This window comes from Microbacterium sp. CSI-V (genome assembly GCF_001984105.1).
In the GTDB taxonomy this organism is placed as follows: Bacteria; Actinomycetota; Actinomycetes; order Actinomycetales; family Microbacteriaceae; genus Microbacterium.
Genome location: NZ_MTQM01000009.1, coordinates 623,707 through 678,522 on the forward strand (window position 1 = coordinate 623,707; position 54,816 = coordinate 678,522).

Annotated in this window: 58 protein-coding genes and 2 tRNA genes (2 of these 60 cut by a window edge); 34 read left to right on the top strand and 26 right to left on the bottom strand. The window is 70.6% G+C overall.

Translation table 11 applies throughout. The features are described 5' to 3' along the window. On the bottom strand, positions 1-1,693 hold the 5' portion of the coding sequence (locus tag CSIV_RS13735; RefSeq protein WP_077051930.1) for an ATP-dependent Clp protease ATP-binding subunit. The gene continues 836 nt to the left of window position 1, outside the view; only the first 1,693 of its 2,529 coding nucleotides appear in the window; it begins with the start codon at positions 1,691-1,693; its stop codon lies beyond the left edge, outside the window. A gap of 107 nt (positions 1,694-1,800) precedes the next feature. Next, on the bottom strand, positions 1,801-2,634 hold the full coding sequence (locus CSIV_RS13740) for a hypothetical protein (protein WP_077051931.1): 834 nt from the start codon (positions 2,632-2,634) through the stop codon (positions 1,801-1,803). A gap of 57 nt (positions 2,635-2,691) precedes the next feature. On the opposite strand from CSIV_RS13740, the gene CSIV_RS13745 reads away from it, so the two are divergent. The 3 genes from CSIV_RS13745 to CSIV_RS13750 are packed head-to-tail and all read left to right on the top strand — an operon-like array spanning position 2,692 to position 4,752. Next, positions 2,692-3,456, top strand: a complete 765-nt coding sequence (locus CSIV_RS13745; protein WP_077051932.1) for an EI24 domain-containing protein — start codon at positions 2,692-2,694, stop codon at positions 3,454-3,456. Positions 3,457-3,481: 25 nt separating this feature from the next. Continuing rightward, a complete protein-coding gene (locus CSIV_RS18445; RefSeq protein ID WP_175627619.1) occupies positions 3,482-3,631 on the top strand; it encodes a hypothetical protein in 150 nt (49 codons plus the stop codon). Further along, positions 3,631-4,752 (top strand): class I SAM-dependent methyltransferase, encoded by a 1,122-nt coding sequence (locus tag CSIV_RS13750; RefSeq protein ID WP_077051933.1) that lies wholly within the window; start codon positions 3,631-3,633, stop codon positions 4,750-4,752. The genes CSIV_RS18445 and CSIV_RS13750 overlap by 1 nt, the downstream gene beginning before the upstream one ends. Positions 4,753-5,117: 365 nt before the next feature. Here CSIV_RS13750 and CSIV_RS13755 read toward each other — a convergent pair whose 3' ends face one another. After that, entirely contained in the window at positions 5,118-5,582 is a 465-nt protein-coding gene (locus tag CSIV_RS13755; protein WP_077051934.1) for a DUF3817 domain-containing protein, read from the bottom strand. A gap of 283 nt (positions 5,583-5,865) precedes the next feature. On the opposite strand from CSIV_RS13755, the gene CSIV_RS13760 reads away from it, so the two are divergent. The 4 genes from CSIV_RS13760 to CSIV_RS13775 all read left to right on the top strand — a co-directional run bounded on the left by CSIV_RS13760 (position 5,866) and on the right by CSIV_RS13775 (position 8,925). Continuing rightward, positions 5,866-6,888 carry an FUSC family protein gene (locus CSIV_RS13760; protein WP_077051935.1) on the top strand — a complete coding sequence of 341 codons (1,023 nt, stop codon included), beginning with the start codon at positions 5,866-5,868 and terminating at the stop codon, positions 6,886-6,888. A 17-nt stretch (positions 6,889-6,905) separates the two neighbouring features. After that, a complete protein-coding gene (locus CSIV_RS13765) occupies positions 6,906-7,751 on the top strand; it encodes a ribokinase (RefSeq protein ID WP_077051936.1) in 846 nt (281 codons plus the stop codon). Next, positions 7,748-8,674 (top strand): nucleoside hydrolase, encoded by a 927-nt coding sequence (locus tag CSIV_RS13770; protein WP_077051937.1) that lies wholly within the window; start codon positions 7,748-7,750, stop codon positions 8,672-8,674. The genes CSIV_RS13765 and CSIV_RS13770 overlap by 4 nt, the downstream gene beginning before the upstream one ends. A 74-nt stretch (positions 8,675-8,748) precedes the next feature. Then, positions 8,749-8,925, top strand: coding sequence for a YegP family protein (locus tag CSIV_RS13775; protein WP_077051938.1), 177 nt, complete (start codon positions 8,749-8,751; stop codon positions 8,923-8,925). Positions 8,926-8,986: 61 nt separating this feature from the next. Here CSIV_RS13775 and nrdF read toward each other — a convergent pair whose 3' ends face one another. From nrdF to nrdH, 4 genes are read right to left on the bottom strand one after another with little or no spacing between them, the layout of a single operon-like run. Then, on the bottom strand, positions 8,987-9,961 hold the full coding sequence (nrdF, locus tag CSIV_RS13780) for a class 1b ribonucleoside-diphosphate reductase subunit beta (protein ID WP_077051939.1): 975 nt from the start codon (positions 9,959-9,961) through the stop codon (positions 8,987-8,989). A 32-nt stretch (positions 9,962-9,993) separates the two neighbouring features. Further along, the gene (gene nrdE, locus CSIV_RS13785; RefSeq protein WP_175627644.1) at positions 9,994-12,126 is read right to left on the bottom strand and encodes a class 1b ribonucleoside-diphosphate reductase subunit alpha; all 2,133 of its coding nucleotides are present in this window, start codon (positions 12,124-12,126) and stop codon (positions 9,994-9,996) included. A gap of 11 nt (positions 12,127-12,137) precedes the next feature. After that, positions 12,138-12,572 carry a class Ib ribonucleoside-diphosphate reductase assembly flavoprotein NrdI gene (gene nrdI / locus CSIV_RS13790; RefSeq protein WP_077051941.1) on the bottom strand — a complete coding sequence of 145 codons (435 nt, stop codon included), beginning with the start codon at positions 12,570-12,572 and terminating at the stop codon, positions 12,138-12,140. A gap of 25 nt (positions 12,573-12,597) precedes the next feature. Next, positions 12,598-12,831 carry a glutaredoxin-like protein NrdH gene (gene nrdH / locus CSIV_RS13795; RefSeq protein ID WP_022878810.1) on the bottom strand — a complete coding sequence of 78 codons (234 nt, stop codon included), beginning with the start codon at positions 12,829-12,831 and terminating at the stop codon, positions 12,598-12,600. Positions 12,832-13,216: 385 nt separating this feature from the next. On the opposite strand from nrdH, the gene CSIV_RS13800 reads away from it, so the two are divergent. After that, the gene (locus CSIV_RS13800) at positions 13,217-14,422 is read left to right on the top strand and encodes an MFS transporter (protein ID WP_077051942.1); all 1,206 of its coding nucleotides are present in this window, start codon (positions 13,217-13,219) and stop codon (positions 14,420-14,422) included. 70 nt (positions 14,423-14,492) lie between these two features. Here CSIV_RS13800 and CSIV_RS13805 read toward each other — a convergent pair whose 3' ends face one another. Further along, complete coding sequence (locus tag CSIV_RS13805) at positions 14,493-14,897, bottom strand: pilus assembly protein CpaE (RefSeq protein ID WP_077051943.1); 405 nt, start codon at positions 14,895-14,897, stop codon at positions 14,493-14,495. A gap of 66 nt (positions 14,898-14,963) precedes the next feature. Between CSIV_RS13805 and CSIV_RS13810 the strand changes: the two genes are divergently transcribed. The 5 genes from CSIV_RS13810 to CSIV_RS13830 all read left to right on the top strand — a co-directional run bounded on the left by CSIV_RS13810 (position 14,964) and on the right by CSIV_RS13830 (position 19,220). Next, positions 14,964-15,716, top strand: a complete 753-nt coding sequence (locus CSIV_RS13810; RefSeq protein ID WP_077051944.1) for an alpha/beta fold hydrolase — start codon at positions 14,964-14,966, stop codon at positions 15,714-15,716. A gap of 45 nt (positions 15,717-15,761) precedes the next feature. Next, on the top strand, positions 15,762-16,925 hold the full coding sequence (locus CSIV_RS13815) for an acyl-CoA dehydrogenase family protein (protein WP_139340712.1): 1,164 nt from the start codon (positions 15,762-15,764) through the stop codon (positions 16,923-16,925). Continuing rightward, positions 16,925-18,199 (top strand): DUF445 domain-containing protein, encoded by a 1,275-nt coding sequence (locus tag CSIV_RS13820; protein ID WP_077051946.1) that lies wholly within the window; start codon positions 16,925-16,927, stop codon positions 18,197-18,199. The genes CSIV_RS13815 and CSIV_RS13820 overlap by 1 nt, the downstream gene beginning before the upstream one ends. A 60-nt stretch (positions 18,200-18,259) precedes the next feature. Then, positions 18,260-18,610 (top strand): gamma-glutamylcyclotransferase family protein, encoded by a 351-nt coding sequence (locus CSIV_RS13825; RefSeq protein ID WP_077051947.1) that lies wholly within the window; start codon positions 18,260-18,262, stop codon positions 18,608-18,610. 145 nt (positions 18,611-18,755) lie between these two features. Next, a complete protein-coding gene (locus CSIV_RS13830; RefSeq protein ID WP_077051948.1) occupies positions 18,756-19,220 on the top strand; it encodes a SixA phosphatase family protein in 465 nt (154 codons plus the stop codon). 15 nt (positions 19,221-19,235) lie between these two features. On the opposite strand, the gene CSIV_RS13835 is transcribed toward CSIV_RS13830, so the two are convergent. Continuing rightward, positions 19,236-19,802, bottom strand: coding sequence for a TetR family transcriptional regulator (locus tag CSIV_RS13835; protein WP_077051949.1), 567 nt, complete (start codon positions 19,800-19,802; stop codon positions 19,236-19,238). Positions 19,803-19,876: 74 nt separating this feature from the next. Between CSIV_RS13835 and CSIV_RS13840 the strand changes: the two genes are divergently transcribed. Further along, positions 19,877-20,635, top strand: a complete 759-nt coding sequence (locus CSIV_RS13840) for an SDR family NAD(P)-dependent oxidoreductase (protein WP_077051950.1) — start codon at positions 19,877-19,879, stop codon at positions 20,633-20,635. A gap of 144 nt (positions 20,636-20,779) precedes the next feature. On the opposite strand, the gene CSIV_RS13845 is transcribed toward CSIV_RS13840, so the two are convergent. Then, on the bottom strand, positions 20,780-21,784 hold the full coding sequence (locus tag CSIV_RS13845) for a LacI family DNA-binding transcriptional regulator (RefSeq protein WP_077051951.1): 1,005 nt from the start codon (positions 21,782-21,784) through the stop codon (positions 20,780-20,782). Positions 21,785-21,948: 164 nt separating this feature from the next. Between CSIV_RS13845 and CSIV_RS13850 the strand changes: the two genes are divergently transcribed. From CSIV_RS13850 to CSIV_RS13865, 4 genes are all read left to right on the top strand, one after another. Continuing rightward, positions 21,949-23,184: a sugar ABC transporter substrate-binding protein gene (locus CSIV_RS13850; RefSeq protein ID WP_077051952.1), complete on the top strand. Its 1,236-nt coding sequence runs from the start codon at positions 21,949-21,951 to the stop codon at positions 23,182-23,184. Between the two features lie 12 nt (positions 23,185-23,196). Then, positions 23,197-24,306, top strand: coding sequence for a carbohydrate ABC transporter permease (locus CSIV_RS13855; RefSeq protein WP_077051953.1), 1,110 nt, complete (start codon positions 23,197-23,199; stop codon positions 24,304-24,306). A gap of 80 nt (positions 24,307-24,386) precedes the next feature. Next, a complete protein-coding gene (locus CSIV_RS13860; protein WP_237488686.1) occupies positions 24,387-25,220 on the top strand; it encodes a carbohydrate ABC transporter permease in 834 nt (277 codons plus the stop codon). Next, positions 25,217-27,175 carry a glycogen debranching N-terminal domain-containing protein gene (locus CSIV_RS13865; RefSeq protein ID WP_077051955.1) on the top strand — a complete coding sequence of 653 codons (1,959 nt, stop codon included), beginning with the start codon at positions 25,217-25,219 and terminating at the stop codon, positions 27,173-27,175. Before CSIV_RS13860 ends, CSIV_RS13865 begins: the two co-directional genes overlap by 4 nt. A 117-nt stretch (positions 27,176-27,292) precedes the next feature. Here the strand turns inward: CSIV_RS13865 and CSIV_RS13870 are convergent, their stop codons facing one another. Further along, entirely contained in the window at positions 27,293-27,769 is a 477-nt protein-coding gene (locus CSIV_RS13870; protein WP_077051956.1) for a YbaK/EbsC family protein, read from the bottom strand. Between the two features lie 118 nt (positions 27,770-27,887). On the opposite strand from CSIV_RS13870, the gene CSIV_RS13875 reads away from it, so the two are divergent. After that, on the top strand, positions 27,888-28,961 hold the full coding sequence (locus CSIV_RS13875; protein WP_077051957.1) for a Glu/Leu/Phe/Val dehydrogenase family protein: 1,074 nt from the start codon (positions 27,888-27,890) through the stop codon (positions 28,959-28,961). 60 nt (positions 28,962-29,021) lie between these two features. Here CSIV_RS13875 and CSIV_RS13880 read toward each other — a convergent pair whose 3' ends face one another. From CSIV_RS13880 to CSIV_RS13890, 3 genes are all read right to left on the bottom strand, one after another. Continuing rightward, positions 29,022-29,360 (bottom strand): histone-like nucleoid-structuring protein Lsr2, encoded by a 339-nt coding sequence (locus CSIV_RS13880; RefSeq protein WP_077051958.1) that lies wholly within the window; start codon positions 29,358-29,360, stop codon positions 29,022-29,024. An 82-nt stretch (positions 29,361-29,442) separates the two neighbouring features. Further along, positions 29,443-30,159 carry an acetolactate decarboxylase gene (locus CSIV_RS13885; protein WP_238592385.1) on the bottom strand — a complete coding sequence of 239 codons (717 nt, stop codon included), beginning with the start codon at positions 30,157-30,159 and terminating at the stop codon, positions 29,443-29,445. Between the two features lie 52 nt (positions 30,160-30,211). Further along, the gene (locus CSIV_RS13890; protein WP_442922930.1) at positions 30,212-30,577 is read right to left on the bottom strand and encodes a histone-like nucleoid-structuring protein Lsr2; all 366 of its coding nucleotides are present in this window, start codon (positions 30,575-30,577) and stop codon (positions 30,212-30,214) included. A 142-nt stretch (positions 30,578-30,719) separates the two neighbouring features. Here CSIV_RS13890 and CSIV_RS13895 point away from each other — a divergent pair, with 142 nt between their 5' ends. After that, entirely contained in the window at positions 30,720-32,219 is a 1,500-nt protein-coding gene (locus CSIV_RS13895; protein ID WP_077051961.1) for an amino acid permease, read from the top strand. A gap of 52 nt (positions 32,220-32,271) precedes the next feature. On the opposite strand, the gene CSIV_RS13900 is transcribed toward CSIV_RS13895, so the two are convergent. Beyond that, positions 32,272-33,117 (bottom strand): MmyB family transcriptional regulator, encoded by an 846-nt coding sequence (locus CSIV_RS13900; RefSeq protein ID WP_077051962.1) that lies wholly within the window; start codon positions 33,115-33,117, stop codon positions 32,272-32,274. A gap of 101 nt (positions 33,118-33,218) precedes the next feature. Here CSIV_RS13900 and CSIV_RS13905 point away from each other — a divergent pair, with 101 nt between their 5' ends. From CSIV_RS13905 to CSIV_RS13930, 6 genes are all read left to right on the top strand, one after another. Then, positions 33,219-33,977 (top strand): SDR family oxidoreductase, encoded by a 759-nt coding sequence (locus CSIV_RS13905; RefSeq protein ID WP_077051963.1) that lies wholly within the window; start codon positions 33,219-33,221, stop codon positions 33,975-33,977. 83 nt (positions 33,978-34,060) lie between these two features. After that, the gene (locus tag CSIV_RS13910; protein WP_077051964.1) at positions 34,061-35,110 is read left to right on the top strand and encodes an efflux RND transporter periplasmic adaptor subunit; all 1,050 of its coding nucleotides are present in this window, start codon (positions 34,061-34,063) and stop codon (positions 35,108-35,110) included. Further along, positions 35,107-35,895: an ABC transporter ATP-binding protein gene (locus CSIV_RS13915; RefSeq protein ID WP_077051965.1), complete on the top strand. Its 789-nt coding sequence runs from the start codon at positions 35,107-35,109 to the stop codon at positions 35,893-35,895. The genes CSIV_RS13910 and CSIV_RS13915 overlap by 4 nt, the downstream gene beginning before the upstream one ends. Next, positions 35,895-37,181 carry an ABC transporter permease gene (locus tag CSIV_RS13920; protein WP_083735143.1) on the top strand — a complete coding sequence of 429 codons (1,287 nt, stop codon included), beginning with the start codon at positions 35,895-35,897 and terminating at the stop codon, positions 37,179-37,181. Before CSIV_RS13915 ends, CSIV_RS13920 begins: the two co-directional genes overlap by 1 nt. A gap of 161 nt (positions 37,182-37,342) precedes the next feature. Next, positions 37,343-38,125, top strand: coding sequence for a TetR/AcrR family transcriptional regulator (locus tag CSIV_RS13925; protein ID WP_139340714.1), 783 nt, complete (start codon positions 37,343-37,345; stop codon positions 38,123-38,125). Positions 38,126-38,277: 152 nt separating this feature from the next. Then, positions 38,278-39,207, top strand: coding sequence for a CPBP family intramembrane glutamic endopeptidase (locus CSIV_RS13930; protein WP_139340715.1), 930 nt, complete (start codon positions 38,278-38,280; stop codon positions 39,205-39,207). Between the two features lie 69 nt (positions 39,208-39,276). Here the strand turns inward: CSIV_RS13930 and CSIV_RS13935 are convergent, their stop codons facing one another. Beyond that, complete coding sequence (locus CSIV_RS13935; RefSeq protein WP_077051967.1) at positions 39,277-39,933, bottom strand: FMN-dependent NADH-azoreductase; 657 nt, start codon at positions 39,931-39,933, stop codon at positions 39,277-39,279. Between the two features lie 78 nt (positions 39,934-40,011). Between CSIV_RS13935 and CSIV_RS13940 the strand changes: the two genes are divergently transcribed. After that, the gene (locus CSIV_RS13940) at positions 40,012-40,353 is read left to right on the top strand and encodes a winged helix-turn-helix transcriptional regulator (RefSeq protein ID WP_077051968.1); all 342 of its coding nucleotides are present in this window, start codon (positions 40,012-40,014) and stop codon (positions 40,351-40,353) included. Positions 40,354-40,412: 59 nt separating this feature from the next. Here the strand turns inward: CSIV_RS13940 and CSIV_RS13945 are convergent. The 4 genes from CSIV_RS13945 to galU all read right to left on the bottom strand — a co-directional run bounded on the left by CSIV_RS13945 (position 40,413) and on the right by galU (position 43,205). Next, positions 40,413-40,485: transfer RNA gene (locus CSIV_RS13945), tRNA-Ala, on the bottom strand. A gap of 78 nt (positions 40,486-40,563) precedes the next feature. Then, positions 40,564-41,610 (bottom strand): hypothetical protein, encoded by a 1,047-nt coding sequence (locus CSIV_RS13950; protein WP_077051969.1) that lies wholly within the window; start codon positions 41,608-41,610, stop codon positions 40,564-40,566. Between the two features lie 66 nt (positions 41,611-41,676). Continuing rightward, entirely contained in the window at positions 41,677-42,300 is a 624-nt protein-coding gene (locus CSIV_RS13955; protein WP_077051970.1) for a GNAT family N-acetyltransferase, read from the bottom strand. A 14-nt stretch (positions 42,301-42,314) separates the two neighbouring features. After that, complete coding sequence (gene galU / locus CSIV_RS13960) at positions 42,315-43,205, bottom strand: UTP--glucose-1-phosphate uridylyltransferase GalU (RefSeq protein ID WP_077051971.1); 891 nt, start codon at positions 43,203-43,205, stop codon at positions 42,315-42,317. A 66-nt stretch (positions 43,206-43,271) separates the two neighbouring features. Between galU and CSIV_RS13965 the strand changes: the two genes are divergently transcribed. The 3 genes from CSIV_RS13965 to mscL are packed head-to-tail and all read left to right on the top strand — an operon-like array spanning position 43,272 to position 44,623. After that, the gene (locus tag CSIV_RS13965; RefSeq protein WP_077051972.1) at positions 43,272-43,868 is read left to right on the top strand and encodes a 5-formyltetrahydrofolate cyclo-ligase; all 597 of its coding nucleotides are present in this window, start codon (positions 43,272-43,274) and stop codon (positions 43,866-43,868) included. Between the two features lie 18 nt (positions 43,869-43,886). Then, positions 43,887-44,165, top strand: a complete 279-nt coding sequence (locus CSIV_RS13970; RefSeq protein WP_077051973.1) for an FmdB family zinc ribbon protein — start codon at positions 43,887-43,889, stop codon at positions 44,163-44,165. A gap of 41 nt (positions 44,166-44,206) precedes the next feature. Continuing rightward, positions 44,207-44,623 carry a large conductance mechanosensitive channel protein MscL gene (gene mscL / locus CSIV_RS13975; RefSeq protein ID WP_077051974.1) on the top strand — a complete coding sequence of 139 codons (417 nt, stop codon included), beginning with the start codon at positions 44,207-44,209 and terminating at the stop codon, positions 44,621-44,623. A 175-nt stretch (positions 44,624-44,798) separates the two neighbouring features. Here the strand turns inward: mscL and CSIV_RS13980 are convergent, their stop codons facing one another. After that, complete coding sequence (locus tag CSIV_RS13980) at positions 44,799-45,041, bottom strand: hypothetical protein (protein ID WP_202400971.1); 243 nt, start codon at positions 45,039-45,041, stop codon at positions 44,799-44,801. 5 nt (positions 45,042-45,046) lie between these two features. Continuing rightward, positions 45,047-48,754: an AAA family ATPase gene (locus CSIV_RS13985; protein WP_077051975.1), complete on the bottom strand. Its 3,708-nt coding sequence runs from the start codon at positions 48,752-48,754 to the stop codon at positions 45,047-45,049. A 200-nt stretch (positions 48,755-48,954) separates the two neighbouring features. On the opposite strand from CSIV_RS13985, the gene CSIV_RS13990 reads away from it, so the two are divergent. Then, a complete protein-coding gene (locus tag CSIV_RS13990) occupies positions 48,955-49,476 on the top strand; it encodes a methylated-DNA--[protein]-cysteine S-methyltransferase (RefSeq protein WP_077051976.1) in 522 nt (173 codons plus the stop codon). A gap of 245 nt (positions 49,477-49,721) precedes the next feature. On the opposite strand, the gene CSIV_RS13995 is transcribed toward CSIV_RS13990, so the two are convergent. Both CSIV_RS13995 and CSIV_RS14000 read right to left on the bottom strand, forming a co-directional pair. Beyond that, a complete protein-coding gene (locus CSIV_RS13995) occupies positions 49,722-51,338 on the bottom strand; it encodes a solute symporter family protein (RefSeq protein WP_077051977.1) in 1,617 nt (538 codons plus the stop codon). Then, complete coding sequence (locus CSIV_RS14000; protein ID WP_175627620.1) at positions 51,335-51,685, bottom strand: DUF485 domain-containing protein; 351 nt, start codon at positions 51,683-51,685, stop codon at positions 51,335-51,337. Before CSIV_RS14000 ends, CSIV_RS13995 begins: the two co-directional genes overlap by 4 nt. A gap of 139 nt (positions 51,686-51,824) precedes the next feature. Between CSIV_RS14000 and CSIV_RS14005 the strand changes: the two genes are divergently transcribed. Both CSIV_RS14005 and CSIV_RS14010 read left to right on the top strand, forming a co-directional pair. Then, positions 51,825-52,676, top strand: coding sequence for a helix-turn-helix transcriptional regulator (locus tag CSIV_RS14005; RefSeq protein ID WP_077051978.1), 852 nt, complete (start codon positions 51,825-51,827; stop codon positions 52,674-52,676). Positions 52,677-52,799: 123 nt separating this feature from the next. Beyond that, on the top strand, positions 52,800-53,084 hold the full coding sequence (locus CSIV_RS14010) for a Fe-S cluster assembly protein HesB (RefSeq protein WP_077051979.1): 285 nt from the start codon (positions 52,800-52,802) through the stop codon (positions 53,082-53,084). Positions 53,085-53,187: 103 nt separating this feature from the next. On the opposite strand, the gene CSIV_RS14015 is transcribed toward CSIV_RS14010, so the two are convergent. Both CSIV_RS14015 and CSIV_RS14020 read right to left on the bottom strand, forming a co-directional pair. Beyond that, a tRNA-Arg gene (locus CSIV_RS14015) sits at positions 53,188-53,263 on the bottom strand. Positions 53,264-53,279: 16 nt separating this feature from the next. Beyond that, positions 53,280-54,014 (bottom strand): NRDE family protein, encoded by a 735-nt coding sequence (locus tag CSIV_RS14020; protein WP_077051980.1) that lies wholly within the window; start codon positions 54,012-54,014, stop codon positions 53,280-53,282. Positions 54,015-54,108: 94 nt separating this feature from the next. Here CSIV_RS14020 and coaBC point away from each other — a divergent pair, with 94 nt between their 5' ends. Beyond that, a protein-coding gene (gene coaBC, locus CSIV_RS14025; protein WP_077051981.1) for a bifunctional phosphopantothenoylcysteine decarboxylase/phosphopantothenate--cysteine ligase CoaBC crosses the window boundary here: on the top strand, positions 54,109-54,816 show its 5' portion. Its footprint extends 495 nt past the window's final position; only the first 708 of its 1,203 coding nucleotides appear in the window; it begins with the start codon at positions 54,109-54,111; its stop codon lies off the right edge, out of view.

Sequence of the window (54,816 nt, forward strand, 5' to 3'; positions counted from 1 at the left end):
GGTTCTCGTCGCCCATCCCGGTGCGGTTGCGGCGCACGGCCTTGGCGACCGCGTTGACCGCGGCATCCTGTCCGATCACTCGGGCGTGCAGCTCGGTCTCGAGCTCGGCGAGACGTCCGCGCTCACCGGCGGTCAGACGCGACACGGGGATGCCGGTCGACCGGCTGATCACCGCGGCGATTTCGGGCTCGTCGACCACCGCGTCGGGCCGCGGGCCGGACGTCGCGGACGCCAACCGCTCCTGCACGGCGGCGATCTCGTCGCGGATGCGCGAGGCCTCCTCGTAGTGCTCGGCCGAGACTGCGGCGTTCTTGTCGGCCTCGAGCGTCGCCAGACGCTCCACCAGTGCGGTGGTGTCGACGGTGACGCCGAGACGCAGGCGCAGCCGGGCACCGGCCTGGTCGATGAGATCGATGGCCTTGTCGGGCAGCACGCGATCGGGCAGGTAGCGGTCGCCCAGCTCCACCGCGGCGCGGAGGGCCGCGTCCGTGTACGTCACGGCGTGGTGCTCCTCGTACGCGGAGCGCAGACCCCGCAGGATCTCGACGGCATCCGTGATCGACGGCTCGCCGACGCGCACGGGCTGGAGGCGCCGTTCGAGGGCGGGGTCCTTCTCGATCGTGCGGTACTCCTTCAGGGTCGTGGCACCGATGAGGTGCAGCTCGCCCCGGGCGAGGCGCGGCTTCAGGATGTTCCCGGCATCCATCGCGCCCTCTCCCCCGGCGCCGGCGCCCACGATCGTGTGGACCTCGTCGATGAAGACGACGAGCGCGCCGGACTGCGCGGCGATCTCGTCCATCGTCTGCGTCAGACGCTCTTCGAAGTCGCCGCGGTAGCGGGCACCGGCGAGCATCGCGGCCAGGTCGATCGAGACCACGCGCGTCTCGCGGAGCTGCTCAGGCACCTCTCCGGCGACGATGGCACGGGCGAGCCCCTCGACGACGGCGGTCTTGCCGACGCCGGCCTCACCGATCAGCACGGGGTTGTTCTTCGTGCGGCGGCTGAGGATCTCGATGGTCTGCTCGATCTCGTCGGCGCGTCCGATGACCGGGTCGAGGCGCCCCGACGCGGCGAGCGCGGTGAGGTCGGTGCCGAAGCGGTCGAGGTTGGGGGTCGTGGATGCCGTCTCCTCCCGCGCCGCGGTCTGCTCGCCGCCGACGACGGTCTCGCGCACGCCCTGGGTCAGGGCCTCGGCGGTGACGCCGGCCTGCGCGAGGATCTGACCGGCGGGGGCGTCCTGCGCCAGCACCAGCGCGAAGAAGAGGTGGTCGGGGTCGACGTACGTGGATCCCGCGGCCCGGGCCACCTGGAAGGCGTGGAACAGCGCGCGCTGGACCGATCCCGCCACGACGGCGCCGTCGACGTCGGCGGCGGGACCGGCGGCCGGCAGACGGCTCTCGGCGGCGCGGGCGATCGCGGCGGGGTCGGCACCGAGTCGAGCGACGGCTTCGCGCGCGGGCGACTGCCCGACGAGCACGTGCAGGACGTGCAGAGCGTCGAGCTCGTGCTGACCGCGGGCGAGCGCGTAGCGACCGGCGTCCTGGAGCGCCTCTTGCGTGCGGGCGCTCAGGAACCGGCTGAGGTCGATCGAACGCTCGGCGCGCGCCCGCTCACCGGCGAGGTAGCGCGCGAGGAACTCGTCGAACGACTGGGCGCCGTTGTCCCCGGCGCCGGGGGTGACATCTTCGGGCAATTCCGTCTCCTGTGATACGTGAGTGGAGTCGACTCAAGTTTCTTACTTGAGTGGCTGCGTATCAAGTTCAACGGAGGGGCTCCGAGGATATTCCCGGCTCGCGCTCCCTAGGCGCGAAGCCGCGGATCCGGCTCGTTCCACAGCTCCACGGTCTGCAGCAACCAGAAGACCGCGAACAGCACGAGCGCCAGCGACTCCCCCAGGAACACCCAGGGCACGGGACGCGTGACATCCCCTCCCCCGATCGCCCGCACGAGCGTCGCCGCGAGCCCGACGAGGGCGATCAGGATGCCGAGCGCCACCGCCGCGTACGCGGGGCGGAAGCGCTCCGGCGCGCGTTGCGGCCGCCACGCCGCGATCGCGGCCACCGCGCCGATGAGGAGGAAGAAGCCCACCGCGGCGGTGTTGTGCGCGAAGAGGAGGAACGCTCCGGGTGCGACGAACGCCCACGTCCCGAGCCCCAGGACCACGACCCCCACCGCCGCCGCGGTGAGGGCGACCCCGCGCGAGATCGTCCCCTGCACGATCGACAGCACCACACCCGCGACCACCCCGACCAGAACCACGGATGCCACGCTCACGCCGTTGTTGAGCACGGCGGGGAGGACCGCGGGCGGGACGCACCGCACGGCCTCCCCACACGCCTCGGCCTCCACGGTCGTGGGGACGACCGCGATCACGAGCGCCAGGACCGCGGCGACGTCGAGCAGCCCCTGTTCGACGCTGTGCCCCGAGAGCGCGACGAACGCCGTCGCCACCACGAAGAGCCCCGCCACGAACATCGGTCCCGCCGGGGTGTAATACGCCGCGCTGAGCGACGGCAACGACCCGGCCGTGATCCCCTCCACCGTGACCGCGACGGCCAGGAGCAGCGTCGCCGCGAGGATCGTCAGGCGCACGTACCGGTAGGTGCGCTGCGTCGAGGTGGTGCGGATGCGCATGCGCACATCTTGACAGCGGCCTCCGACGTTCCCCGGGACCTCTGCGAGAATGCCCGGATGCGCGAGTTCCTCCACGGCGCCCGGATGCTCCTCCGCGGCCTCGGCCAGTGGCGCCGCTCCCCCGGCGCGATGGCGCTCGGCCTCATCCCCGGCTTCCTCGTCGGCCTCGTCTTCGGTGCGGCGCTCGTCGGCTGGGGCATCCTCCTCGGGGAGGTCGTGGACGACTGGACACCCTTCGCGAACACCTGGGATCCGCTGTGGGCCACCGTCCTTCGCACCGCGATCGCCGTCGCCTCCTTCGGGGCGGCCGCGTTCCTCGCGATCGTGTCGTTCACCGCCGTCACCCTCGCGGTCGGCGAACCCTTCTACGACCGCATCTGGCGCGCCACCGAGCTCACCGCCACCGGCCGGGTCCCGGATGCCGACTACGGCTTCTGGCGCGCCGCCGGAGACGCGGTGCGCCTCATCGTGCGCGGCGCGTTCGCGGCGCTCGCCGCGTGGCTCCTCGGCCTCATCCCCTTCGTCGGCGGGGTCCTCGGGTTCGTCGTCGGCGTGCTGCTCACCGGCTGGCTCCTCGCCGACGAGCTGACTTCCCGCGCCCTCTCCGCCCGGGGGTTGGATCGCCGGGCACGCCGGGCGGTGCTGCGCGAGAACCGCGCGCGGGCCCTCGGCTTCGGCGTGGCGACGCAGCTGTGCTTCCTCGTCCCGCTCGGCGCCGTCGCCGTGATGCCGGCCGCGGTCGCCGGCAGCACGCTCTGGACGCACGCGGCGCTCCGCGAGACGCCGGCCGCGGCGCACCGGACGCCCGACGCGGCACGATAGCCTGGAGCGACCGAAGGGATCCCCTATGTTCATCGTCTCGCTCATCCTGTTCATCGGCGGCATGCTGCTGTTCGGTCTGTCGTTCTCGACCGCCGTCCCCGCGCTCGTCTTCGCCCTCGGCATCCTGCTGGTCGCCGCGTCGCTGGCGCTGCCCTTCCACTTCGGCACCCGGTAATCGCCGCCCACGCCGCCTCGGCGCCCTTCTCTCTCGACGACCTGCGCCGCTGGCCCGACCTCGAGGGTCCGGATCTGGTGGCGGTGGATGCCGCCGACCGCCTGATCCTCGACGAATCCGCCGCCGCGCGGGCGGACGTTTCCGACGGCGGGCTCGTCGTCATCGACGACGCGTACGGCGCCCTCACCCTCGCCGCAGCCGCGGCCGGGGCGCGTGGCATCCGGGTCCATCAGGACGCCCTGACCGGTGAGCAGGCCCTGTCCGCCAACGCCGACCGCGCCGGGCTCGACGGAACCTTCACGCACCACGACCTGGATGCCGAGCTCGTCCGCGACGCGCGCGTCGTCCTGCTCCGTCTCCCCCGCGCCCTGCGCGCGCTCCACGACATCGCCGGGCTCATCGCCGCGCACGCGAACCCCGACGTCCTGGTGTTCGCCGGCGGGCGGCTGAAGTACATGACGCCCACGATGAACGACGTGCTGCGCGAGCACTTCACGCGCGTCGACGTCACGCACGCGCGGCAGAAGTCGCGCGTGCTGGTCGCCCGCGGTCCGCACGACGGCATCGACCCGCAGCCGGAGCCCGCGACCGTCGACGGCCTCGAGGTGCGCGCCTTCGGCGGCGTCTTCGCCGGTGCGTCGATCGACATCGGCACGCGTCTTCTCCTGGCCCACCTCCCCGACCCGGTCGACGGCGCGATCGACTTCGCCTGCGGCACGGGAGTCGTGGCCGCGGCGTGGGCGCTGCGGCATCCGTCGGTCCGGGTCATCGCCACGGATCAGTCCGCGGTCGCGGTGGCGTCCGCCCGCGCGACAGCCGCGGCCAACGGGGTCGCCGACCGGGTCGAGGTCGTGCGCGACGACCTGCTCGCTTCGCGGCCGGACGCGAGCGCGTCGCTCATCGCGCTGAACCCGCCGTTCCACACCGGAGGGGCGATCACCGAGGGCGTCGCACCGCGGATGTTCGCCGACGCGGCGCGCGTGCTCGCGCCCGGCGGAGAGCTGTGGGTCGTGTGGAACTCCGCACTGCAGTACCGTCCCGCACTCGAGCGCCTGGTCGGCCCGACGCGTCAGGTCGCGCGCGACCGCAAGTTCACGGTCACGGTCTCGACGCGGCGCTGACCCTCACGCCTCTCGTCCCACTTGAGGCGGCGCGCGTCCCACAAATCGTCGGTATTGACAGCCCAGAACCGCCGAAGCTGGGACACGGTCCCACCGCCGCAGCACCTCAGCGGCGCCCGCGACACCCCTCGTCCCACTTCCGACGGCGCGCGTCCCACAAACCGTCGGTCTCCGCAGCCCAGAACCGCCGAAACTGGGACACGGTCCCACCGCCGCAGCACCTCAGCGGCGCCCGCGACACCCCTCGTCCCACTTCCGACGGCGCGCGTCCCACAAACCGTCGGTCTCCGCAGCCCAGAACCGCCGAAACTGGGACACGGTCCGGCAGCAGCCGGCAGCATCAGCCACTGCCGCCGCGACAATCCTCAGCCCTTGCCACCCGGCGGGCCGACGACCAGCAGCACCACGAAGATCAGCGCGACGACGACCGCGATCAGGATGCCGAGCACCCACGGCCGCCGCAGGAAGAACCGCAGCAACCGGTCGAGAGGCCGCTGGTCGCGCGGGTCGTCGCCCGCGTCGAGCCGCCACGCTCCGCGAAGCCGTCCGGTGCGGTGCAGCCACAGCTCGGTCGGCACGGTGGCGTACGGGATCACGGCGCTGACGATCGCGACAGCCGCCGGCCCGACACCCCAACGCTGATTCAGCGCGACGAGCACCGCGGTCGCCCCGTACGCGAGGAAGACGAACCCGTGGATGCCACCCCCGATCGTCACCGCGATCGACAGGTCGGCGGTGGCGCGGAGGATGAGCCCCGCGATCAGCAGGGTCCACGAGATCGCCTCGGCGATCGCGAGCGTGCGAAACAGGGTCAGGGGCGTGCGGAACACGTCTCTCCTCGTTCGGGTGCGGGGCTTCCCACCCTACGGAAACGCCCCGGCGCCGACCCGCCGCACTGTTCGACGTCGAGGCAGCCCGCGCTCACTCGACCGGTTCGTCGTCGTGGTCCAGCGTCGGATCGGACTTCTCGCCCTGGGCCGCGGTGGACGTGTCGGGCTCGGGGCCGGGATCGATAGGTGGCATGTCGCGGTCGGCATCCATGGCTCCACCCCACCACAGCGGCGGACGGATGCCAGGGCCTTGACCTCCGCCCCCGCCGCGTAGGCTGGTCGGGTGGCGGAATCCCGGGGACGCGTGTGGACCGGAGTCATCCGCATCGGCCCGCATCGCGGGGATCATCGCGTCGCCGCCCGTGCCGCCCTGAGCGTCGGCGTCCCCCTGCTGGTGCTGCTGCTCATCGGCCGGCTGGACCTCAGCGTCTACGCCTCGTTCGGGGCCTTCGCGGCGCTGTACGGGCGCCTCGACCCGCCGCGGACGCGTGTGCGGATGCAGGCCACCGCGGGCGGCGTCCTCGTGCTCTCGATGCTGCTCGGCACGCTGCTGTCGGCCGTGTCGGCTCCTCCGCTCGCGAGCGTGGTCGTCGTCGCCGTGCTCGCCGCGGCGGTGACGCTGTTCGCGTACCGGGCGCAGTGGCATCCGCCCGGTGCGCTCTTCACGGTGTTCGCCGCGGGAGCGTGCGCGAGCTTCCCGGCGACGGTCGCGACGTTCGCCTTGGTGCTGCTGGTCGGCGTGAGCAGCGTGCTCTGGAGCCTGCTCGTGACGACGGCGTTCGTGCTCGCGCGACGCGGGTCGTGGCGGCGCCCGAAGCGCACCTCCCCGCCGATCGGCGCCGTCGCGTGGGAGATGACCGCGACGGTCGGAGTGGCTGCGCTCCTCGCCGGGATCGCGGGCGTCCTGCTCATCGGGACGCACTGGTACTGGGCGATGGTCGGCGCGGTGGCCGCGGTCGGCGGCGCCCACGTGACCGCGCGGCTCATCCGCGGAACCCAGCGGCTCGTCGGCACCCTCGTCGGCGTCCTGATCGCCGCGGGCCTGCTCGCGCTGCAGCTGCCCCCGTGGGCGATCCTCGTCGTGGCCGTGGCGATGCAAGTGGGCGCCGAGCTGTTCGTCGGCCGCAACTACGGCATCGCGATGGTGTTCATCACACCGCTCGCGCTCCTGATGATCTCGCTCGCCTCCCCCGCCACGCCCGACATGTTGCTGCGCGACCGCGTGCTCGAGACCGTGATCGGCGTGGCGGTCGGCACGATCGTCGCGATCGTCTCGGCCGCGCTGCGGCGTCGCTCGACCGCCTGACCCCGAAGGAGACCCGGATGCCGGGACCCACCCCCGTCGCCCTGACCGTCGTCGGCGCGATCAACGTCGACCTCACCGCGCGCGTTCAGCGTGCACCCGGCCCCGGCGAGACCGTTGCCGACGGGGTCCTCCAGCGCGGACCCGGCGGCAAGGGCGCGAACCAGGCCGTCGCGGCCGCGCGCCTCGGAGCCGAGGTGCGCCTGGTGGGCGCCGTGGGCGACGACCTCGACGGGCGCGGTGTGCGCGAGCAGCTGGCATCCGTCGGTGTCGACGCGTCGACCGTGCAGACGTCCGACGCCGCCACGGGCACCGCGCTGATCGTCGTGGATGCCACCGGCGAGAACTCGATCGTCGTGTGCGCGGGCGCGAACGCCGCGATCGACGCCGACGCCCTCGGGATCGAGCCCGGTTCCGCCGTCCTCGCGCAGTTGGAGGTGTCGGATGCGGTGATCTCCGCCGCCGCGGAGGTCGCCGGGTTCTTCGCCCTCAACGCCGCTCCCGCTCGTCCGCTCCCCGAAGGCGTGCTCGAGCGGGCCGACCTGGTGATCGTGAACGAGACGGAGTACGCCCAGCTCCCCGAGGTGCACGACGCTCCCCTGCTGTGCGTGACGCTCGGAGCCGAGGGCGCGCGGCTGTACCGGCACGGCGACCTCGTGGCATCCGCACCGGGGGTGTCGACGACCGTCCGCAACACCGTGGGCGCCGGCGACGCGTTCTGCGCGGCCTTGGTCGTCGGTCTGCTGCGCGGCGACGCCCCGTCGGACGCCCTCTCGCGGGCATGCGCGGTCGGCTCTGCCGCCGTCGCGGACGACGCGTCGCAACCCGCCCTCGAGACCCTCGACGCGTACGGGGTGTCCGGGTGAGCCGCCGCCCGATCCTCGTCGATTGCGACACCGGCATCGACGACGCCCTCGCCCTCGCCTACCTGCTGGCCGAGCCCGCGGTCGAGATCGTGGGCGTCACGACGGTCTCCGGGAACACGGATGCCTCCCGCGGCGCCGCCAACACTCTGACGCTGTTCGATCTCGCCGGGGTCCACGACATCCCCGTCGCCGTCGGGGCGCACCACTTCCGCGGGCGCGACTACGCCGGCGGCGCGCCGCACGTGCACGGCGAGGACGGCGTCGGCGGGATCGCGTGGGGCTCGGCCGAGCGCTCCCCCGATACTCGCGCCGCCGTCGAGCTCATCGACCACCTCGCCGCACGGTATCCGGACCTCACCGTCCTGGCCCTCGGTCCGCTCACGAACCTCGCCGCGTACGCCGAGACGCCCGGCGTCGCCGCGTTCGATCGGCTCGTCGTCATGGGCGGCGCGTTCGGCCACTCGGGCAACGTGACGGCGTGGGCGGAGGCGAACATCCACAACGACCCCGAGTCCGCCGCGGTCGTCTTCGCCCAGGACTGGGACACCACCCTCGTCCCCCTCGACGTCACGATGACCCAGACCCTGGATGCCACCGACCTCGTGCGCCTCGAAGCGATCCCGGGCGCCGTCCCCCGAGCGCTGGCCATGATGCTGCCGGCTTACCTCGACTTCTACGAGGGCCGCGTCTTCCCCGACCGCCGCTGCGCGCTGCACGATCCGCTGGCGGCGATGGTCGCGGCGGGCGTGCTGCGCGGTGTGAGTGTCGCCGCGGGGCAGGTGGAGGTGCGGCTCGCAGGCGGCGAGCGGGGACGCACCGTGTCATCGCGCGCGTCCACGACGCAGCGGTGGGTGCGCGGCATGGAGGGCTCTGCAGTGGAGGTGCTGCTGGGGCGGCTCGAGGCGCGGGAGTGGCCCGGCTGAGCCGACCGTTGCGCGTTTCCGCCTCACAGCGCCATGATGTCCTCGTTCGCAGGAACTCCAACGGGGGAGGAACCATGGCAGGCAAGTACGAGCTGTACACCGACAAGGCGGGCAAGTACCGCTTCCGGCTGAAGGCCTCGAACGGACAGGTCATCGCGTCGAGCGAGGCCTACGAGTCGAAGGCATCTGCGCAGAACGGCATCGCCTCGGTGAAGGCGAATGCCGATTCGGAGACGGTCGATCTGACCTGAGCGTCGATACGACGAAGGGCCCCGTGCGATCGCTCGCGCGGGGCCCTCGGTCATGACCGGATCAGAAGTCCCAGTCGTCGTCCTCGGTCGCCTCGGCCTTGCCGATGACGTACGACGAACCCGACCCCGAGAAGAAGTCGTGGTTCTCGTCGGCGTTGGGCGACAGGGCCGACAGGATCGCCGGGTTCACGTTCGTCACCGACGCCGGGAACATCGCCTCGTAGCCGAGGTTCATCAGCGCCTTGTTGGCGTTGTAGTGGAGGAACTTCTTCACGTCCTCGCTGAGGCCCACCGAGTCGTACAGGCTCTGCGTGTAGTGCACCTCGTTGTCGTACAGCTCGTACAGCAGCGAGAACGTGTAGTCCTTGATCTCGTCGCGACGGGCCTGGTCGACCTGCTCCAGACCGCGCTGGAACTTGTAGCCGATGTAGTAGCCGTGCACGGCCTCGTCACGGATGATGAGGCGGATCAGGTCGGCGGTGTTGGTGAGCTTCGCGCGGCTCGACCAGTGCATCGGCAGGTAGAAGCCCGAGTAGAACAGGAACGACTCCAGGAGCGTGGAGGCGACCTTGCGCTTGAGCGGGTCGTCGCCACGGTAGTAGTCCATGACGATGTGCGCCTTCTTCTGAAGGAACTCGTTCTCGGTCGACCAGCGGAACGCCTCGTCGATCTCCTTCGTCGAGCACAGCGTCGAGAAGATCGACGAGTAGCTCTTGGCGTGCACCGACTCCATGAACGCGATGTTGGTGTACACCGCCTCCTCGTGGGGCGTGATCGCGTCGGGGATGAGCGAGACGGCGCCCACGGTGCCCTGGATCGTGTCGAGCAGCGTCAGGCCGGTGAAGACCCGCATCGTCAGCGTCTGCTCTTCGGGCGTCAGCGTGTTCCACGACTGGATGTCGTTGGACAGCGGCACCTTCTCGGGCAGCCAGAAGTTGTTGACGAGACGGTTCCAGACCTCGAGGTCCTTCTCGTCCTGGATGCGGTTCCAGTTGATGGCCTGAACGTGGTTCAGCAGCTGCAGCTTCTCAGCCATGGTGTCCTCAATAAGAAATCGTGATCAGCGGATCAGAGCATGCACGAGACACACTCGGTCATGTCGGTGCCCTCGAGCGCCAGCTGACGGAGGCGGATGTAGTAGATCGTCTTGATGCCCTTCTTCCACGCGTAGATCTGGGCCTTGTTGATGTCGCGGGTGGTGACGGTGTCCTTGAAGAACAGCGTCAGCGACAGGCCCTGGTCCACGTGCTGCGTGGCGGCGGCGTACGTGTCGATGACCTTCTCGTAGCCGATCTCGTAGGCATCCTGGTAGTACTCCAGGTTGTCGTTCGTCATGAACGGCGCCGGGTAGTAGACGCGACCGAGCTTGCCTTCCTTGCGGATCTCGATCTTCGACGCGATCGGGTGGATCGAGCTCGTCGAGTTGTTGATGTACGAGATCGAGCCGGTCGGCGGCACGGCCTGGAGGTTCTGGTTGTAGATGCCGTGCTGCTGGACGGATGCCTTCAGCTCGCGCCAGTCGTCCTGCGTGGGGATCTGCACGCCGGCGAAGAGCTCCTTCGTCTTGGCCGTCTGCGGCTCCCACACCTGGTCGGTGTACTTGTCGAAGAACTCCCCCGACGCGTAGGTCGAGTTCTCGAAGCCGTCGAAGGCCGTGCCGCGCTCGATCGCGAGGCGGTTCGAGGCCCGCAGCGCGTGGAAGAGCACCGTGTAGAAGTAGATGTTCGTGAAGTCGATGCCCTCTTCGGAGCCGTAGTGGACGTGCTCGCGAGCGAGGTAGCCGTGCAGGTTCATCTGACCGAGGCCGATGGCGTGCGAACGGTCGTTGCCGTCTTCGATCGAGCGCACCGAGGCGATGTGACTCTGGACGCTGACGGCGGTGAGGGCGCGGATCGCCGTCTCGACCGTGAGGCCCAGGTCGCCGCCGTCCATCGCCAGGGCGATGTTCATCGAGCCGAGGTTGCAGCTGATGTCCTTGCCGATGGTGTCGTACGAGAGGTCCTCGTTGTACGTGGTCGGGGTGTTGACCTGGAGGATCTCCGAGCACAGGTTCGACATGTTGATGCGACCGGCGATGGGGTTCGCCTTGTTCACCGTGTCCTCGAACATGATGTACGGGTAGCCCGACTCGAACTGGATCTCGGCGAGGGTCTGGAAGAACTCGCGCGCATTGATCTTCGTCTTCTTGATGCGCGGGTCGTCGACCATCTCGCGGTACTTCTCGGTGACCGAGATGTCGCCGAACGGCTTGCCGTAGACCTTCTCGACGTCGTACGGCGAGAAGAGGTACATGTCCTCGCCGTTCTTGGCGAGCTCGAATGTGACGTCGGGGATGACGACACCGAGCGACAGCGTCTTGATGCGGATCTTCTCGTCGGCGTTCTCACGCTTGGTGTCGAGGAAGCGCAGGATGTCGGGGTGGTGCGCGTTGAGGTACACCGCGCCGGCGCCCTGGCGCGCGCCGAGCTGGTTGGCGTAGCTGAAGCTGTCTTCGAGGAGCTTCATCACGGGGATGATGCCGGAGGACTGGTTCTCGATCTGCTTGATCGGCGCACCCGCCTCGCGGATGTTCGACAGCAGCAGCGCGACGCCACCGCCGCGCTTGGAGAGCTGGAGGGCGGAGTTGATGCCGCGGGCGATCGACTCCATGTTGTCTTCGATGCGCAGCAGGAAGCACGACACGAGCTCGCCGCGCTGGGCCTTGCCGGCGTTGAGGAACGTCGGGGTCGCGGGCTGGAAACGACCGGAGATGATCTCGTCGACGAGCTGGACCGCGAGGCGCTGGTCACCGTCGGCGAGGGCGAGGGCGGTCATGACGACGCGGTCCTCGAAGCGCTCGAGGTAACGCTTGCCGTCGAAGGTCTTCAGCGTGTAGCTCGTGTAGTACTTGAACGCGCCGAGGAAGGTCTCGAAGCGAAACTTCGCCCCGTAGGCACGGTCGTTGAGCTCCTGGATGAAGTCCATGGAGTACTTCGCGAGCACGGTGGGCTCGTAGTACTCCTTCTCGACGAGGTAGTCGAGACGCTCCTTCAGGGAGTGGAAGAAGACGGTGTTCTGGTTGACGTGCTGCAGGAAGTACTCCCGCGCAGCGCGCTTGTCGGCGTCGAACTGGATCTTCCCGTCGGCGTCGTACAGGTTCAGCATCGCGTTCAAGGCGTGGTAATCCAGCCCCTCGAAACGCACCTCGGTCTTGAAGTCCACGTCGCTCAGCCCTACTTCCACCACTGTTCCAATCCTTCGGTGACGTGCTCGACGTCTTCTGGTGTGCCGAATACTTCGATGCGATACAAGTGCGGCACGGAGCACTTGCGGCTGATGACGTCTCCGGCGAGGCAGAACGCGTCGCCGAAATTGGTGTTGCCCGCGGAGATGACCCCGCGGATGTGACGTCGGTTGCGCTCCTCATTGAGGAAGCGGATGACTTGCTTGGGAACGGCGCCCTTCTCGACACCGCGGCCCACGCCCCCTCCGTAGGTGGGGGTGACCAGCACGAAGGGTTCGTCGACGTGGAGCGGCGGGTCGGTCGGTCGCAGGGGGATGCGGAGTGCCCGCTTGCCGAGCTTCTCGATGAAACGTGCGGTGTTGCCCGACACGCTCGAGAAGTAGACGAGCAGCGGAGCCTCGGTCTCCGACAGGACAGCGCTCATGAGAACCCTCTGAGCCCGTCGGGGATCAGGCCAGGCGCGAAGCCAGCTCGTCGATCTTGTCGGGACGGAAGCCCGACCAGTGGTCCTCGTCGGTGATGACGACGGGGGCCTGCAGGTAGCCCAGCGACTTGACCTGCTCGAGGGCCGCGGGGTCTTCGGTGACGTCGAGCACGTTGTACTCGATGCCCTTCGAGTCGAGTGCGCGGTACGTCGCGTTGCACTGGACGCAGGAAGGCTTGGTGTAGACCGTGATCGCCATTTCGTTCTCTCTCTCCCCTGGAAAATCTTCGTCCGGTCGCTCGGGGCGGGCCGGGAGCTCAATACTACATATGGGGACGGACATCGGGGGGAACCACAAGGGGTAGTAGTTACACGGATGTGATTTTCCACCGCTCTCCCCATGTACAACACAGGTTGTCCACCATTTCATCCACAGGGAACGCACCGATTTCGACCTCGTCGACGCCCGTCGTTCCGCGGATCTCGCGCCTCCTTCCGGCATCCATCCACAGCTCGGACGCTAGACGGGGGTTCCGACATCGCACAGGGGGTGGATATCTCACTTCGGCGTGTCGCGGCGTGTCGCTCGCAGGTGGATCGCATCGCCCGCTCGCCGTGTCGGAGGCACCCGGTACCGTGGTGCAGTGGCCGGCTACCGCGTACTCCTCAGAACCCCGGGCGTGGGGCGCATCATCGCCGCTCAGCTGACGGCTCGCTTCCCCAACGGCATGATCAGCCTCGCCGTGCTCCTGCACATCGAGCACGTCACCGGCTCCTACGGCGCCGCGGGTCTCGTGCTCGCCGCGACGAGCGTCGGCCAGGCGGTCGCCGGGCCGGTCACGAGCCGGTGGATGGGCCGCTGGGGCATGCGCCGCGTCCTCACGGTCACGCTCGTCTTCTGCGCGGCCGCGATCGCCGCGATGGCACTGCTCGTCGTGCCGCTCCCGGTGTACATGGCCCTCGGCCTGATCGGCGGACTCTCCACTCCCCCGGTGCAGTCGGCCGTCCGCACCATCTACCCCAAGATGGTCCCGTCGTCGCAGCTGACCCCGCTCTACTCGCTCGACGCGTCGCTGCAGGAGATCATCTGGGTGCTCGCGCCCGTGATCATCACGCTCGTGGGCACCCAGGTGGGCACCGTCCCGGCGCTGCTGCTGATCGTCGTGATCCTCCTCGGCGGCGGTGCGTGGTTCATCCTCAGTCCCGAGGTGGGCCGCGTCCGCATCCCGCGGAGCCGCCGTGCCCTCGGCACGGTGCTCCGCAAGCCGCCGGTGATCCTCGCCACGGCGACCGGTTTCCTGTTGGTCGGCGCGTGCGCGGCGGTGGAGGCGGGCGTCGTCGCGACCTTCAACCACGGCGGTCTCGAGGCGGGCCTCATCCTCGCGGTCTTCGCCGTCGGCAGTCTCGCGGGTGGCCTCTCCTTCGGGCACATCCCCATCGGCCGGTGGGCCATGGCGCGGCGCTTCGCGATCGTCACGGTCGGCCTCACCCTCACGATCGTGTCGCTCAACGCGTGGTGGCTGGGGGCGACGCTCCTCGTCGCCGGCGCCGGCATCGCCCCTGCCCTGGCCGTGATGTTCGCCATGACCTCGGCCAGCGTGCGCTTCAGCGAGACCGCCGAGGCCTACGGCTGGATCGGCACGGGGCAGCTGATCGGCGCGGCGGCCGGTTCCGCCGTCGCGGGATTCCTGGTCGACGGCGTCGGGCCGCAGGGCGCGTACATCGCCGCCGCCGGATTCGCCGCCACAGGACTCGTGGTGTCGGTGCTGTTCGTCCGCGGCTTCCCCGACCTGCGCCATCGCGACGCGAGCCCGATCCCCGACACCGAACCGGTGCACACGATCACCTGACGCTCGCCCCGCACGCGGCGCGCCGGGCACGACGCGTCAGAGCGCGCCGACGCAGGATGCGTACGACGCGTCAGTGCAACCGGCGCAGCAGCTCCAGCACGGCGAGCGCGTAGGCGTCGGCGGGCTCGGGGTGATCGAAGACAAGCGTCGACCCGCCCACCGAGATCTCGACCTCGTGCGTGTCGGACAGGCGCCGCAGTGACCGGAACGATGACCTCAGCATCTCGCGCAGCTGCGCCTCGGACGGCAGCCACAGTGCATCCTCGGTCGCCACGGAGTCCAGCGCCCACTCGGTCGTGCCGTTGAACGCCAGGATCCGCCCCGTCGGGTACTCCCGCGGCTCCACCGTCATCTCGCTCACGGTGAAGATGTCCGCCTCGAACTCCGGCTCATTCAACTGGAACCGATCGCCCGAGCGCGGATGCCACACCAACCCGGCCTCGCGCAGAGCCAGGGCCATCTCGGTGGAGATCATGGCATCCATTCTGGGGGCGCGCGGGGCGCGCAGGGGCACGGCGACGCAGCCGACAGAATGGATGCCATGCCTGCTCCCGTGACCCTCCCCCGCCTCTCGTGGGGCGATGTCGACCGCCCCGCCGTGCTCCTGGCCCACGGACTCGGGTCCGACGGCGCGCTCATGTGGCGCTTCGGGACGGCGCTCGCCGACGCGGGCCGGCACGCCGTCGCCGTCGACCTCCGCGGTCACGGCGACGCTCCGCGGGCCCTGGACTACACGCTCGCGGCGTACGGCGCCGACCTGGCAGCGACGCGCCCCGACCACGGCGGCGCGTGGGACGCGGTCGTCGGCCACTCGCTCGGCGGTGCCGCGGCGACCCTGGCCGCAGCCGCCGACCCGGACTGGACGCGGCGACTGGTGCTCATCGATCCGGCGATCCTGCTCGCTGACCGCGACCGCGACATCGTGCGGGCGAGCCAAGAGCAGGCGTTCGCCGACCCGACCGTCACCGCCGTCCGGGCGCAGCACCCCGACTGGCATCCCGCCGACATCGAACTCAAGGCGCGGGCGACCCGGCGGGCCAGCCGGTGGGCGATCGAGCAGACGAGCCTGCAGAACACGACCTGGGACGCCCGCACGGCCGCGGCGGCCCTCACCGTCCCCACCCACGTGATCGGTGCCGACCCCGCCGTCCACTCGATCTTCACCGGCCCCCTCGCCGACGAGGTGCTGCAGAACCCCGTCGTGACCATGTCGGTCGTGACGGGTGCCGGGCACTCCCCGCACCGCGATCGCCCCGACGAGACCGTCGCGGCTCTCCTCGCCGCGCTCGGCTGACGTCCCACGGCCGCGATGTCGGGCCGGAGGACCAGAATGGATGCCATGGCCTCCGCGTTCGACCCCGTTCGGTTCCTCCCCGACGACCTGCTCGCCCGACTTCGCGAACGCGCGCCGGTGCACGACCGCGACAACACGTTCCCGCACGACGACCTCGACGATCTGCGCGCCGCCGGGTACCTCGGCATCCTGGCCCCCGAAGAGCTCGGCGGAGCGGGCCTGTCGCTCGCCGAGGCCGCGGTGCTGCAGCAGCGGCTCGCCGGGGCCGCCCCCGCCACCGCGCTCGCGGTGAACATGCACCTGGTGTGGACCGGTGTCGCGAAGGTTCTGCGCGACCGGGGCCTCGACGACCTCGAGTTCGTGCTGCGCGGGGCCGCCGAGGGCGAGGTGTTCGCCTTCGGCATCAGCGAGGCCGGCAACGACCTCGTGCTGTTCGGCAGCGACACCGAGGCCGCACCCGACGGCGACGGCGGGTACCGGTTCACGGGCACCAAGATCTTCACGTCGCTCTCGCCGGTGTGGGATCACCTCGGTGTGCACGGGCTCGACACGACCTCCCCCGACGCACCCAAGATGGTGTTCGCGTTCCTCGACCGAGACGAGAGCATCGTCTCCCGCGACGACTGGAACACGATGGGCATGCGCGGCACGCAGAGCCGCACCACCGAACTGCACGGTGCCCACGCCCGGCCCGACCGCGTCGTGCGACGTCTCGACCCGGGCCCTCAGCCCGACCCGCTCGTCTTCGGCATCTTCGCGGTGTTCGAGATCCTCCTGGCCTCGGTGTACACGGGCATCGCGCGACGGGCGCTCGACCTCGCGGTCGACACGGCGCGGGCGCGCCGATCCAAGAAGACGGGGGCGAGCTACGCGGCCGACCCCGACATCCGCTGGCGCATCGCCGACATGGCTCTCGCGTACGACGCCCTGCCCCCGCAGATCGCGGCGCTGAGCGACGACGTCGACGCGCGCGTCGACCACGGCGCCCGATGGTTCTCGCTGCTCGCCGGACTCAAGCACCGCGCGGTCACCGCAGCGAAGAGCGTGGTCGACGACGCCATGCTGGTGGGCGGCGGGTCGTCGTACTTCGCGACCACAGAACTCAGCCGCCTGTACCGCGACGTGCTGGCCGGACAGTTCCACCCGTCCGACCCCGAATCCGCCCACTCCGCGCTCGCCACCGCCTGGCTCGGGCCGGTCGACGCGTGATGGCCCGCACCCCGACGGCGCTGCTGAGCCCCGCCGATCAGGAACGCCGGCGGGCGTTGCGCCGCATGAAGGGCGTGGCGCTCGGGGCACTCCTGGCCATGGCGGTCGTGTTCGCCGTGGCGTTCGCGTTCCAGCGCGACGTCGAGTGGCTGCAGTACGTCCGTGCCGCGGCCGAGGGCGGCATGGTCGGCGCGCTCGCGGACTGGTTCGCCGTGACCGCCCTGTTCCGGCGGCCGCTCGGGCTGCCGATCCCGCACACGGCGATCATCCCGCGACGCAAGGACGAGATCGGGCAGCAGCTCGGGGAGTTCGTCGAGACCAACTTCCTCGAGGGCCACGTCGTGCGCACGAAGCTCGAGGCCACCCCGCTCGCCGCCCGCGCCGGCGCGTGGCTCGCCGACCCCGCGCACGCCGAACGGCTCGCCGCCGAGGGCGCCGCCCTCGCCACGAGCGTGCTGCGCGCGCTCAGCGACGACGACGTGCAGGGCCTCATCGAAGACCTCGCGCGCGAGCACCTGCTGGAGCCCGACTGGGGTCCGTCGGTGGGCGGCTGGCTCGAGCGCGTCGTCGCCGCCGATGCGCACCACGGCGCGGTCGACCTGGCGCTGGACAACATCGCGGTGTGGCTCGGCAACAACCGGGAGACGTTCCAGGGGCTCGTCTCGCGACGCCTCCCCTCGTGGGTGCCGAGCCTCGCCCACCGCCTCGTCGACGACACCGTCTACCGCGAAGCCGTCGGGTTCGTGGATGCCGTCCGCGCAGACCCGCGCCACCAGGCGCGCATCGCGATCGACCAGTACCTGGCGCGACTCGCCGACAACCTCCAGCACGACCCGGCGACGAGGACGCGCCTGGAGGAGGCGAAGGCCTCGGTGTTCGACAGCCCCCGCGTCCGCGGCCTCGCCGCCGACGCGTGGAACACCGCGAAGACCGGCCTCCTGCGCTCGCTCGCCGATCCCGAGAGCGCCCTGCGCCGACGCGCGGCGGCCGCCCTCGCCGACGTCGGCGTGCGGCTGCAGAACGAGGAGTCGCTGCAACGCCGGGTGGACGGCTGGGTCACCGACGCCGCGGTGTTCCTCGTCGAGCGCTACCGGCACGACATCGCCTCGATCATCACCGACACGGTCGAGCGGTGGGATGCCGCCGAGACGACCGAGAAGATCGAGCTCATGGTCGGCCGCGACCTGCAGTACATCCGGCTCAACGGCACGGTCGTGGGCGCTCTCGCGGGTCTCGCCATCTTCACGATCGCGCACCTCGCCTGGGGGTCCTGACGCGCAGACGCGGAACGAAACCTCCTGCCGCGGCCGCGCACCGGTCGGTACCCTGAGCGCGTGAGCTTCGGTTCGGGGACGGAGTCCCTCTTCGTGTACGGCACGCTCCAGCTGCCCGAGGTGCAGCTGGACACGTTCGGCCGCCTCCTCTCCGGAGAGGACGACGTGCTGCCCGGGTACCGGCTGGAGTGGGTGGAGATCGACGACGACCGAGTCGCCCAGCTCTCGGGGTTGGACTCCCATCCGATCCTCCGCCGGACCGACGACCCCCGCGACCGCGTGTTCGGTCGGGTGCTCGCCCTCACCCCCGAAGAACTGGATGCCGCGGACGAGTACGAGGTGTCGCTGTACCGCCGCGTGTCGGTGCAGCTGGCCAGCGGCATCCGGGCGTGGGTGTACGTCGGCCACTGACGCCGCCCGCCGCGCGGGACACGCCGTCGACGTCAGCCCTCTTCTCGCGGGCCCCACCTGGATATCCTCATCTCGGATGACGGCTTCACCCCGCGCCAAGCGCGCTCCGCGTCCGACTCCTCCCTGGCAGCGAAGCGGAGAAACGATGATCCAACTGATCCTGGCCCGGCACGCCAAATCGGACTGGGCCGATGAGGGGCTCGACGACCACGACCGTCCGCTCAACGATCGCGGCCGACGGGACGCGCCGGCCATGGCCCGGTCGGTCCTGCGCCGCGGCGTGCGCCCAGAGGTGCTCCTCTCGAGCACCGCGGTGCGCGCCCGCAGCACCGCGGACGCGTTCGCCGAGGAGTTCGAGGTCGAGGTGACCGAGCGGCCCGAGCTCTACCTCGCCGAACCCGACGCCCTTCTGGATGCCGCCCGTGCCAGCGAGGCGCACGAGGTCATGCTCGTGGCGCACGACCCCGGCATGAGCGAACTGGTGTCGCGACTCGCCGATCGCGACGTGCGGATGGTCACGTCGGCCGTGGCGATCTTCACGTGGCACGAGGGCGACTGGAGCGACGTCGGGTCGACCGCGCCCGACGAGTTCGAACTGCTCACCCCCTGAGACGAGCTCGGGCCGTCAGACCGCGCCCGAGACTCCGAAAGCCCGCGCCAGGACGTCCTCCGGTCGGCCGTCGTCGTGTTCCGCCCACCAGGTGAGAGCCGCGCTCGCGACGGCGGCGAGCGCGTGGGCGCGCACGACGGCCGCGAGCTCGTCGGCTTCGGGATCGCGGCTGACGAGGAATCGGCGGGTCTCATCGGTCACCGCCGTCAATCGAGGATCCGCGCGCAGATCGAGCGCCGGGGTGGCGCGGATGACCCGCAGGCGACGGCGGGTGACCTCGATCTGTTCGTCGGGGAACGCCGAGGCGACGACGTAGGCGGACTGGAGGGCCCGCACGGCATCCCCGTCGTCGTCGGTCTCGAGCGCCGCCCGGAAGCGCGCGACGAACTCGTCGAGACCGCCCCAGACCAGCGAGGGCTTGCTCGGAAAGAGCCGGAACAGGGAGCGCCGGCTGACGTCCGCCTCGCGCGCGACATCGTCCATCGACACCGCGTCGAAGCCCTTCTCATCGAACAGTCGCAGGGCGACGAGCGAGACGGCATCCGGGGAGATCGTGCGCGGTCGACCGAGGGAAGAGGGCATGGCATCCTTTCGGCACTCAGTGCTATAACGGTGCTGACGCGCCTCGCGCCATCCGATCTCGAGGAGGAGTTCTCATGTCACCGTCATCCACCGGACGTTTCGCCGGCAAGACCATCATCGTCACCGGAGCGGGATCGGGCATCGGACGCGCCACGGCTCATCGGATCGCGCACGAGGGCGGGCGAGTCGTCGCCACCGACGTCGTCGAAGAGCGCCTCGACGCCCTGACCACGGAACTCGCGGGCCTGGACGTCGCCACGGTCGCGGGCGACGTTTCCTCCGCGGAAACGATCGACTCCCTCCTGGCTGCCGCGGGCGACCGCATCGACGGGCTCGCCAACATCGCCGGGATCATGGACGGGTTCCTGCCGCCCAGCGAAGTCGACGACGCGACGTGGGACCGTGTGTTCGCGGTCAACCTCACCGCTCCGATGCGCCTGACCCGCGCCGTCCTCCCCCGCATGATCGAGGCGGGGGCGGGCGCCATCGTCACCGTGTCGTCCGAGGCGGGGCTGCGCGGCTCGGCGGCGGGCACCGCCTACACCTCGTCCAAGCACGCCGTGATCGGCTTCACCAAGAGCGTCGCGTTCTTCCACGGACCGCAGGGGATCCGCGCGAACGCCGTGGCACCCGGCGCGGTCGCGACGAACATCGAGGCGCCGATGCGCAGCGCCTACGCCGGATCCCGGATCGGGCCGATCCTCCAGACGATCGTGCCTCCCGTAGCGCAGGCCGAGCAGCTCGCCGCCGCGATCACCTGGCTGCTGAGCGACGATTCCACGAACGTCAACGGCGCGATCCTCCCGAGCGACGGCGGCTGGTCCGCGATCTGACACCCCCACCCGGGTCGAGTGTCCAAGACACGCCGATAGCCGCGCCGCGCATCGGCGTGTCTTGGACACTGAAGCATCGCGGCCGGCGCACGCCGGCCGCCGCACGCGCCTGCCCACCCCGGCCCACGCGCCTCAGCGCGTCGCTCAGCGCACGACGAGGCGCGGTTCCACGAGCACGTGAGCCGCACCCGCCGTCGCGGGGCGCGGAGCCACGACCGTGCCCTCCTCGCCCATCAGCAGGTCGAGGGCACCGGATGCCACGCGCTCGGGCAGCTGCTCGACACTCGAGAGCCCGAGCGCCTCGGCGGCGGGGGTGTTGTCGAAGCCGATGACGGGGATGTCCGCTCGCCCGGCGACGGTCGTGGCCAGGTGCGCGCCGATCGCGAGCGAGTCGCTCGCGCAGACGATCCCGTCCACGTCCGGGTCGAGCGCGAGACCCTCGGCGACGACGTCGCGCGCGAGGGCGACGTTGTCCTCCACGACCCACCGCGGACCCGCGGCCGCCCCGACGCTCTCGCGCCAGCCGCGCTCGCGCTCATCGCCCGTGCCGGAGCCGCGCGGCCACCCCAGGAACGCCACTCGCCGGGCACCCCCGGCGCGCAGGTGCTCCGTGGCCGCGAGCGTTCCGGCGGCGCCGTCGACGTCGACCCAGAGGTGCGCGGGGGCGGCGACGTCGTCCTCGCCCCACGGGCGCCCGAACGACACGAAGGGCAGTCCCCGCTCGTTGAGCCAGCCGGTGCGAGGATCCCCGTGGAAAGTGCCGGTGACGACGACGGCATCCACTTCTCCGCCCTCGAGCAGGTCGCCGAGGCGGTCGATCTCCTCCTCCGCGGTGCGCGCGGCATAGAGGAGGACCCGCATGTCGCGCTCGCTCGCGCGCTCGGTGAGGGCGTGGACGAAGCGGTCGAGCACGACGCCCGCGATGCCGCCGGCGTACGGATCCAGGTGGATGCCGATGGTCGAGCTCCGACGCGTGCGCAGGCGCCTCGCGGCCGCGTGCGGGCGGTAACCCAGTTCGGCGATGGCCGCCTCCACGCGGATCCGCGTGGCTTCGCGCACGATCGCCGGCGTGTTCACGACGTTCGACACCGTCTGCCGCGAGACCCCCGCGACCCGCGCGACGTCTTCGACGGTGGGGGCTTTCGTCATCCCGTCCTCCCGGTGTCTCGACGGTCATCGTAGGTCCGGCGCGACGGCTTGACAGCGCGGCCCGCCGCTCCGTACTTTAGTCGGACCGGAGTTTGAACGTTCAAACTACCGACCCTCCGATCACATGCGGAGGGGTCGCATGCCTCATCGAAGGAGAGAGACACATGACACGGCACATCGCCCGCACCTGGCTCGGAGCCGGTGCACTCCTGGCCACCGGAGCCCTGACCCTGACCGGGTGCGGTTCGGGCTTCACCGATTCCGGCAGCGCCGAGCAGACCTCCGGCGGCTCGCTGTCGATCCTCATCGGCTCGTCGGGCGACGCCGAGACCCAGGCCGTCGAGGACGCCGTCGCCGCCTGGTCGAAGGAGTCCGGCGTCGATGCCCAGGTGCAGGTCGCGAACGACCTCCCCCAACAGCTCTCGCAGGGGTTCGCGGCCGGGTCGCCGCCGGACCTCTTCTACCTCGCCCCCGACGCCCTGGCCGGCTACGCCGCCAACGGATCGATCGCCCCCTACGGCGACGACCTCGCGAACAAGGGCGACTTCTACCCCTCGCTCGTCGACAACTTCACCGTCGACGGCCAGTTCTACTGCGCGCCGAAGGACTTCTCGACACTCGCCCTCGTCATCAACACCGACCTGTGGTCGGCGGCGGGGCTGACGGATGCCGACATCCCGACGACGTGGGACCAGCTGGCATCCGTCGCCCAGAAGCTCACGGCGGACGGACGCGTCGGTCTCGCGTTCGGCGCCGAGTACCAGCGCCTCGGCGCCTTCATGGCGCAGGCCGGGGGCGGGCTGCTGAGCGACGGCAAGGCCATCGCCGACAGCGCGGCCAACGTCGAGGCACTGCAGTACGTCAAGACCCACCTCAACGACGGCAGCTTCGCCTTCGCGTCCGACGTGGGCGCCGGATGGGGCGGCGAGGCGTTCGGCACCCAGAAGTCCGCAATGACCATCGAGGGCAACTGGATCACCGGCGCCCTCACCGCCGACTACCCCGAAGTGAAGTACACCGTCGCCGAACTCCCCGCCGGTCCCGGCGGCAAGGGCACGCTGCAGTTCACCAACTGCTGGGGCATGGCCGCCGACAGCAAGAACCAGGACAACGCCCGCGCCCTCGCCGAGTACCTCACCGGCACCGACCAGCAGCTCGCCTTCTCGAAGGCGTTCGGCCCGATGCCGTCGATCCAGTCGGCCGCCGATGCGTGGTCGAGCGCGAACCCGGACCTGACGGCGTTCCTCGCCGGGGCCGAGTACGCCCAGTTCCCGCCGAACATCGCGGGCGCGGCCGACGTCATCACCGACTTCAACGCCCAGCTGGAGTCGCTGAAGACCGGTGACCCGCAGTCGATCCTCACCACGGTGCAGGGCAACCTCGAGGCGATCGCCAAGTAGGCGCGACCGCCCATGACCGCTCTCACCACCGCGCCCCGCCGCGCCGGGTCCTCCTCCACGGGGATCCGGCGCGGCGAGGCCGCCGCCGGCTGGCTCTTCACCGCCCCGGTGCTGATCATCCTCGGCGTGTTCCTCCTCGTCCCGGTGCTCATGGCGCTGTGGGTGAGCTTCTCCGACTGGACCGGCCGCGGAAGCCCCTTCTCGTCGAACGTGAACTTCGTCGGCCTCGACAACTACGCCGCGGTGACCACCGGCGGTGGACTCGCCGAGCGCGACTTCGGCACGGCCCTCCGCAACAACGCCTGGTACGTCCTCCTCGTCGTGCCGCTGCAGACCGCGCTCTCGCTCTTCCTCGCCGTGCTCGTCAACCGCGCGGTGCTGCGCGGCCGCGGATTCTTCCGCACGGCGTTCTACTTCCCCTCCGTCACCAGCTCCGTCGCCATCACGGTGCTGTGGCTGTTCCTTTTCTCCACCTCGGGCGCCGTCAACGAGGCGCTGTCGTGGCTGGGGATCAACGGTCCCAACTGGTTCAGCGACCCGTCCGGCATCGTGCACAACGCCCTCGCGTCGATCGGCGTCGCGAACGGCCCCGCCGCCCTGACCGGGAACACGTTCCTCGGCGTGTCGTGGTGGGACTGGCTGGGCGGCCCGTCCGTAGCGATGTCGGCGTTCATCCTCATGGCGGTCTTCACGACGTCGGGAACGTTCATGCTGCTGTTCATCGCGGGCCTCCAGAACATCGGCGGCGACGTGCAGGAGGCCGCGATGATGGACGGCGCGAACGGGTGGCAGCGCTTCTGGCGCGTCACGCTCCCCCAGCTCCGACCCGTCCTCTTCACGGTGCTGACCCTCGGGCTCATCGGCACCTGGCAGGTCTTCGACCAGATCTACACCGGCACCCAGGGCGGCCCGGGCAAGACGACCCTCACCCCCGCGTACCTCAGCTACTCCTCGGCGTTCCTCTCTCAGGAGTGGGGCCAGGGTGCGGCGATCGCGTTCGTGCTGTTCGTGATCATCGTCGTCCTGACGATCCTGCAGCGATGGGTACTGCGAGAGCGCCCCGTCTCGCGTCGACGCGCGCGACAGTACGAAGTGCGCACCCCGAAGGGAGGCACGCGATGACCGCCACGGCATCCCCCGAGGTCACCGTCGCCGCCGAGCAGGTCGTCGGCGGCCCGCGGAGCAAGCCCGCGAAGCACCGCATGTCAGGCAAGGCGCTGCGCTGGCAGATCGCGCTCTACGCCCTGCTGTGCGTGCTCGCGCTGATCTACATCTACCCGTTCCTGGTCCAGGTGGCGACGTCGTTCAAGCCGGATGCCGTCGCCGCCGCCGACCCGATCTCGCTCGTGCCGCAGCCCTTCACGTGGGCCGCGTACGAACGCCTGTTCCTGCGGTCGGACTTCCCGGTGTGGTTCGCCAACTCGGCGGTCGTGACGGTGTTCGTGACCCTGGGGCGGGTGTTCTTCAACTCCCTCGCCGGTTACGCCCTCGCCCGTCTGCAGTTCCGGGGGCGCGGTCTGGTGTTCGCCGCCCTCGTCGCGGTCATGGCGGTCCCGGCGGTGGTGCTGCTCATCCCGAAGTTCCTGGTGATCAACCAGCTCGGCATCTACGACTCGTACGCGGGCATGATCCTGCCGCTGTTGGTGGATGCCGCGGGCGTGTTCATCATGAAGAACTTCTTCGAGTCGATCCCCCCGTCCGTCGAGGAGCAGGCGCGCATCGACGGGGCCAGCACGTTCCGCATCTTCTGGTCGGTCGTCCTGCCCATGGCGCGCCCGGCCCTGATCACGATCGTCATCCTGTCGTTCCAGGGATCGTGGAACGAACTGAGCCACTTCGTCATCTCCACCCAGTCCCCCGAGCTCACCACCCTGACCAAGGGCGTCGCCTCGCTCGCGAGCGGGCAGCTCAGCCAGGGCAGCCAGTACCCCCTCAAGCTCGCGGCCGCGGCCATCATGACGATTCCGGTCGCCGTGGTGTTCTTCGTGTTCCAGCGCCGCATCATGAACGCCAGTGAAGGAGCCGTCAAAGAATGACCACCGCACCCGCCGCCTCGACGGACGCGACGCCCACCCGCACCCCCGCCGACCCCGCGCCGCTGCAGCCGCTGCTCAGCGACGCCGTGATCGTGTTGCGGGCCCCGACGCAGGTGTGGTCCGACCGCGACGGTGCGGTGGGTACGGCCGCCGTGCACGGGATCTACCACGGCGACGTCCGACACGTTCGGTCGATGTCCGTCTCGTGCGACGACTCCGCCCTCGAGTGGATCTCAACCGCCCCCGACGGCCCCTCGCGGATCGTGTTCGGCGGGGTCCTGCGCGGCGTCGACGACACGACCCCCGATCCGAAGGTGCGGCTGCTGCGTGAGCGCAACGTGGCCGACGGGCGAGTGACGGAGACGTGGACGCTCCGCTCCCGCGTGGACGCACCGATCCGCACCACGCTGCGCCTGCGCCTCCAGCCGGAGTTCGCTCTGCTGCACGAGGTGAAGTCCGGGCACGCGCGGCCTCAGCCGACCGATGTCGCGATCGACGCGGGCTCGGCGCGCGTGTCCGCCGGTTCGCGGGGGCTCGAGTTCACCGCGGCCGGCGCTGACGTGGCATCCGATTCGGAGTTCGTCGAGGCGACCTGGGAGGTCGAGGTCCCCGCCTTCGGCGAGACCGCCGTGAGATGGGAGCTCGCGCTGCGCGACGACACGCTCGTCGTCGGTGGGGCCGCCGCTCCGGCGCGCTGGGATGCCGCGGCCGTCGCATCCCGCGTCTCCGACCCCCGCCTCGCCCGGTGGCTCACGACCGCGCTCGGTGACCTGGACGCCCTGCGTCTCGTGCTCCCCGACGACCCGGAGGACGAGTTCTTCGCCGCCGGCGCACCGTGGTTCTTCACGCTCTTCGGCCGGGATTCCCTGTGGGCGGCGCGCCTCGCGCTTCCGCTGGACCGCGACATCGCGGCATCCACTCTCCGCGTGCTCGCGCGACTGCAGGGGACGACCGACGACCCGCAGACCGCGCAGGAGCCGGGCAAGATCCTGCACGAGCTGCGCTCGTCGTCGCTGGAGATCCCCAGCGAGGGCATCTCCCTGCCGCCGCGGTACTACGGCAGCGTCGACTCCACTCCCCTGTGGATCTGCTTGCTCGCCGACGCGTGGCGCGCCGGGCTCCCCGCCGACGAGGTCCGGGCGCTGCTGCCGGCGCTCCGCGGTGCTCTCGGGGGGATCCGCGACAGCGGCGACAGCGACGGCGACGGCTTCCTCGACTACATCGACCGTCTCGGAACGGGCCTGGCGAACCAGGGCTGGAAGGACTCGGGCGACTCGATCCAGTGGCGGGACGGCACGCTCGCCGACGGTCCGATCGCCCTGTGCGAGGTGCAGGCCTACGCGTACGAGGCCGCTCTCGCCGGTGCGGAACTGCTCGAGGAGTTCGGCGACGACGGCGACACGGCCGACATCGCGTTCTGGCGCGAGTGGGCAGCCGACCTGAGGACGCGCTTCGCCGCCGCCTACTGGATCCAGACCCCCGAGGGTCGTTATCCGGCCGTCGCCCTCGACCGCGAGAAGCGACCGGTCGACACCCTCACGAGCAATATCGGTCACCTCATCGGCACGGGAATCCTGGATGCCGACGACGAGGCGCACATCGCGGAGCTGCTGCGGGGCCCCTCGATGTCGAGCGGATACGGCATCCGGACGATGTCGACGCAGGCCGCGGGCTACTGGCCGCTGTCGTACCACGGGGGCAGCGTGTGGGTGCACGACACCGCGATCGCCGTCCACGGCATGCGGCGCGCGGGACTGCTCGACCCGGCCCGCGCGGTCGTCGAGGAACTGCTGGACGCTGCCGAGGGCTTCGCGTACCGCGTGCCCGAGCTGCACTCCGGCGACCCGCGCTCCGAGACGTCGGTTCCGACGCCGTATCCCGCCGCCTGCCGCCCGCAGGCCTGGTCGGCGGCGGCCGCGGTGGTGTGCCTCACGGTGCTCGGTGCCGCGGACTGACGCGTTCGGTGTCCAGGACACGCGGATGCCGCTCCGGCGCGTCGGCGTGTCTTGGACACCGAGTCTTCTTGGCGGGATCGGGCGCGGCGAGGAAGCGCCCGGCCGCAGCGCGTCGTGTCAGGCGACGGGCACGACCGTGCCGCCGGTCAGCCGCACCAGCTCGTCGAAGGTCAGCGGGAACACCGTCTGCGGGGTCCCTCCGGCAGCCCAGATCCGCGGGTAGGCCGCGAGGTCTTCGTCGACGATCGTCGTCAGAGGCGCGGGATGCCCGGTCGGGGCGACCCCGCCGATCGGCTGACCAGTCGCGGCGAGGACCTGTTCGGGCGTCGCCCGACGGATGCCACCGCGCCCGAGCCGGGCCGCGAGTGCCGCCGTGTCGACGCGGTGCGCGCCGCTGGTCATCACGAGCAGCGGTTCACCGTCGCTCCAGAACACGAGGCTGTTCGCGATCGCGCCGACCTCGACGCCGAGCGCCTCGGCGGCGAGGACCGCGGTGTGCGCGGCGGCGGGGAGGACGACGATCTCCCCCGTGATCCCGGCGCGCTCCAGCGCGGCGGCGACGAGGCGGCTGCGGGCGGAAAGCGACTCGCTCATCGCGCCAGCATAGGGTGCTCGCCCCTGCCGCCTCGGCGCGTCAGAATGGACGTGGATGCCGCAACGCCGCGGCATCCACGACAGAGCCGCCCACAAGGCGACCGACCAAAGGATCGCGATGACCAACGCCCTTCCCCTGCCCGATTTCGCCCACGAGCGCGTGGAGGCGGTGACGGGACGCCGGAGCGGCCTGTTCATCGCCGTCGCGCTGCACTCCTCGGTGCTCGGCTCCGCTCTCGGCGGCGCCCGCCTCTGGACGTACCCGCACTGGAACGACGCCCTCGGCGACGCCCTGCGCCTGTCGGCCGCGATGACGTTGAAGAACGCCGCGGCCGGTCTCGACGCGGGCGGCGGGAAATCGGTCATCGGTCTCCCCGAGGGGACCGTGCTCGACGCCGATCGCCGTCGCGCCGCTTTCCTCGACCTCGGCGACGCGGTCGAGAGCCTGGGGGGCCTGTACCGGACCGCGGAAGACGTGGGCTCCACCACGGAGGACATGCTCGTCGTGAGCGAGCGCACCGCGCACGTGGTCGGGCTCCCCGACGCGGTCGGCGGATCGGGAGAGCCGGCGGGACCCACGAGCCTCGGCGTGTACGCGTCGCTCATGGCGACTCTCGAGCGCGCCACCGGATCGGGCGACGTCAGCGGTCGGCGCATCACCGTCGCCGGTCTCGGGCAGGTGGGAGGCCGTCTGGCCGCGCGCCTCGCCACCGAGGGGGCGGTGCTCACCGTCACCGACGTCAACCCCGCCAAGCGGGCTCTGGCCGCCGAGCTCGGCGCCGCGTGGGTCGAGCCGGGCGAGGTGCACCTCGTGCCCGCCGATGTGTTCGTGCCGGCCGGGATCGGCGGCGTCCTGACTGACGACGTCATCGACGCGCTCGACGCGCGCGCGGTGTGCGGTCCCGCCAACAACCCGCTCGCCGACCGTTCCGGAGCCGACCGACTCGCCGCCCGCGGCGTGCTCTACGCCCCCGACTTCGTGGTGAACGCCGGCGGTGTCATCTACCTCGACCTCGTGGCCAAGCGTCTCGGCTCGCGCGACGAGATCATGGGCCGCGTCGCGGGGATCGGCGACACGCTGCGCCGCGTGTTCGATGAGGCGGAGTCCCGCGGCGTGACGCCGCTCGCGGCAGCCGAGGGCCTCGCCGCCGAACGCCTGCGCGTGGGCGCCGCATCCGACGCCCTGGTCTGATCCGCACCGGAAACACGGAAGGACCCCGGATGCCACGGCATCCGGGGTCCTTCTCTGCTCTCAGTGGGCTGCGTCGTACGCCTCGAGAACCGTCGCGGAGATGCGCCCCCGCGCATTGATCGAATAGCCGTTCTCTTCGGCCCACGCACGCACGTCGCCGAGGTCGCGCGCGGATTCCGAACGAGTCTTCGTCGCCCGTCGAGCGGGGGCGGGGACGGAACCGAGTCCACGGCCGGCGGAGACGAAGGGCTCGAACGCGGCGCGGAGCTTCGCCGCATTCTCCGGAGAGAGATCGATTTCGTACGCACGCCCCTCGACCGAGAAATGAATCGTGGTCCCGTCGTCGATGACCGATCCGTCGAGATCGTCGATGAGTTGCGTGATCTGCTTTTTCGCCATGGTTCGCATTCTATGACCCGAGCATGACCATATTCAGTGAAGGATGCGTGACTTCACCCGGGTGATAACCCCACCGAACTGGTCAGTCATTCGGGGAAGAACGCGGTTCTCCACCCTCGATCGCCGTGATCCGATGGTCTTCGCCATGCGACAGTTCGTGCGACAGAAAGTCCGCGTCGAGCGGAAGGCGAAGCGCGAACTGCGCGAATGCGGAAACCCGCAGAAGTGCGTCGTCGACGGTCACGTCCAGGACATGACCACCCATCTGGCGGTCGTCGCTGAGGAAATGCAGATGCAGCGCCGCGACCGTGATGCCCTGGTAGATACGGGGCATCCAGAACCCGACGACGACACCGGCGATGCCGGAGACCTCCGTCTCGATCTGCTCCGCCGCGACCTCCGCCAGCGGCCGGAGCGGCGGCTCCTGCCGAGCGGTGACGCGGGTGCGGATCCGCGCCATCGCTCCGTCGATCCGGACGGCGTGGAACAGGTTCCGGCTGAGGAGTCGCGCCTCGACCGCGGAGGTCAGGCCGGCGAGGTCCACGCCCCGCAGAGCCTCGCCGGGGCTGTCGCCGAGCGTGCACACGTCCACGAACGGCAGAATTTCGTCCGCTCGCATACGCCGGGGAGGCACCCCCGCCGTGCACTCGAACGCCTCGCCGTCGATGACGAGGACTTCTCCGCCGAGCCCCTCGCAGCAGCCGATTCCGGTATCGCCCCACCCGAGCATCTCGGAGACGGAGACGCCGGAGGAGTACACACCGCCCAGGAGGGCGTCGAGCACCGCGAATTGCGTCACCGCTCCCGGACGCAGCGGAGTTCCGCCTTCGCCCCGGACCGGTTCGGCATTCTCAGGAATTGGCGGCGCCGTAGGCCTCGAGGACCGAAGCAGGAATACGACCGCGGTCGCTCACGGTGTGTCCGTTCGCACGAGCCCATTCGCGGACGGCAGCGAGATCGATATCGCTGGAACGGCGCGCGGAGCGCGCGCGGCGCGGCGCCGAGGTGGTCCGGCCGGCCGGGCGGGCGGCGTCGACGAACGGCGCGACGGCCGCGTAGAACTTGTCGGCATTCCGGTCGGACAGGTCGATTTCGTACGACCGGCCTTCGACCGAGAAAGTGATCTGCTTTCCGTCGCCCTCTTCGAGGACGGTTCCGTCGAGATCGTCAACCAGATGCGTGATGTGCTTAATTGCCATGGTGAGAGAACCATACACCTTTTCCCTATTCACCCCCGGGCGTTTACGGGTGTGCTAGCGCAGTGCCGCGCGAAGAGCCAGCGATAGGCGTGCGCCCGCGAAGGCACTATCCTCCCGAGGTGGCGTTCGCTCCTGGAACGCCGGACGGAGGAAGTGTCGCGTGAGTCTTTTCCGCACGAAGTCGGTGGAGCAATCCATCGCCGATACCGATGAGCCGGAGTTCCGGCTGAAGAAGTCCCTGAGCGCTCTCGACCTCACGGTCTTCGGCGTCGGCGTCGTCATCGGCGCCGGTATCTTCACGCTCACCGGACGCGCCGCGCACGAAGTCGCCGGCCCCGCGATCGTCCTCAGTTTCGTCGTGGCCGCCATCGCCTGCGGACTCGCGGCGATGTGTTACGCCGAGTTCGCGTCGACCGTGCCCGTGTCGGGGTCGGCGTACACCTTCTCCTACGCGTCGCTCGGCGAGCTGTTCGCCTGGATCATCGGATGGGACCTGATCCTGGAGATGTTCCTCGGGGCGAGCGTCGTCGCGCAGGGATGGAGCGCGTATCTCGGCGCCTTCCTCGGACAGCTCGGGATCGTCCTGCCCCCCGAGGTCTCCTACGGCGGGGTGATCGACCTTCCCGCGGTGCTGCTCGTCCTGGTGCTCGGCGGTCTCATGACCGTCGGCATCAAGGAGTCGCTGCGCGTCAACCTGGTGCTCGTGGCCGTGAAGCTCTTCATCGTCCTGTTCGTGATCATCGCCGGTCTGATGTTCATCAACCCCGCGAACTACCAGCCGTTCGTCCCCGCGAGCGAGCCGACCGAGGCCGCTTCGGGCCTCACGCAGCCCCTGCTGCAGTTCCTCTCGGGGCTCGAGCCGGCGACCTTCGGCGTGGGAGGCATCCTGGCGGGGGCCGCACTGGTGTTCTTCGCGTACATCGGCTTCGACGTCGTCGCGACCACCGCCGAGGAGACGAAGAAGCCGCAGCGCGACATGCCGATCGGCATCATCGCGTCGCTCGTGATCTGCACGATCCTCTACTGCGCCGTCGCCCTCGTCGTGACGGGCATGGTGTCGTACCGCGACCTCGATCCCGCGGCCGCTCTCGCGAACGCCTTCGTCTACCACGGGCAGGGATGGATGGCGACGGTGATCTCCGCCGGTGCGGTCGCCGGTCTCACCACGGTCGTGCTGACCCTTCTCATCGGCGCGACCCGCATCATTTTCGCCATGTCGCGCGACGGTCTGCTCCCCCAGCGTCTCGCGAAGGTGCACCCCCGCTTCCGCACCCCGTGGGTGATCTCGATCGTCGTGACGCTCATCGTGGCGGTCGTCGCCGGCGTCACGCCGGTGGGGGTGCTCGAGGAGATGGTCAACATCGGGACGCTGTCGGCCTTCGTCCTCGTCTCGGTGGGCGTGATCGTCCTCCGGCGCACGCGCCCCGATCTGAAGCGCGGATTCCGCGTGCCCCTGAACCCGGTGCTTCCGATCCTGTCGGCCCTGATCTGCACGTACCTGATGCTCAACCTGTCGGTCGAGACCTGGCTGCGGTTCCTGATCTGGCTCGCGCTGGGCTTCGTGGTCTACTTCGCGTACTCGCGCCGTCACGCGCGCGTCGGCACGGGAGACCTGCTCGACCCGTCGGTGCCGCGGGTGGTCGGTCCGCCGAAGCAGTAACCCTCGGACACCGGATGCCGCGCCCCCACGCCGGGGCGCGGCATCCGTCGTCTCAGCCCGCCGGGAAACGCTGGACGCCGAGGACTCCGAGCAGGCGGATCTTCTCCTCCGCCTCGCTGCGCGGCTCCGGGGTCAGCACCAGCAGCGCCTGAGCGCGGTCCTCGGTGAACAGCACCTGGCAGTCGACCTCGATGTCGCCGAGTTCGGGATGCACGAGCACCTTGTGATCGGCGAAGCGCTGGGCGACCTCCTGGCGCTCCCACAGCGCGCGGAACTCTTCACTGCGGGGCAGCAACTCGGCGACGAGCTCGCCCGCGGTCGAGCAGGGGCCGAGCAGACCGTAGGCGGCACGGAGACCCGCCACGATTGCCCTGCTCTGGCGTTCACGGTCGTGAGCGGGGTAGATCTCGCGGTCCCCGCACGGCGGCACGAACCACCGCCACGCCTCGAACCGCGCCCATCCGCGCGCGCCGACGTGGTCGCCCAGCAGCGCGATGCCGAGTGCGTTCTGCGCCAGCGTCTCACCGAGGTGGGAGATGATCAGGGCCGGAGTGTCCGACAGGCGCGCGAAGACGCGCTGCAGCGCCGGCGAGACGTGATCGGCGCGCCCGAGCCGATCGGGCACGGCGTGACCGGCGAGACGGAAGAGGTAGTCGCGTTCGTCGCGACTCAGGCGCAGTGCCCGCGCGAGCGCGGCGAGCACGGTCGTGCTCGGCTGCGGACCCCGCTGCTGCTCGAGGCGCGTGTAGTAGTCGACCGACATCGCGGCCGCGGCGGCCACCTCTTCGCGCCGCAGACCCGCCGTCCGACGCCGCGCGCCCTCCGTCATGCCGATGTCGCCGGGTCGCAGCGCCTCCCGCCGCGCGCGGAGGAAGTCGGCCATGCCACTTCGGTCCATGCCTCCATCCTGCGCGCACAGTGGCTCGGCATCCAGGGATCGACGGTCCCCCGATCGAGGGAACCTGGATGCCACTCGGCCCCCGAGCCGAGACTGACGACATGAACATCACCGGAAACACCGTCTTCATCCCCGGGGCCACGAGCGGGATCGGCCTCGCCCTCGCGGAGCGACTGGTCGCCGCCGGCAACACCGTCATCGTCGGCGGACGCCGGCAGGAGCGGCTCGATGAGATCGCCCGCACCCACCCGGGCGTCGACACCGTCCGCATCGACACGGCCGACGCGGCATCCATCTCGGAGGTGACGCGCGAGGTGATCTCGCGGCATCCGGGGCTGAACACGCTCATCGCGATGGCGGGCGTCATGCGCGTGGAGGACTGGCGGGAGGGATCCGCCGTCCTCGCGACCGCCGAGGAGACCGTGACGACGAACGTGCTCGGCCCGCTCCGCCTCATCGCCGCCCTCCTCCCCCACCTGCAGCGGCAGCAGGAGGCCACGATCATGACGGTGTCGTCCGGGCTGGCGTTCGTCCCCCTGCGGGCGACCCCGACCTACAACGCGACGAAGGCCGCCATCCACATGTTCAGCGAGTCCCTGCGGCTGCAACTCGAGGGCACGTCCGTGGCGGTGGTCGAGCTGGAGCCGCCGTCCGTCGCGACCGACCTGCTCCCCGGTCAGCGGGAGAGCTCGTTCGCCATGCCGCTGGAGGAGTTCGCCGACGAGGTCATGGCGATCCTCCGCGAGCAGCCGGACGCCACCGAGATCCAGGTCGAACGAGTCGGGTTCCTCCGGCACGCCGAGGCGCGCGGCGACTACGCCGAGACGGTCCGGGCGCTCAACGCCGCCGACCCCCACTGACCTCGCGGCATCCCCCGGGCCGGGGACTGTCACGTCCGTCCCCTAGGGTGAAGGGAAACGACGATCATGGTCCGGGGGGCTTCATGGGGATCGCACGCACATGGGTCTTCCCGATCCTGCGCCTGCTTCTGGTGGCGGTCATCGCCGTCGCGCTGATCAAACTGGCCTTCTTCCCGGACGGCCCGGCCGAGGCCGACCCGGCTCAACCGACCGGGACGATCGTCGAGCCGCGCGTGCCCGTGACATCGGGCACGATCACCAACGACGTCGTGATCACGGCGACGGTGTCGGCCGATCCCGCGGTGCCTCTGAGATCGACCGCCGGCGGGACCGTCAACAAGATCTTCGTCTCCCAGGGAGCCACCGTCTCGGCGGGCGACGTGATCTTCAACGTCAAGGTCCCGATCGAACGCGACCCGGCCGACAGCGTGGATGCCGAGGGCAACCCGAAGCCGGCGATCTTCCGCTACGAAGATGTCGTGGCGCCCATCGCGGGGACCCTGAGTTCCCTGTCCGTCATCGCAGGGCAGGAGCTCACCGTCGGAGCGGCCGCCGGGAACGTCGCTCCCCCGTCGTTCTCCGTCTCGGGCAACCTCGAGCCGGCGCAGCAGTACCGCCTCCTCAACCGCCCCGGCGACGCGTCGGTCACGATCACCGGGGGTCCGGCGGCTTTCACCTGCACGAACCTGCGCATCACGACTCCTCTCGCCGGCAGCTCGACGGACGAGTCCGCGTCGTCGGCGGGCGGCGGCGGCGCGGGATCCGGCTCGACGACGGGTTCGGGCACGACGGCGACGTGCGCGGTGCCGGGTGACGTCACCGTCTTCGCAGGCCTCGCGGCGGAGATGACGATCTCGGGCGGCAGCGCCGAGAACGTGCTCGTGGTCCCCACCACCGCCGTCCGCGGTGCGGCGCAGAGCGGCACCGTCTGGGTGTCGACCCCGGACGGCGCAGCCGAGGAGCGCGCGGTGGCCCTCGGCCTCACCGACGGGACTCAGGTACAGATCACCGACGGGCTCACCGAGGGCGAAGAGGTCCTCGAGTTCGCCCCGGGCGCGATGGCGACGACTCCGGACGGGTGCACCGCGTACCCCGACGGGTCGATGTTCTGCGAATCGGCTCTGCAGCCGTGAGCCTGCTGGAACTGCGCGAGGTCACTCGCACGGTCCTCCCGCCGGACCAGCCGGCGCTGACGATCCTGTCGGGCGTCGACCTCACCATCGAACCGCGCGATCACGTGTCGATCGTCGGCCGTTCGGGCTCGGGGAAGTCCACCCTCCTGAATCTCCTCGGGCTTCTCGACCTGCCCACCAGCGGCGAGATCACGTTCGATGACGCACCCGTCCGCCGCCTGTCGACGGCGCGCCGCGACCGGCTGCGGGGCGCGGCGATCGGGTTCGTCTTCCAGCAGTTCAACCTGCTGCAGGGGCGGACCGCCCTCGAGAACGTCACGATGCCGTTGCTGTACTCCAGCGGCCGAACGTTCTGGCGGCGCACGAAGATCGCCGCCGACATGCTCGACCTCGTCGGTCTCGGACACCGCCTCCACAGCATGCCCGACCGCCTGTCCGGCGGCGAGCAGCAGCGCGTCGCGATCGCGCGGTCGCTCGTGCGCGGGCCCCGGCTGATCCTCGCCGACGAACCCACCGGCGCCCTCGACCTCGACACGGGTCAGAGCGTGATGGAGCTCATCGACGAGGTCGCCGAGCGCACGGGAGCCGCCCAGGTCGTCATCACGCACGACCCGATGATCGCGCGCCGCGCCCGCCGGCATTTCCGCCTCGATCGCGGCATCCTCACCCCTGTCGACGACCCGACGCTCGAACCGCGCACGCGCCGCGAGGTCCGCGAGATGGCACCCGCCGAGGCCGCCGACGTCGAGACCGATGTCGACGCCGTCGTCGGGGAAGCCGGCTGATGCGCGCGGTGTCGAGCCTCGTCGGCTCGCTTCTCGAAGCGTGGCAGGAGGTGCGGGTCCACCGCACCCGCGTGCTGCTGTCGCTCATCGGGGTCGCCGTCGCGGTGTGCTCGCTCACGACCGTCGTCGCCCTCGGCGCGATCGTCCAGCAGGCTAACCAGGAGATGAGCGAACGGCAGAGCGGCCGCCCGGCGAGCCTGAACGTCTCGGCATTCCGAAACGACGGCGAGATCGATCCGACGCGAATGGATGCCGCGTGGAACGACGTCGTGCAGCGCTACGGGATCTCGTTCGCGACACGCGCGCAGCAGACGTCGCAGATGGTCCCGTTCGTCAGCGGGGTCGCCCAGGTCGCGACACAGGCGGTCGATCAGCCGTACGGCGAAATGCACCGCGTGCGGATGCTCGAGGGCGAGTGGTTCACCCCGACGGATGCCGAGCAGCTGGCGCCGCGACTCATCGTCAACGAGGTGTTCTGGGACCGGATGGGCCGCCCCGATCTGTCCACCCACCCCGTCGTGGCGCTCGGCGGTCAGGCGGTGCCCGGCGCGGCATCCGGGATCCCGCCGGGAGGGACGACCGCGGTCGTCGTGGGGGTCACGCCCTCGTCGACCTGGGACACCGAACCCTCGATGTTCATGCTCGCGGACCAGGCGGAGGCGGTGCAGGCGGCCGCGATCGGGCGCAGCGGGGCCGACGCGGCTGCGAGCTCACCGTACGGCGGGGCGCCGCAGTCGCAGTACGAGATGTGGGTGCCGCCCGAGCTGGCCGACCAGCTCGCGACGCTCGTCACGCGCGACCTCACGGCGGCCCTCGGCGACGGCACTCAGGTGAATGTGAGCCGTCAGGACTGGGCCACCTACGGCGACGACCCGTTCCTGGTGACCAAGATGGTCGTGATCGGCATCGCCGTGCTCGTCCTGCTCCTCGGCGCCCTCGGGCTGGTGAACATCGCGCTCGTGACGGTCAAGCAGCGCGTGCGCGAAATCGGTATCCGACGCAGTTTCGGCGCCACCGCGGGGCGGGTGTTCTTCGCGGTGATGATGGAGAGCGTCGTCGCCACGGTCGTGGCCGGAGCCGCGGGGGTGATGGCATCCATCCTCATCGTGCAATCGCCATGGCTGCGTGACCTCATCGGGCAGGGCATGGTGAGCGACTTCCCGCCCTTCCCCGTGGATGCCGCGATCACCGGACTGGCGGCGGCGACCGCCGTCGGAGCGCTCGCGGGTCTGCTGCCCGCGCTCGTCGCGGTGCGGGTGAAGGTCATCGACGCGATCCGGTACTGAACTCCCACCGGCTGGCGCGACGCTCGTTGCGCCTGGGCGACCCCCAAAAATCATCCGCCCAGGCGCAACGGGCCTGAGCACACGGTACTGAGACGCGAGTCCGATGTCCAGTTTTGGAATGCCAAGTTCCAAGTATCGAGATTGTGATGTTGAATATCGGAATGAGTTCTTCAGGGTGGGGCGCCCCCGGGCGCAGCAGCAGACAGTCGGCGGACGAGACGCGACAAGCGGCTCTGACGACCGCGCTGTCCATGCTGACGCAGTCGGGACTGACCGTCAGCCTGGAGCACTTGAGCATCGAGGACCTCATCCGGACGGCGGGTCTCCCCCGCAGCACCTTCTACCGGCTCTGGCCCGCCAAGGAACGGTTCTTCGCCGACCTGCTGGTCGAGTTGGCGACATCGTCGGAGTCGCACGACGCGATGTTCTATCCCGGGACGCAGGTGGCAGCCAACGACGTCATCACTGCCAACCAGCATCTGCTCGTGTCCCACGAGGGGCGCGTGGCGGTCCTGCGCGAGGCCGTCCGGGTCGCCGGTCGCATGAACTTCGAGCACTTCAGCGAGTCGGTGGGCTGGCGCACGCACGTGACGCTCGTCACATCGGCGAGCAGCCTCGCCGACGAGGACACGCGCTCGCGTCTGGTCCAAGCCTTGCAGCAGACCGAGAACATGTTCATCGCGCGCACCGCGGAGTTCTACGGCGCGGCCTTGAGCGGACTCGGATTCTCCTTCCTCCCCGGCGCTTCCGCGGAGCTGCTCGCCGGGCTCGGTGCCGCTGTCGTGGAAGGCCTCGCCCAGCGGCGTCTCGTGAACCCCGATCTGGCCGACACCATCATCACGAAGCCGGGCCTCGACGGAGAACCCGTCGAATGGCACCCCGCCGCGCTCGGCTTCTGGGGCATCCTCGAGGGCCTCGTCGACCTCGAGCCGCACGAGAGCTGAGGCGATCGACGACCGCCCTCACCGCCGGGTGCGCGTGTCACTCCGGACCCTGAGGCGACGGTCGAGGGGCTCGCGAGGTGAACACCGGGGTGAGCGCGCGGGGCCGCGAGCAGCGAGCCCCTAGGTTCGGGCTGTCCACCCGAAGGAGTCCCGTGTCGATCTCGCCCTCCCCCGCAGCCGCAGTCGCACCCGCGTTCCAGAGCCGTCGTCGACCCGAACGACGTCGCGTGCTGCAGCTCATCCTCGGCGTCGTCGTCTACGCGGTCTCGCAGGTGGCGATGACGGCCGGCGCCGTGCTGGTGTTCGGGCTGATGAGCTCGGGCGACGCGAGTGCCACGGTCGGCGAGATCCTCGCCGCCGCCGGTCCCGCGGCACCCACGGGGTTCCTCGTGGGTGCCGCGGTCAGCGTGCTCGGGTTCTTCCTCGTCGTGCGGTTCGTGTCCCGCCGCCGTGTCGCGGAGTTCTCCCTCCCCGGGGCGGGCCGCGAGTTCGGCTGGGGGCTGCTCATCGGTGTCGGCATCGTGGCTGCGGCCGTCGGCATCCTGGCCCTGCTGACGGTCTACCGCGTCGTGAGCGTCCAGGTGGGCCTGGGCATCGTGACGGGCCTGATGTTCGGGATCGGTCCGGCCGTGATGGAGGAGATCTTCTTCCGCGGATTCCTGCTGCGGATCCTGGATGACTGGGTGGGCTCGTGGGGCGCGCTGATCGTCGTGAGCGTCCTGTTCGCGCTCGTGCACGCGCTCAGCTCCCCCGCCGGCCCGATCGCGGCTCTGTTCGTCCTCATCTCGGCGAGCCTCGCGCTCAACATGGCGTGGTTCCTCACGCGGCGCCTGTGGATGCCGATCGCCCTCCACCTCGGCCTCAACGCCGCGCAGGGTGCGCTGTTCGGTCTGCACGTCTCCGGCAACGCCACCGGACAGGGCCTGTTCACCGCCGACCTCGTCGGACCCGATCTGCTCACCGGAGGCGCGGTGGGCGGCGAGGGTTCGCTGCCGTTCCTCCTGGTGGCCCTCGGCGTGGGGATCGTGCTGACGGTGGTCGCGGTGCGGCGCGGTGTGATGCTCCCCCGCGTGCGGCGCTGATCGAGGGATTGCCCCCTACGACGAGGGCCCCGGATGCCGTGGCATCCGGGGCCCCGCGGGGACCAGTCCTCAGTCGGTCGGCGCGCCCTTCGACGCCGCGAGCTCGCGACCGTACGTCACCGCGTCCCCCTCGGCCTTGAGCTTGAGCGCCAGAGCGGTGTCGGCGAACGCGTCGAGCGCCGGGTTGACCCCGACGAGCGTGAACGGACGCTCGACGACACGGAGGTCGAGCCCCCAGACGTCCTCGAGCACGCGGCGCAGCCAGCCGGTCGAGTGGTCCCAGCCCTCCTTGGGCGTCCCGGGTGCGTAGTTGCCGCCGAGCACCGTCACCAGCGTCGCGGGCTTGCCCTGCAGCGCCGTGCCCTGCGGGTCGATGCGGGGGTCGGTGTACGCGAGGTCGAACCAGGTCTTGAAGTGCTGCGAGACGCCGTAGTTGTACAGCGGGACGGCGAACAGCAGCGCCTCGGCGCCGATGAGCTCGTCGGCGAACGTCGTCGCGAGGGCCTGCGCCTCGCGCTGGCCCGCGGTTCGCTCCTCATCCGCGACGAATTTCGCCGTGACGGCGTCGGCCCACGCGGTCGCCGGAACCGGTGCGGTGGCGAGATCGCGCCGCGTCACGCCCGAGTCGGGGTGCGCGTCGACCCATTCCTGCTCGACGAGATCGGCGAGCGACCGGCTCGCGCTCGAGGCGGGGAGGATGCTGGCATCCAGGCGGAACAGGGACATGGGTCTCCAATCAGAAAGTGAGAGCCACTCTGTAAAACAGAGCGACTAGCCAGACTGTAGCACGGGTAGGCTGGAGGGGTGACGGAAAGTCCGGATGCCGAGATCAGCGCCTGCGATGCCGCGGTGACGCTCGCCTTCTCGGTGCTCGGCAAGCGCTGGAACGGCATGATCCTGTCGTCGCTCGGCGCGGGCGCGACGACCTTCGTCGGTCTCCGCCGCGCCGTCTCCGGGATCAGCGACGCCGTGCTCTCCGACCGCCTCGCGGAGCTCGCGGCGACCGGCCTCACCGTCCGCACGGTCGACGCCGGCCCGCCCGTCTCGGTGTCCTACGACCTGACCGACGCGGGGCGTCGCGTGCTGCCCGTGCTGGATCAGCTCGGCGCCTGGGCACGGGAGAACCTGGCGCCGGCAGAGCGCTGACCCTCCCCGGGAACGAGAACGGCGCCCCTCCCGAAGGAGAGGCGCCGCACGTTGTTCGGTGGACCTGAGGGGATTCGAACCCCTGACCTCCTCGATGCGAACGAGGCGCGCTACCAACTGCGCCACAGGCCCGGACAACTCCACAACACTATCACGCACCCCTCGCCCCGACCGACCGGGGCGGTCTCCCGGGCGTGCCGCGCCGAGTGCTTACTGACCCGACGCGCGACGCTGCAGCAGCTGGCGCACGTGGTCTTCGATCTCGGAGTCATCGACGTAGCCCATCGCCGCGTACGGCGATGCGGCGGCGGGGCGGGCGACCTCGATCGGCGTCGGGGCCTGCGCCTCGGCGATCTCGCGGGCGACCTGCTCGCGTGCGGCGGCGCGCAGAGCCTCGCGGGCGAGCTGCTCCTCGACGACCGCCGCAGCGCGCGAGCCGGCCGAGGCGACGAGCGGACGCGGGAGCTCCCGCGGCGTCCACGTCGGGCGGGGCGCTGGGGCGACCGCACCGAAATCCTGCACCTCGACCGCTCCGCGCTCCACCGCGATCGCGACCGGTCGGGCGGACGCCCGAGCCGCGATGCGCGACAACCGCTGCAGCACGACGAGGGCGAGCACGACGGCCACTCCTCCGGCGATGAGCAGCACCGGGGCCGCTCCGAGGTACACCTGGATGCCACCGACCACCGCGGCCGCGAGGCCCAGGCCCGCGAAGGTCGTCGTGGCGAGACGGAAACGACGACGTGCACGGGCGCGGCGGAGTTCGGGACGGGCGACGGCGGCCGCACGTTCGGCGTGTGCGCGTTCCACGGCGGCGGCCTGCTCGGCACGCGTCTTCTCGAGGGCGGCGGCACGCTCGGCCTTCGCGACCTCGACGGCGGCTGCGCGCTCGGCGCGGGCCAACTCGAGAGCGGCCGCGCGCTGCTCCTTCACGAGATCGCGGTCACGGGCCGCTTCCAGGCGGGCGACCGCCAGCCGGGCCTTCGCCTCGGCGAGATCCGTCTGCGCCTTGTGCGCCTGCACCTGACGTGCGATCTTCTGCTGCTGGTGGGCCGTGCGAGCGGTGAGCTCGAGGTGGACCTCACGCGGCGTCTCCGCGGTTTCCGCGAGAACACGCAGCGCCTGGTTCAGACGCACCGCGTTGCGCTCCGCCGACGTGAAACGGTGACGGCTCTGCCACGACGGGAGCAGATACACCAACCACAGCGCGACCGCGACGAAGACGATCACCCCGCCGCCGAGAACCTGTCCACCCATGGCACAACGGTAGGTCACGACGAGGTCACACCTCGGCATCCGTCCGCGTGTCGCGCCCGCGGATCGCTACAGCCGGTCGCCCGGCGGTACCTGGGCCGCACCCGGCGGCACCTGACCCCGCTCCCAGCGGTCGAGGACGCCGTGCGGCACCTCCTCGCGCACGAGGGCGAACGCGTAGTGGTCGCGCCAATCGCCGTCGATGTGGATGTATCGGCGGCGGAGACCTTCGTAGCGGAAACCGAGCTTCTCGACCACGCGCAGGCTCGCGTGGTTCTCGGGCCGGATGCAGATCTCGACGCGGTGGAGGTTCAGCTCGGTGAAGCACACGTCGGTCGCCAACGCAACGCTGACCGTCGTGATGTTGCGACCGGCGAACTCCTCCGCCACCCAGTACCCGATCGTCGCCGAAGCCAGCGATCCGCGGGACACGCCCCACACGTTGAGCTGGCCGGCGACCTCGTCGTCCCACTCCATGACGAAGGGGACGCCGAGGCCGTCGCGGTACTGCTGGAGAAGGCGCCGGATACCCAGGCGCATGTCGAACGAGACGGGCCCGTCGGGGCTCGTCGCCTCCCACGGCCGCAGCCACGAGCGGTTGTCGATCAGCTGCTGCTGGAGGACGCGCGCGTCGCGGTTGCGAATGAGACGGATCGACACCTCGCCGTGCCGTCGTGGGACGGAGAGATCCATGGCATCCCGTCGGGTCAGAGACCCGCCGCGAACTCCTTGAACCACGGACGCAGGGCCGGCCCCAGGTCTTCGCGGTCGGAAGCGAGCTGGACGATGGCCTTGATGTAGTCGACGCGGTCGCCCGTGTCGTAGCGACGCCCACGGAAGACGACGCCGTACACGCCGCCGCCGTCGCCGCCGCCGTTCGCGAGCTCTTCGAGCGCGTCGGTCAGCTGGATCTCGCCACCCTTGCCGGGCTGGGTGTGCTCGAGGATGCCGAACACGTCGGGGCCGAGGACGTAGCGGCCGATGATGGCGAGGTTCGAGGGGGCGTCCTCGGCCTTGGGCTTCTCGACGAGCTGCGTCACCTTGACGACACCGTCGTCTTCGGTGGGCTCGACCGCCGCGACACCGTAGAGGTGGATGTGCTCGGGGTCGACCTCCATGAGGGCGATCACCGTGGCGTTGCGCTTGGTGTACTCGGCGAGCATCTGCTCGAGCAGCGGGTCGCGCTCGTCGATGAGGTCGTCGCCGAGGAGGACGGCGAAGGGGTGGTCGCCGACGTGGCTGCGGGCACGGAGAACGGCGTGACCGAGACCCTTCGGCTCGCCCTGGCGGACCATGTGAACGTCGGCGAGGTCGGACGAGTGCTCGACCTTGGCGAGCTTGTCGTGGTCGCCCTTCTCGCGCAGCTTCGACTCGAGCTCCGGCATCGAGTCGAAGTGATTGGCGATGTTGTTCTTGTTGCGGCCGATGATGATGAGGACGTCATCGATGCCGGCCGCCGTGGCCTCTTCGACCACGTACTGGATGGCGGGCTTGTCGACGACCGGAAGCATCTCCTTCGGCATGGCCTTGGTGGCCGGAAGGAAGCGAGTACCGAGTCCAGCGGCCGGGATCACGGCCTTGAAGGGCTTGTTAGGCATGCGCATACCCTACTGGTGACATGCGACAGCGCTGTTACCGATTGCGCACGCACGTACACTTACTGCATGCCCGACAGCATCGAGCAGGCCAAGCGCGCTCTGCGTGCGGATCTGCGCGAACGACGCCAGACCGTCTCCGCCCACGGGCGCGAGGTCGCCGAGGCCGGCGTCAAAGAGCAACTCGACGCCCTCGTCGAGCACCTGGGCGCGCGCAGCATCTCGTGCTTCCTGTCGACGACGACCGAACCCGGCACGCACGCCTTCGTGGCCGGCGCGGTGGCCCGTGGCATCCGGGTGCTGCTCCCCATCACGCGCGAAGACGGCCTGCTTGACTGGGCGGTGGCCACCCCCGACGCCCAGATCGCCGAGGGGCTGTTCGGACTCCCCGAGCCCGTCGGCGACGTCCTCGGCCCGATCGCCGTCAACGACGTCGACCTCCTCGTCATCCCGGCGGCCGCCGTCGACCGTCGCGGGATGCGTCTCGGCTGGGGCCGCGGTTACTTCGACAAGACCATCGGGTCGATGGAGAAGTGCCCGCCCGTGTACGCCGTGATCTTCGATTCCGAGTTCGTCGACGACGTCCCGCGCGATGTGCACGACCAGCCCGTCTCGGGCATCGTGACCCCCACGCGCACGGTCGCGATCGACCGCTCCGCAGCCTGAACACCCGAAGGAACGCCAATGCCCACCTACGCCTATGCCTGCAAGCAGTGCGGTCACCGCTTCGACGCGGTCCAGTCCTTCTCGGACGCCGCCCTCACCGAATGCCCCGAATGCGGCGGTGAGCTGCGCAAGCAGTACGGCTCGATCGGCGTGACGTTCAACGGCTCGGGCTTCTACCGCACCGACTCCCGCGGGTCGAATGCGTCGTCCTCCGGCGCGGCATCCGGCACCTCGGGGGGATCTTCGACATCATCGACCTCTGAGTCGACGAAGACCGCGTCCACCCCGGCATCCTGACTTCGCCGAATCCTGCGACGCGGCGGAAAGGGAGCCACGTCGTGATCCAGGGATTCAAGGAGTTCATCCTCCGCGGAAACGTCATCGACCTCGCGGTGGCGGTCGTCATCGGAGCCGCGTTCACCGCGGTCGTCAACGCCATCGTCAGTGCGATCATCAACCCGCTGGTCGAGATCTTCTACGTGCCTGACGAGAACGGTCAGCTCGGACCGAGCATCACCGGGCTCTACGGCCAGACGGTCACCTTCCCGCTCGGCACCCTGATCACGGCCGTGATCAGCTTCTTCGCCGTCGCGCTGGTGGTGTACTTCGTCTTCGTCTTCCCGATGAACCGCTGGAAGGCGCGCGCGGCGGCCCGCGTCGGCGTGGTCGAGAACGCCGACGAGCCGAAGCTCCCCACCGAGCAGGAACTGCTCGTGCAGATCCGCGACCTGCTGGAGCGTCAGCCCCGCGCCTGAGTCGGCGCACCCTCACCGAGAAACGCTTCTCGCGGCGGGAAACGGCACGTCACGCCGTTTCCCACCGCGGGAAGCGTTTCTCGCATGCGGGCGGCGAGCGCGGGCGGCGGCGGCGACCGTAGCCGGCACGCCCCGGCGGCGGCGTCCGTAGGCGTGGTCCCCGCCGGCGCCGGTGTCAGTAGTGCGGCGGGACGTCGCGCAGCAGCTGCGCGTCGTTGGGACCGGATGCCGCGGGCGCGGCGGGGCGCTCCCGGGTGGTGTCGTCCCCGGGCACCGGTTCCGGGCTCGTGCCGGGTGCGGGGAGCAGACGTGCGCGCCGCGCACCCCGCACGCGGACGATCGGCTGCCGGATCTCGGCCGAAGCTGGCGCAGCCGTGTCCGGCACGTCGGGATCGGTGGCATCCGGGGTCGGGGCCACCGCACTCACCCGTTCAGGTCGAGGGGTTCGGTGGTCGTGCCAGGGGCGGCGGAGTCGTCCGGGGCGGCGCCGAGGAGCTCTGCGATCCGGGATGCCACACCCGCGGGGTCGCTGTACAGGTCGAACGCGTGGACGCGCACATAGTGCCAGCCCAGGCGACGAAGGATCTGCGGGCGCAGACGCAGGGTCTCGCGCAGCGACTCCCCGATCGTCTCGGGGTCGCTCTCCGCCACCACGGCCTTGCCGCCATAGCGGGCGACCAGGGGCAGCAGGCCGCGGTAGTCGAGGTCGACCTCGATGCCGAGACGTCGCAGCTCGCGGGCGAGCGCACGGGTGAGCGGATCCGCCAGATCCTCCAGACGCGCGTCGCGACCGCGCCCGGCCAGGTTGCCGAGGATCCCCATGAGGGTCGCGGCGCCGTGCTCGAGGCGGCCGTCGTCGAACGCCGACGGACGGATCGACGAGACGATCACCATGGACCGACGGGCACGCGTCATCCCGACGGTGAGGAGCCGCTCGCCGTCCGGGGTCGAGAGGTCGCCGAAGTCGCTCAGCACGCGGCCGTGGCGCGTGAGCCCGAAGCCGAGCGAGAACACGACGCGGTCGCGGCTCTCGGCCACGGACTCCTCGAGCGTCAGCACGGCGAAAGGCTCGGCGGCATCCCGCGAGACGAACGCGGCGACATCGGAACGCCCGGCGAGTGCCGCCTCCACCGCCGCGCGGACACGCTCGGCGTGCCTGCGGCTAGCGGTGACTACCATGAGCGACTCGGAGGCGCGGTTCACCGCGTGCTCGACCACCAGGGTCACCACGCGGGCGACCTCGGCATCCGGGCTCTCCACGGCGCCGCTGACCGGGTCGGGCGCGCCGACGCCGTTCTCGACGTAGTCGACGCTCAGACTGCCGCGACCCAGGAACGAGCCGGCCCACGGCAACGACACGATCTCGCCGCCATAGAACGCGTCGTTGACGAGCTGCGCGAGGTCTTCGCCGCCCGCGCGGTAGCTGCGGGTCAGCGTCTCGACGGGCAGCAGCTCGGCGATCCGCTCGAACACCGACACCCCGTCGAATGGAACGTCGTCGGCCTCGTCGTCCACGGCCGGCGCGAGCGACGCGCTGACCCGGAACGGCGTGGGCTTCTGCACGACGGGGTCGCCGAACAGCACGACCTGGCGGGCCCGGAGGAGCGCCGGCGCCGCCTCCGCGAGACACAGGGCCGCGGCATCCGCGATGATCACCGCGTCGAAAGCGAGATCGATCGGGACGTCGGGAACCTCGTACGGGGATGCCAACCACACCGGCGCGAGCGTGCGGAGCAGCGTGGGCGCGGCATCCGAGATCTCCTGCGCGGTGTGCAGGCCGTCCTTGAGCGAGCTCTTCAGCGCTGCCGCTTCGTCGGGATGATCGACGATGCCGATGCGCCACTGCTTCGCGAGTTCGGCCGCAAGAACCGGACCGGCCGCCGCCGCGTGCGCCTCGTCGACGAGTCGGAAGTCGCGCTCGAGGCGATCGACCACCGTGGTGTTCGCGCCCAGGAGCGCGCGATCCGTGCGCAGGAGGTGTTCGAGCGCCGACTGCCACCACGCGAACTCGAGCTCGTCGCCGACCCGGTCCTCCGGAACGTGGCGCACCGACAGCTCCACGAGGAGCTGCTCGAGTCCGAGCCGGGCGAGTTCACCGCGCAGCTGCGCGCGCTCGACGAGGTTGTCGAAGAACGTCGATTCGGCTGCGAGACCGGCGAGCGTGCGCACGAGGACCTGGACCGGGAGCGTCGCGAGCCGGTCGGAGCCCTGGCGGCCGAGGATCTGGTCGAGCTCGCCCAGCATCGCATCCACCCGCTGCCAGCCGACGTGGACGTCAGCGAGTCCGAGCGGCACCTCGGGTGTGACTCCCGCGTCGACGACGCGCTGCCACTCGGTGCGCTGCTGCTGGATGCGCACGAGCGCCTCGTACATGTCGGGTACGTGGACGCCGGGCCGCACGTACTCCTTCGACAGTCGCTTGAGGCGACGACGGTTGGGGCCACTCATCGCCGAGGAGTCGCGGCGCGGCGAGTGCGCGTCGATGAGCTCCGCGAGCGGACGCTCGAACACGGTCGGGCTGAAGCGATCGAGCGACTCGCGGATCCCCTGCAGCAGCTTGAGGTAGGCGCCGAGCTCGGAGACGGTCTGGAACGGACGCATCCGCGTCTGCGCGATGAGCTCGTACCCACGCTCGAGGAGGCGCGGGACGTCCTGCGCGTGCAGCTTGCCGGCCAGGTCGTGCGCGGCACGGGCGTCTTCGGTCCGCGTGAAGCTCACGCCGTACCAGGGCGAGTCGTCGGGGCCGAAGCGGAACTCGCCCAGCCGCGCCGCGGTGGCCAGGGCCTTCGCGGCCGCGTCGCGCCGACCGGCGAGCCGCTCCAGGGTGGCGAGATCGAATCGCGCCGACGTGGAGGGAGCCGGGGAAAGGGATGCCAACGCGGTCAGGGCCCGGAGCACGTCGAGTGTCGACACGCCCAGCGCCAGGTGCGGCTCGGTGACGGCGGACCGGTAGTCGCGCAGCACCGCGCGCAGGCGCACGAGCGCGTCGTCGATCTCGGAGACCTTGGGCTGCTCGGCCTTCTCGTTGCGACCGATCGCACGGATGAGGTCGCGGCGCACGTGGGTCGGAGACACCGCAAGGCCCGTCAGACCGACACCGGCGAGGCGGTGACGGATGCCGTCGAGCGTGGAGCGGCGCGCACTGACCACCAGCACGCGCTTGCCGGCGTGCACGCACTGGCCGATCGCGTTGATGACCGTCTGGGTGCCGCCCGTACCGGGAAGCGTGTGGACCGCGAGCGAGTGACCGGCGGCGATCCGGGCGAGGACGCGTTCCTGCTCGGCATCCGCGTCGAGAAGAAGGGTGTCGGCCGCGGGGGTGCGCTCGTCGGGGCTCGTGACCACCGGATCGGCGCGACGGACCGTGATCCGGGCACGATCGTCGGGGTGCCCGGCGAGGGCGTTGAGCAGCGGATCGTCGAGGTGCTCCGCGGCGCGCGCCATGCCGGAGCCGACGTCGGCGAACGACGAGATGACCAGGCGCGGGTGCACCACGAACGTCGGGACGTGCGTCGTCAGCCGGCGAAGGTGGTCGATGACCGGCTGCGGCTTGAAGACGCCCTGGTCGTACGCGAGGCCCGCGAGGGCCGTGCTGTCGACCGAGATACCGAGATGCGTGCGGAAGGCGCGCGCCAATTCGGGGTTCATCACGAAGGCGCCGTGCAGCTTGAGCTCGAAGTCGCCGTTGTGGCGGCGGATGGCGAGCGGCCGCAGCAGCACGGGGGCCGACCACTCCACTCCCCCGATCTTCCACGCGGCGAGCCCCACGGCCAGGTGCACCGGCTCGAGACCGCGCGCGGTGCGCAGTTCGACGTTCTTCGCCGTGATGCGCTCGGCGGCGATCCGCGCGGTGCGCAACGCCACCTCGTCGCGGAAGAGGTTGGAGAGCAGAGTGGCGCGACCGGTGATGAACTGCGGCAGGGAGCCGGGGTGCGCCTTGGTGATGTCGATCCCCGCGTCGACCGCGTCGTCGAACCGCAGGAGCGTGGAACGACCGCCGAGGGCGGCCGCTTCCGTGCGGATGCGGTCGCGTTCGGGGTCGGCGACGTGACGAACCACGATGCCGGGCTCCGACAGTCGCAGCTCGCCCGGATCGATCGACGTCGGAACGTCGCCTTCGGCGCCCGTCACGACGCCGTCCTCAGCTCGCCACACACCTGCCAGACTAAGCCGGGCACCCGCAGAAGGCGCGCAGCGGGCCCGAGTTTCGCGGGATTGCGCGACACGCCGCGCGGATCGGCGGTTCCTCCCCCGACGGAGAAATCGGCGGACCGTCCACCGATCTGACTCGGAGCCCGGCGCGGTCTCGGGCGCGTGATGAGGATGAGGGAATGAGCACAGCCACCAGCACCGTCTACGACGGCCCGTTCGCCCCGATCCTGCTGACCTTCGTCGACGACGCGCTCGTCCATCTCGACGTCGCGCACGACGGCGTCGACGTCGCCCGCGCCGAGATCGCGCACCGTCTCGGTGTCGTCCCCGACCCCGATCCCGCCCACGACGCGCTCGCACAGCTGGACGAGTACTTCGACGGGCGACGCCGGACCTTCGAGATCCCGCTCGACTGGCGTCTGGTGGGCGGCTTCACGCGCGCGGCGTTGCAGGCGACCCGACGTATCCCCTACGGCGAGGTCGCCTCGTACGGCGAGGTCGCGATCATGGCGGGCTCACCGGGTGCGGCGCGCGCGGTGGGCACGGCGTGCGCGAACACGCCGTTCTCGATCGTCGTGCCCGTCCATCGCGTCGTGCGTGCGGACGGCTCCATCGGCGAGTACGGCGGTCATCCCGAGGTGAAGCACTTCCTGCTCGACCTCGAGAACGGCGTCGCCGACAGATTGCGCGCCCCGGCGTAGGGAGCGCGAGGGCGCAGGCGGGCGGGGATTCGCACCCCGGCACCGACGTTCGCGCCCCGGCGTAGGGAGCGCGAGGGCGCGGGCGGGCGGGACTCGCGCCTCGGCACCGACGGTCGCGCCCCGGACCGGTGTCGCTTGGACGTCGCCGGCGGTTGCGGCACGGATCGGGTCTCGCTTCGCGGCGCCGACGCGTCCCCGCCACCCCGGCCCGACACATGGCCGGACCCGGGCGGCGGAGAACACCGTCAGTGACTCGACGCCTTCTCGGCACCGAAGCCCGTGAGAGAACGAACGTCCATCTCGGCCGCCTTCCGCGGGTCCTCCTTGCGGGTCGAGGTGATCGAGCCGAGCCATCCGAGCAGGAACCCGAGCGGGATCGACACGATGCCCGGATTGTTCAGCGGCCAGATCGCGACTCCCGCGTTCGCGAAGACACTCGTCGGCGTGCCCCAGAACACCGGCGACAGGAAGATCAGCACCAGCGCCGACCCCAGTCCCCCGTACATGCTCCACACGGCACCGCGGGTGCTGAACCTCCGCCAGAAGAGCGAGTACAGGATCGTGGGCAGGTTCGCCGAGGCGGCGACGGCGAAGGCGAGCGCCACGAGGAACGCGACGTTCTGACCCTGCACGCCGATGCCACCCACGATGGCGAGGATGCCGATGACGACCACGGTCCGACGCGCGACCTTGACCTCGCCGTCCGGGGGGACGTTCCCCTTCTTCACGACGTTCGCGTAGATGTCGTGCGCGAACGACGCGGCCGCGGTGATCGTGAGACCCGCCACCACCGCCAGGATCGTCGCGAACGCCACCGCCGAAATGAACCCGAGCAGGATCGGGCCGCCCAGCGCGAGCGCGAGCAGCGGCGCCGCCGCATTCACGCCGCCGGGAGCCGCCAGGATCGCCTCCGGGCCGACCAGGGCACCGGCGCCGTAGCCGAGCACCAGAGTCAGGAGGTAGAACAGGCCGATCAGCCAGATCGCCCACACGACGGATCGGCGCGCCTCCTTGGCGGTCGGCACCGTGTAGAACCGCATGAGCACGTGCGGGAGACCCGCCGTTCCGAGCACGAGCGCGAGGGCGAGCGAGATGAAGTCCCACGGGTTCGCGCCGTACTGCAGGCCGGGTCCGAGGATCGCCTCTCCCTTCGGCGATGCCGCGACCGCGCTCTCGAGCAGCGTGTTCAGGTTGAACCCGTTGATCGCGAGCACCCAGATCGTCATGACGACGGCGCCGCCGATCAGGAGGAACGCCTTGACGATCTGCACCCAGGTGGTGCCCTTCATGCCGCCGATCAGCACGTAGACGATCATCAGGATGCCGACGACCGCGACGACGATCGACTGCCCCACGCGCTCGGTGATGCCGAGCAGCAGCGAGACGAGGCCGCCCGCCCCCGCCATCTGCGCGAGCAGATAGAAGAAGCACACCGCCAGCGTCGTGATCGCCGCGGCCATCCGGACGGGACGTTCCTTCAGGCGGAACGACAGCACGTCGGCCATCGTGAACTTGCCCGTGTTGCGCATGAGCTCGGCGACGAGCAGAAGCGCCACCAGCCACGCCACCAGGAAGCCCACCGAGTACAGGAACCCGTCGTATCCGTTGATCGCGATGGCCCCGCAGATTCCGAGGAACGACGCCGCCGAGAGGTAGTCGCCGGCGATGGCGAACCCGTTCTGCGGCCCGGTGAACGACCGCCCCGCCGCGTAGTAGTCCGCGGCGGTCTTGCTGTTGCGACTGGCGCGGATGACGATGAATAGTGTCACCGCCACGAACGCCCCGAAGATCGAGATGTTCAGGATCGGGTTGTTCTCGACCGTCTGCACGGCGGCGTGCACGGTACCGAAGACCTCGTTCACGATTCACCCCGCTCGGCGCGCTCGAGCTCTTCGCGTAGTTGCTCTGCCCCCGGGTCGAGGCGGCGGTTCGCGTAGGCGACGTAACCCATGGTGATCGCGAACGTCGTGACGAACTGTCCGAGCCCGAACACCAGACCCACCGTGACGGCGCCGAACACCGGCTGCGCCATGAAGTCCGGCGCGAACGACGACAGCAGCACGTACACGAAGTACCAGACGAGGAACGCCGCGGCCATGGGGAAGACGAAGCTGCGCTGACGCCTCTTCAGTTCCCGGAACGGGGCGGACTCCTCGACCGCGATGTAGTCGACGCCGCGCGGGGCGCCGTCGATCCTTCTATCCGTCATGTGGCCTCCTTGCCTCATGAGACCGGTGCCATGCGGCACCGGACGGGGGGAAAACACCGGGTCGGAGAACCTTCCCGATGGTAGGGTCGACGCTACGAAAGGCGGCGACGCAGCCGTCACCCCCGGAAGTAGGTAGTTCGTGGGAGCACCGGCCGCACTCCGTGACGACGCGACGCTCGTGTCGCACGCGGTGACCGAGCTCGCCCGCCGCACGCACTTCCCCGTCGCCTTCGGCGGTCTCGAGCACGACGGCGCCGTCCACGTCTCCACGATCGTCGGGGCGCGCACGCGCAGCATCGAGGGGCTCGTCGTCCACGCCGAGCGCGGCCTCGGTGGTCGGGCGCTCGTCGAACGGCGCCCACGGCTGGCCCTGGACTACCGCAACGCCCGCACCATCACCCATGACTACGACCGCGCGATCCTCGGCGAGGGCATCGCGACGCTGTTCGCCGTACCCGTGCTGGTCCGCGGCAGCGCCCGGGGCGTCCTGTACTGCGGCTCGTGGGCGCAGGCCCCGCTCGGTGAGCGCGAGGCGCGGCCGGCGTTCGACGTCGCCGGCGAGCTCGGTACGGAACTGCGCGTGCGCGACGAGGTCGACCGACGCCTCGCCGCCGCGACGCCCGGCGACGACGGCCTGAGCGCCGGCGCGCGGGAGGAGATCCGGCAGAGCTACGCCCAGCTCCGCAGCATCGCCGCGACGGTCCACGACGACGGCGTGCGCCGACGGCTGGAGGAACTCGAACAACGCCTCGCCGCACTCTCCGGCGATGTGTCGATCGACCCGGAGGGGGCCGGCATCCACCTCTCCCGCCGCGAGCTCGATGTGCTCTCCTGCGCTGCGGTGGGTGCCACCAACGGTGAGATCGCGGCATCCCTCGCCCTCCGCGAAACCACCGTGAAGTCGTATCTCGCATCCGCGATGTCCAAGCTGGATGCCTCGACCCGGCATGCCGCCGTCGCCCGGGCGCGCCGGGTCGGTCTGCTGCCGTGACGCGCTGAAGAAGCCCCTGGACGGTCCGTGGGTATCCCCTGGGAATGGCGCTGAGAGCTTGAGACGGGCTCGCATTCTCGGCATCGTGGCTGGCCCCTGACGTCGACACAGAAGGAGAGCCACATGCTGACGCTCACCGAAGAGGCCACCACCGCCGTCAAGACCATCGCCGCCCAGTTGCCCGATGCCGCCCAGGGCGGCGTGCGCATCGAGGGTGCCGGATCGCCCGATTCGCAGTTCCGCCTGTCGGTCGTCGACGGCCCCGAGCCCGAAGACGCCGTCGTGGAAAACTCCGGTGCGCGCGTCTTCCTCGACGCCGACGCCGCCCAGGTGCTGGATGACCGCGTGCTCGACGCGCAGGTCGACGGCCAGGGCTCCGTGCAGTTCGCGGTGACCGCCCAGGCCTGACGCCGTTCGACGATGCCCCGGCTGCGCGCCGGGGCATCGTCGTGTCCGGGGGCGGGTGCGTCCCCGCCACGGAGGCCGGGGCGTCCGCGAGGGAGGAGTGATCTGGTGCCCCCGACAGGATTCGAACCTGCGACGCCCGCGTTAGGAGTGCGGCGCTCTATCCCCTGAGCTACGGAGGCGGGACTGGCCTCCAGCCTACTGCGGGCCCGCCGGAGCTCCGGCGCGCAGGCGCTCGGCGAGCGCCTCGTCCCACTCCCCCGGCTCCGACAGCACTGCTTCGCGCACGTCCACGCCGTCGAGACCCACTGTCGCGACGCAGAGGAGAAGCGACTCGAGGACGACGTCGTCATGCGCGTCCCGCCGCAGCACCGACGCCGACGGGTCAGCCGTGGAAGCGGCGACCACGTCGAGCCACGGTCCCCACCATTCGTCGCCGGGCGCGATTCCCGCCCGGCGGAAGTCGTCGAGCCAGCGGCCGATCCGCGGCGTCGCCCGATCGTCGGGCGCGTGATGGGCGATCATGTGCGTGCCGGGGGCGAGCCGGGTGCGCCGGGCCGCGAGACCGTCCCATTCCACGACGGTGGCGCCGTCGGCATCCACCTCCACCAGGTTGAACCCGCGTGTGGGCGGATCCTGCGGGAGCATCCCCGCCACGGACTGCAGCGGGATGCCGCCCCGACTGACCACCTCCGCGTCGGAGCGTTGCGATATATCTTCGCGGTTCAGCAGCACCGCCAGGCGCCGGGCGGCCGGATCGATCGCGAGCCACGCCCCGCCGGCGCGGTCGTCGCGGACGCCGCGCACCCCGGGCTGTTCGGGCCACCAGGGTCCGAGACCCCGCCACGGACGATGCCGGTCCTCGTCACGGACGGCCAGGATCCGGACGGGCCGGCCGCTCTCGCTCGGGACGTCGACGACCACGGTGCACATTGCGTCCACGCTACCCGCGCGGGAACGCGTGCCGGGCGGTGCGGCGACCGTCACGGGGCGCCGCGGATCGGCATCCACCTGGAAGACTGGGCCCATGTTCGTCGTCGTGGGAGTGACCGGGGGCATCGCCGCCTACAAGACCGTCGGGCTGGTCCGACTGCTGGTGAAGGCGGGGCACGACGTACACGTCGTCCCCACCGACGACGCCCTGCGTTTCGTCGGTCTGCCGACGTGGGAGGCGATCAGCCGCAACCCGGTCATGACATCGGTGCACGACGACGTCGCCCGCGTCCGCCACGTCGCCCTCGGCCAGGCGGCCGACCTCGTGATCGTCGCGCCCGCCACGGCGAACACGCTCGCGTCGATGACCGCGGGCCTCGCGTCCGACCTCCTCGGGACCACGCTCCTCGCGACGACCGCACCGGTCGTGGTCGCCCCGGCGATGCACACCGAGATGTGGCGCCACCCCGCGACCGCGCACAACATGGACGTCCTCCGCGCCCGCGGCGTGCACGTCGTCGGACCGGCGGACGGCGCGCTCACCGGCGGTGACAGCGGCCCCGGACGCATGTCGGAGCCCGAGGAGATCGTCGCCGCCGGGCTCGCCCTCGTGGAACGCCCGCGCGACCTCGCCGGCCTCTCGGTGCTCGTCAGCGCGGGAGGCACCCGCGAACCGATCGACCCGGTGCGGTACCTCGGCAACCGGTCGAGCGGGCGCCAGGGTGTCGCGATCGCGCGCGCCGCCGCGGCTCGCGGTGCGACCGTGACGCTCGTCGCCGCGCACCTCGACGGCGACGTCCGC

Excerpts from the sequence above, each read along its gene's own strand:
- CSIV_RS13845 (WP_077051951.1), bottom strand. The coding sequence starts at position 21,784 with ATGACGAAAGCCCCCACCGTCGAAGACGTCGCGCGGGTCGCGGGGGTC.
- CSIV_RS13820 (WP_077051946.1), top strand. The coding sequence starts at position 16,925 with ATGGCCCGCACCCCGACGGCGCTGCTGAGCCCCGCCGATCAGGAACGC.
- CSIV_RS18445 (WP_175627619.1), top strand. The coding sequence starts at position 3,482 with ATGTTCATCGTCTCGCTCATCCTGTTCATCGGCGGCATGCTGCTGTTC.
- CSIV_RS13740 (WP_077051931.1), bottom strand. The coding sequence starts at position 2,634 with ATGCGCATCCGCACCACCTCGACGCAGCGCACCTACCGGTACGTGCGC.
- CSIV_RS13870 (WP_077051956.1), bottom strand. The coding sequence starts at position 27,769 with ATGAGCGAGTCGCTTTCCGCCCGCAGCCGCCTCGTCGCCGCCGCGCTG.
- CSIV_RS13955 (WP_077051970.1), bottom strand. The coding sequence starts at position 42,300 with ATGGATCTCTCCGTCCCACGACGGCACGGCGAGGTGTCGATCCGTCTC.
- CSIV_RS13765 (WP_077051936.1), top strand. The coding sequence starts at position 6,906 with ATGCCGGGACCCACCCCCGTCGCCCTGACCGTCGTCGGCGCGATCAAC.
- CSIV_RS13830 (WP_077051948.1), top strand. The coding sequence starts at position 18,756 with ATGATCCAACTGATCCTGGCCCGGCACGCCAAATCGGACTGGGCCGAT.
- CSIV_RS13935 (WP_077051967.1), bottom strand. The coding sequence starts at position 39,933 with ATGTCCCTGTTCCGCCTGGATGCCAGCATCCTCCCCGCCTCGAGCGCG.
- CSIV_RS13805 (WP_077051943.1), bottom strand. The coding sequence starts at position 14,897 with ATGATCTCCACCGAGATGGCCCTGGCTCTGCGCGAGGCCGGGTTGGTG.
- CSIV_RS13810 (WP_077051944.1), top strand. The coding sequence starts at position 14,964 with ATGCCTGCTCCCGTGACCCTCCCCCGCCTCTCGTGGGGCGATGTCGAC.
- CSIV_RS13965 (WP_077051972.1), top strand. The coding sequence starts at position 43,272 with ATGCCCGACAGCATCGAGCAGGCCAAGCGCGCTCTGCGTGCGGATCTG.
- nrdI (WP_077051941.1), bottom strand. The coding sequence starts at position 12,572 with ATGAGCGCTGTCCTGTCGGAGACCGAGGCTCCGCTGCTCGTCTACTTC.
- CSIV_RS13815 (WP_139340712.1), top strand. The coding sequence starts at position 15,762 with ATGGCCTCCGCGTTCGACCCCGTTCGGTTCCTCCCCGACGACCTGCTC.
- CSIV_RS14020 (WP_077051980.1), bottom strand. The coding sequence starts at position 54,014 with ATGTGCACCGTGGTCGTCGACGTCCCGAGCGAGAGCGGCCGGCCCGTC.
- nrdH (WP_022878810.1), bottom strand. The coding sequence starts at position 12,831 with ATGGCGATCACGGTCTACACCAAGCCTTCCTGCGTCCAGTGCAACGCG.
- CSIV_RS13875 (WP_077051957.1), top strand. The coding sequence starts at position 27,888 with ATGACCAACGCCCTTCCCCTGCCCGATTTCGCCCACGAGCGCGTGGAG.
- CSIV_RS13775 (WP_077051938.1), top strand. The coding sequence starts at position 8,749 with ATGGCAGGCAAGTACGAGCTGTACACCGACAAGGCGGGCAAGTACCGC.
- CSIV_RS13970 (WP_077051973.1), top strand. The coding sequence starts at position 43,887 with ATGCCCACCTACGCCTATGCCTGCAAGCAGTGCGGTCACCGCTTCGAC.
- CSIV_RS14010 (WP_077051979.1), top strand. The coding sequence starts at position 52,800 with ATGCTGACGCTCACCGAAGAGGCCACCACCGCCGTCAAGACCATCGCC.
- galU (WP_077051971.1), bottom strand. The coding sequence starts at position 43,205 with ATGCCTAACAAGCCCTTCAAGGCCGTGATCCCGGCCGCTGGACTCGGT.
- CSIV_RS13855 (WP_077051953.1), top strand. The coding sequence starts at position 23,197 with ATGACCGCTCTCACCACCGCGCCCCGCCGCGCCGGGTCCTCCTCCACG.
- CSIV_RS13745 (WP_077051932.1), top strand. The coding sequence starts at position 2,692 with ATGCGCGAGTTCCTCCACGGCGCCCGGATGCTCCTCCGCGGCCTCGGC.
- nrdF (WP_077051939.1), bottom strand. The coding sequence starts at position 9,961 with ATGGCTGAGAAGCTGCAGCTGCTGAACCACGTTCAGGCCATCAACTGG.
- CSIV_RS13860 (WP_237488686.1), top strand. The coding sequence starts at position 24,387 with ATGTCAGGCAAGGCGCTGCGCTGGCAGATCGCGCTCTACGCCCTGCTG.
- CSIV_RS13865 (WP_077051955.1), top strand. The coding sequence starts at position 25,217 with ATGACCACCGCACCCGCCGCCTCGACGGACGCGACGCCCACCCGCACC.
- CSIV_RS13925 (WP_139340714.1), top strand. The coding sequence starts at position 37,343 with ATGAGTTCTTCAGGGTGGGGCGCCCCCGGGCGCAGCAGCAGACAGTCG.
- CSIV_RS13990 (WP_077051976.1), top strand. The coding sequence starts at position 48,955 with ATGAGCACAGCCACCAGCACCGTCTACGACGGCCCGTTCGCCCCGATC.
- CSIV_RS13920 (WP_083735143.1), top strand. The coding sequence starts at position 35,895 with ATGCGCGCGGTGTCGAGCCTCGTCGGCTCGCTTCTCGAAGCGTGGCAG.
- CSIV_RS13950 (WP_077051969.1), bottom strand. The coding sequence starts at position 41,610 with ATGGGTGGACAGGTTCTCGGCGGCGGGGTGATCGTCTTCGTCGCGGTC.
- CSIV_RS13910 (WP_077051964.1), top strand. The coding sequence starts at position 34,061 with ATGGGGATCGCACGCACATGGGTCTTCCCGATCCTGCGCCTGCTTCTG.
- CSIV_RS13850 (WP_077051952.1), top strand. The coding sequence starts at position 21,949 with ATGACACGGCACATCGCCCGCACCTGGCTCGGAGCCGGTGCACTCCTG.
- CSIV_RS13835 (WP_077051949.1), bottom strand. The coding sequence starts at position 19,802 with ATGCCCTCTTCCCTCGGTCGACCGCGCACGATCTCCCCGGATGCCGTC.
- CSIV_RS14000 (WP_175627620.1), bottom strand. The coding sequence starts at position 51,685 with ATGACGGATAGAAGGATCGACGGCGCCCCGCGCGGCGTCGACTACATC.
- CSIV_RS13905 (WP_077051963.1), top strand. The coding sequence starts at position 33,219 with ATGAACATCACCGGAAACACCGTCTTCATCCCCGGGGCCACGAGCGGG.
- CSIV_RS13900 (WP_077051962.1), bottom strand. The coding sequence starts at position 33,117 with ATGGACCGAAGTGGCATGGCCGACTTCCTCCGCGCGCGGCGGGAGGCG.
- CSIV_RS13880 (WP_077051958.1), bottom strand. The coding sequence starts at position 29,360 with ATGGCGAAAAAGCAGATCACGCAACTCATCGACGATCTCGACGGATCG.
- CSIV_RS13840 (WP_077051950.1), top strand. The coding sequence starts at position 19,877 with ATGTCACCGTCATCCACCGGACGTTTCGCCGGCAAGACCATCATCGTC.